At 72.4% G+C, this 48,797-nt stretch carries 38 protein-coding genes; 14 read left to right on the top strand and 24 right to left on the bottom strand.

From position 1 onward, the window contains the following. Positions 1-401: 401 nt before the first annotated feature. Both D7231_RS32585 and ahcY read right to left on the bottom strand, forming a co-directional pair. Entirely contained in the window at positions 402-1,034 is a 633-nt protein-coding gene (locus D7231_RS32585; RefSeq protein ID WP_120759604.1) for a hypothetical protein, read from the bottom strand. Positions 1,035-1,160: 126 nt separating this feature from the next. Beyond that, entirely contained in the window at positions 1,161-2,618 is a 1,458-nt protein-coding gene (ahcY, locus tag D7231_RS32580) for an adenosylhomocysteinase (RefSeq protein WP_120759602.1), read from the bottom strand. 489 nt (positions 2,619-3,107) lie between these two features. Here ahcY and D7231_RS32575 point away from each other — a divergent pair, with 489 nt between their 5' ends. Beyond that, on the top strand, positions 3,108-5,069 hold the full coding sequence (locus tag D7231_RS32575; RefSeq protein WP_277875669.1) for a fructose-specific PTS transporter subunit EIIC: 1,962 nt from the start codon (positions 3,108-3,110) through the stop codon (positions 5,067-5,069). Between the two features lie 90 nt (positions 5,070-5,159). Here the strand turns inward: D7231_RS32575 and D7231_RS32570 are convergent, their stop codons facing one another. The 6 genes from D7231_RS32570 to D7231_RS32545 form a co-directional block, all read right to left on the bottom strand. Further along, positions 5,160-6,128 (bottom strand): cation diffusion facilitator family transporter, encoded by a 969-nt coding sequence (locus D7231_RS32570; protein ID WP_120759598.1) that lies wholly within the window; start codon positions 6,126-6,128, stop codon positions 5,160-5,162. A 74-nt stretch (positions 6,129-6,202) separates the two neighbouring features. Further along, on the bottom strand, positions 6,203-7,414 hold the full coding sequence (gene manA, locus D7231_RS32565) for a mannose-6-phosphate isomerase, class I (protein WP_120759596.1): 1,212 nt from the start codon (positions 7,412-7,414) through the stop codon (positions 6,203-6,205). Positions 7,415-7,520: 106 nt separating this feature from the next. Further along, positions 7,521-8,714: an SIS domain-containing protein gene (locus D7231_RS32560; protein ID WP_120759593.1), complete on the bottom strand. Its 1,194-nt coding sequence runs from the start codon at positions 8,712-8,714 to the stop codon at positions 7,521-7,523. A 105-nt stretch (positions 8,715-8,819) separates the two neighbouring features. Next, positions 8,820-9,005, bottom strand: coding sequence for a Trm112 family protein (locus tag D7231_RS32555; RefSeq protein ID WP_106677533.1), 186 nt, complete (start codon positions 9,003-9,005; stop codon positions 8,820-8,822). A gap of 603 nt (positions 9,006-9,608) precedes the next feature. Next, positions 9,609-10,967 carry a phosphomannomutase/phosphoglucomutase gene (locus tag D7231_RS32550; RefSeq protein ID WP_120759591.1) on the bottom strand — a complete coding sequence of 453 codons (1,359 nt, stop codon included), beginning with the start codon at positions 10,965-10,967 and terminating at the stop codon, positions 9,609-9,611. A 116-nt stretch (positions 10,968-11,083) separates the two neighbouring features. Continuing rightward, on the bottom strand, positions 11,084-11,515 hold the full coding sequence (locus D7231_RS32545; RefSeq protein ID WP_120759589.1) for a DUF3499 domain-containing protein: 432 nt from the start codon (positions 11,513-11,515) through the stop codon (positions 11,084-11,086). A 271-nt stretch (positions 11,516-11,786) separates the two neighbouring features. Here D7231_RS32545 and D7231_RS32540 point away from each other — a divergent pair, with 271 nt between their 5' ends. Next, entirely contained in the window at positions 11,787-12,296 is a 510-nt protein-coding gene (locus D7231_RS32540; RefSeq protein WP_194959909.1) for a metallopeptidase family protein, read from the top strand. A 51-nt stretch (positions 12,297-12,347) separates the two neighbouring features. Here D7231_RS32540 and D7231_RS32535 read toward each other — a convergent pair whose 3' ends face one another. The 4 genes from D7231_RS32535 to D7231_RS36665 form a co-directional block, all read right to left on the bottom strand. Then, positions 12,348-13,913, bottom strand: a complete 1,566-nt coding sequence (locus tag D7231_RS32535) for a DUF5719 family protein (RefSeq protein WP_120759585.1) — start codon at positions 13,911-13,913, stop codon at positions 12,348-12,350. Beyond that, positions 13,910-17,758, bottom strand: coding sequence for a glycosyltransferase family 2 protein (locus tag D7231_RS32530; RefSeq protein ID WP_120759583.1), 3,849 nt, complete (start codon positions 17,756-17,758; stop codon positions 13,910-13,912). The genes D7231_RS32535 and D7231_RS32530 overlap by 4 nt, the downstream gene beginning before the upstream one ends. 420 nt (positions 17,759-18,178) lie before the next feature. Beyond that, complete coding sequence (locus tag D7231_RS32525) at positions 18,179-18,442, bottom strand: WhiB family transcriptional regulator (RefSeq protein ID WP_120759581.1); 264 nt, start codon at positions 18,440-18,442, stop codon at positions 18,179-18,181. A 456-nt stretch (positions 18,443-18,898) separates the two neighbouring features. Then, positions 18,899-19,045, bottom strand: coding sequence for a hypothetical protein (locus D7231_RS36665; RefSeq protein ID WP_158673863.1), 147 nt, complete (start codon positions 19,043-19,045; stop codon positions 18,899-18,901). A 93-nt stretch (positions 19,046-19,138) separates the two neighbouring features. Between D7231_RS36665 and D7231_RS32515 the strand changes: the two genes are divergently transcribed. The 3 genes from D7231_RS32515 to D7231_RS32505 are packed head-to-tail and all read left to right on the top strand — an operon-like array spanning position 19,139 to position 21,985. Then, a complete protein-coding gene (locus D7231_RS32515; RefSeq protein ID WP_120759576.1) occupies positions 19,139-19,660 on the top strand; it encodes a cysteine dioxygenase in 522 nt (173 codons plus the stop codon). Between the two features lie 13 nt (positions 19,661-19,673). After that, entirely contained in the window at positions 19,674-20,651 is a 978-nt protein-coding gene (gene cofD, locus D7231_RS32510; protein WP_120759574.1) for a 2-phospho-L-lactate transferase, read from the top strand. Further along, positions 20,648-21,985 (top strand): coenzyme F420-0:L-glutamate ligase, encoded by a 1,338-nt coding sequence (locus D7231_RS32505; protein WP_120759572.1) that lies wholly within the window; start codon positions 20,648-20,650, stop codon positions 21,983-21,985. The genes cofD and D7231_RS32505 overlap by 4 nt, the downstream gene beginning before the upstream one ends. 219 nt (positions 21,986-22,204) lie before the next feature. Here D7231_RS32505 and D7231_RS32500 read toward each other — a convergent pair whose 3' ends face one another. The 3 genes from D7231_RS32500 to D7231_RS32490 form a co-directional block, all read right to left on the bottom strand. After that, positions 22,205-23,107 carry a DNA-3-methyladenine glycosylase family protein gene (locus tag D7231_RS32500; RefSeq protein ID WP_120759570.1) on the bottom strand — a complete coding sequence of 301 codons (903 nt, stop codon included), beginning with the start codon at positions 23,105-23,107 and terminating at the stop codon, positions 22,205-22,207. Positions 23,108-23,156: 49 nt separating this feature from the next. Further along, the gene (gene manB / locus D7231_RS32495) at positions 23,157-24,257 is read right to left on the bottom strand and encodes a mannose-1-phosphate guanylyltransferase (RefSeq protein WP_120759568.1); all 1,101 of its coding nucleotides are present in this window, start codon (positions 24,255-24,257) and stop codon (positions 23,157-23,159) included. A gap of 81 nt (positions 24,258-24,338) precedes the next feature. Beyond that, a complete protein-coding gene (locus tag D7231_RS32490; RefSeq protein WP_242000040.1) occupies positions 24,339-25,796 on the bottom strand; it encodes a peptidoglycan recognition protein family protein in 1,458 nt (485 codons plus the stop codon). 139 nt (positions 25,797-25,935) lie between these two features. Between D7231_RS32490 and D7231_RS32485 the strand changes: the two genes are divergently transcribed. The 4 genes from D7231_RS32485 (at position 25,936) to D7231_RS32470 (ending at position 32,387) form a co-directional block, all read left to right on the top strand. Beyond that, entirely contained in the window at positions 25,936-26,688 is a 753-nt protein-coding gene (locus tag D7231_RS32485; RefSeq protein ID WP_120759564.1) for a TIGR03089 family protein, read from the top strand. A 176-nt stretch (positions 26,689-26,864) separates the two neighbouring features. Next, a complete protein-coding gene (locus tag D7231_RS32480) occupies positions 26,865-28,343 on the top strand; it encodes an LCP family protein (RefSeq protein ID WP_120759562.1) in 1,479 nt (492 codons plus the stop codon). Between the two features lie 229 nt (positions 28,344-28,572). After that, positions 28,573-30,429, top strand: coding sequence for an LCP family protein (locus D7231_RS32475; protein WP_120759560.1), 1,857 nt, complete (start codon positions 28,573-28,575; stop codon positions 30,427-30,429). Positions 30,430-30,581: 152 nt separating this feature from the next. Further along, entirely contained in the window at positions 30,582-32,387 is a 1,806-nt protein-coding gene (locus tag D7231_RS32470; protein ID WP_120759558.1) for an LCP family protein, read from the top strand. 82 nt (positions 32,388-32,469) lie between these two features. Here the strand turns inward: D7231_RS32470 and D7231_RS32465 are convergent, their stop codons facing one another. After that, a complete protein-coding gene (locus D7231_RS32465) occupies positions 32,470-33,486 on the bottom strand; it encodes a glycosyltransferase family 2 protein (protein WP_120759556.1) in 1,017 nt (338 codons plus the stop codon). A 259-nt stretch (positions 33,487-33,745) separates the two neighbouring features. On the opposite strand from D7231_RS32465, the gene D7231_RS32460 reads away from it, so the two are divergent. After that, positions 33,746-35,263, top strand: a complete 1,518-nt coding sequence (locus D7231_RS32460) for an LCP family protein (RefSeq protein ID WP_120759554.1) — start codon at positions 33,746-33,748, stop codon at positions 35,261-35,263. Between the two features lie 34 nt (positions 35,264-35,297). Here the strand turns inward: D7231_RS32460 and D7231_RS32455 are convergent, their stop codons facing one another. Then, complete coding sequence (locus D7231_RS32455) at positions 35,298-35,843, bottom strand: acyl-CoA thioesterase (protein WP_120759606.1); 546 nt, start codon at positions 35,841-35,843, stop codon at positions 35,298-35,300. A 118-nt stretch (positions 35,844-35,961) separates the two neighbouring features. On the opposite strand from D7231_RS32455, the gene D7231_RS32450 reads away from it, so the two are divergent. Continuing rightward, on the top strand, positions 35,962-37,290 hold the full coding sequence (locus D7231_RS32450) for an LCP family protein (RefSeq protein WP_120759552.1): 1,329 nt from the start codon (positions 35,962-35,964) through the stop codon (positions 37,288-37,290). A 39-nt stretch (positions 37,291-37,329) separates the two neighbouring features. On the opposite strand, the gene D7231_RS32445 is transcribed toward D7231_RS32450, so the two are convergent. Both D7231_RS32445 and D7231_RS32440 read right to left on the bottom strand, forming a co-directional pair. Beyond that, positions 37,330-38,133, bottom strand: coding sequence for a VOC family protein (locus D7231_RS32445; RefSeq protein ID WP_120759550.1), 804 nt, complete (start codon positions 38,131-38,133; stop codon positions 37,330-37,332). 143 nt (positions 38,134-38,276) lie between these two features. Then, a complete protein-coding gene (locus D7231_RS32440; RefSeq protein ID WP_120759547.1) occupies positions 38,277-39,437 on the bottom strand; it encodes an acyl-CoA dehydrogenase in 1,161 nt (386 codons plus the stop codon). A gap of 193 nt (positions 39,438-39,630) precedes the next feature. Between D7231_RS32440 and D7231_RS32435 the strand changes: the two genes are divergently transcribed. Next, positions 39,631-40,971 carry a UDP-glucose dehydrogenase family protein gene (locus D7231_RS32435; protein ID WP_120759545.1) on the top strand — a complete coding sequence of 447 codons (1,341 nt, stop codon included), beginning with the start codon at positions 39,631-39,633 and terminating at the stop codon, positions 40,969-40,971. Between the two features lie 30 nt (positions 40,972-41,001). Here D7231_RS32435 and D7231_RS32430 read toward each other — a convergent pair whose 3' ends face one another. From D7231_RS32430 to D7231_RS32420, 3 genes are read right to left on the bottom strand one after another with little or no spacing between them, the layout of a single operon-like run. Continuing rightward, positions 41,002-42,207 carry a dipeptidase gene (locus tag D7231_RS32430; RefSeq protein WP_120759543.1) on the bottom strand — a complete coding sequence of 402 codons (1,206 nt, stop codon included), beginning with the start codon at positions 42,205-42,207 and terminating at the stop codon, positions 41,002-41,004. 41 nt (positions 42,208-42,248) lie between these two features. Then, entirely contained in the window at positions 42,249-42,776 is a 528-nt protein-coding gene (gene purE, locus D7231_RS32425; RefSeq protein ID WP_120759541.1) for a 5-(carboxyamino)imidazole ribonucleotide mutase, read from the bottom strand. Further along, positions 42,773-43,966, bottom strand: a complete 1,194-nt coding sequence (locus D7231_RS32420; RefSeq protein WP_242000039.1) for a 5-(carboxyamino)imidazole ribonucleotide synthase — start codon at positions 43,964-43,966, stop codon at positions 42,773-42,775. Before D7231_RS32420 ends, purE begins: the two co-directional genes overlap by 4 nt. Positions 43,967-44,115: 149 nt before the next feature. On the opposite strand from D7231_RS32420, the gene D7231_RS32415 reads away from it, so the two are divergent. Continuing rightward, positions 44,116-44,613: a GtrA family protein gene (locus D7231_RS32415; protein WP_120759537.1), complete on the top strand. Its 498-nt coding sequence runs from the start codon at positions 44,116-44,118 to the stop codon at positions 44,611-44,613. Between the two features lie 2 nt (positions 44,614-44,615). Here the strand turns inward: D7231_RS32415 and D7231_RS32410 are convergent, their stop codons facing one another. Next, positions 44,616-45,875 carry an ATP-binding protein gene (locus D7231_RS32410; protein WP_120759534.1) on the bottom strand — a complete coding sequence of 420 codons (1,260 nt, stop codon included), beginning with the start codon at positions 45,873-45,875 and terminating at the stop codon, positions 44,616-44,618. Positions 45,876-45,955: 80 nt separating this feature from the next. Continuing rightward, a complete protein-coding gene (locus D7231_RS32405) occupies positions 45,956-46,636 on the bottom strand; it encodes a response regulator transcription factor (protein ID WP_030365213.1) in 681 nt (226 codons plus the stop codon). A 466-nt stretch (positions 46,637-47,102) separates the two neighbouring features. On the opposite strand from D7231_RS32405, the gene D7231_RS32400 reads away from it, so the two are divergent. Next, positions 47,103-48,638: a peptide MFS transporter gene (locus tag D7231_RS32400; RefSeq protein WP_120759532.1), complete on the top strand. Its 1,536-nt coding sequence runs from the start codon at positions 47,103-47,105 to the stop codon at positions 48,636-48,638. The last annotated feature ends 159 nt before the right edge of the window (positions 48,639-48,797 follow it).

Genomic DNA, 48,797 nt, shown 5'->3' with positions numbered 1-48,797 from the left:
TCCTTTGTACTCACCCTCTCGGGCTTTCCTCCGGGCGCTTCCCTTCGTTGTTTCCAACCTTACCAGATCCGTTTTCCGGCCCGTTTCCGGTCCGAATTCCGTTTCCGGCCCCCTGTTGGAGCGGGGTTTCGCCTTTCAGCTTTCACTTTCCGGCGGTGATTCCGACTTTATCAGACGCTTTCCGGCCGAGCTAATCGGCTTTCTGCTTTCCGATAAGGAATCGAGGTGCCCGGGGCGAATCTCGTTCGCCACCAGAGCGCTATAGACACTACCCGTTGCTAGGGAGCCTGTCCAGCTCACCCGGCAACCGTTCGAATCTACCTCCCCACGCCTCCTGTGTCAACAGTTCTTGTGGGGCGAAGAGGACAGTACCAGGCTGACCAGGTCCTCCGCACATCGAGTCACCGGCCTGACCCCTCAGTGAACGTCGACGGCGGGCTGTCCAGCTCTTCCAGCTCGATGCCGGGTGCCGACAGGACCACGTCGCCGGCCAGGTTCACCGTGTGCTGCTCGCCGGTCTCCAGGTCGCTGACCTGGTACTCGTCCACTTGGAGCGGGCCGTTGTCAGTGGCGTGTGCTGTCCTGCTGACCAGAGCCCACGACTGGTCGAGGGTCCGGGGGGCGAGGACGGGGGTGGTGAAGCCGACCAGCCGGATGCGCGTGGCGCCCGCGCCGGGTGTCAGGCGCAGTGCGCGGGCCAGGGCGACATAGAAGGCGGGGGACGCGCCGGTGAAGGCGCGCGCCTCGGGGACATTGCCCTCCGTGGCGTGCTCGCCGGTCGGGTCCGTGCGAACCCAGGTCACCCCGTCGAGGGCCGCGCCGCGCACCTGCCAGTCCGCGGCCTGGAGCTGGAGGCGGATGGGGCGGCCCAGGTCGTCGAGAGTGAGGTCGACGGAGCCGGCCTGGTCGCCGGCGGGAGTGGTGAGCTGCGAGACGTAGCGCCAGCCGGAGGGGCCGGTGGCGCAGTGGAAGTGCTCTTCACCGAGGGGGGTGTGGTCGTGCGGGTCATGGAGCGAGTAGCGGCCGCGGGGCATGGTGGGGTCCTCGACAGAACGGGGACAGGCCCCTGCCTTCCCGGCAGGGGCCTGCTACCGACTGCTGTTCGTGTTGCTTTGCGTCTTGCTGGACGTACTGATCTTGCTGGTCGTGCTGCGTCGGTATCAGTAGCGGTAGTGGTCCGGCTTGTACGGGCCCTCCACCGGGACACCAATGTAGGCGGCCTGCTCCGGGCGGAGCGTGGTCAGCTTGACGCCGAGCGCGTCCAAGTGGAGGCGGGCCACCTTCTCGTCCAGCTGCTTCGGCAGGACGTAGACGTCCGTCGGGTAGGACTCCGGCTTCGTGAACAGCTCGATCTGGGCCAGCGTCTGGTCCGCGAACGAGTTGGACATCACGAACGACGGGTGGCCGGTCGCGTTGCCGAGGTTCAGCAGGCGGCCCTCGGACAGCACGATCAGGACCTTGCCGTCCGCGAAGGTCCAGGTGTGGACCTGCGGCTTGACCTCGTCCTTCACGATGCCGGGGATCTTCGCCAGGCCGGCCATGTCGATCTCGTTGTCGAAGTGGCCGATGTTGCCGACGATGGCCTGGTGCTTCATCTTGGCCATGTCCGCGGCCATGATGATGTCCTTGTTGCCCGTCGTGGTGACGAAGATGTCGGCGGTCTCGACGACATCGTCCAGGGTGGTGACCTGGTATCCGTCCATCGCCGCCTGGAGGGCGTTGATCGGGTCGATCTCGGTGACGATGACCCGGGCGCCCTGGCCGCGGAGCGACTCGGCGCAGCCCTTGCCCACGTCGCCGTAGCCGCAGACGACGGCGACCTTGCCGCCGATCAGGACGTCCGTGGCGCGGTTGATGCCGTCGATCAGGGAGTGGCGGCAGCCGTACTTGTTGTCGAACTTCGACTTCGTCACCGCGTCGTTCACGTTGATCGCGGGGAAGAGGAGCGTGCCGTCGCGCTGCATCTCGTAGAGACGGTGGACGCCGGTCGTGGTCTCCTCGGTGACGCCGCGGATCTCGGACGCCAGCTGGGTCCACTTCTGGGGGCTCTCCCCCAGCGTGCGGTTCAGCAGGGTGAGGATCTGGGCGAACTCCTCGCTGTCCGCGGTCGACGGGTCCGGGGCGCTGCCGGCCTTCTCGAACTCGACGCCCTTGTGAACCAGGAGGGTGGCGTCACCGCCGTCGTCCAGGATCATGTTCGGGCCGCCGGTGGCGGTGTTCGGCCAGGTCAGGGCCTGCTCCGTGCACCACCAGTACTCCTCCAGGGTCTCGCCCTTCCAGGCGAAGACCGGCACGCCCTGCGGGTTCTCCGGGGTGCCGTTCGGGCCGACCGCGATGGCGGCGGCGGCGTGGTCCTGGGTGGAGAAGATGTTGCAGGACGCCCAGCGGACCTGCGCGCCGAGCGCCACGAGGGTCTCGATCAGGACGGCCGTCTGGACCGTCATGTGCAGCGAGCCGGTGATGCGCGCACCCGCCAGCGGCTGCGTCTCCGCGTACTCCTTGCGGATCGACATCAGGCCGGGCATCTCGTGCTCGGCCAGCGTGATCTCCTTGCGGCCGAAGGCCGCCAGCGAGAGGTCCGCGACCTTGAAGTCCTGGCCGGGGGAAGTGGTGGTCATACGGGCTGCTCCTCTGTGAAGGGCGAGCGAGGGTGGACACGGCCGTGCATGCGGTCGGGCTGCCTGAGCAGCTGGACACACTGGACGCACCGGTGCCCCGACCGCAGCGCAGTCCGTCGGAGGCCCTCTCTCCCTCGGCCGGTCCGTCGTGCGGGCCGCCCGACCGCCATCAGCAGCGACGTCTGGCTCGTCCACGAATCTACACCGGGGTGCCGGTCGAACCCCAGCCCCACTGGCGCCCGATCCGCCGGAACGTCAGATTCCGTCGAACTCCGGGCTGCTGACACCGGAACGTCCTTGTTTCCTGTGCAGGTCAGGTGTTGCAGGATGCGATCAGCGCGAGGATGCGGCACGCCGCCGCGAGCGATCCGTTGTGAGGAGACCCACGTGGCCAGTCCAGCCAGTGCAACCGGTCCCGCCGGGAAGAGCGGCGGGGAGGGACGGGACGGGCAGGACGGAGGGGGCGGTCAGGGGCGCAGACTGCTCGCGGTGACCGCCTGCCCGACCGGGATCGCGCACACGTACATGGCGGCGGAGAAGCTGGCCCAGGCCGCGCAGGAGCTCGGCTATGCGATGAAGGTCGAGACGCAGGGGTCGATCGGGGCGGAGAACGTGCTGTCCGACCGCGAGGTCGCGGAGGCCGACGGCATCATCGTCGCCGCCGACAAGGATGTCGACCTCAGCCGCTTCGCCGGGAAGCGGGTGCTGTCCGTCGCGGTCGCCGAGGGCATCCACCATCCGGAGCGGCTGATCCGGGACGTTCTCGACGCGCCGGTGCACCGCGGCTCGGGAGCGGGGGCCGGCGGCGGAGGCGGCGCCGATCTGTTCGGCGGTGCGGGCGGCGCCGGCGGGAAGGAGCGCGGATCCGTCTACAAGGCGCTGATGAACGGCGTCTCGTACATGATCCCGTTCGTGGTGGTCGGCGGTCTGCTGATCGCCGTGTCGCTCGCCCTCGGCGGGCGCACCACGCCGCAGGGCATCGTCTTCGACAGTTCCTTCTGGCAGTCCGTCAACGACATCGGCGTCATCGGCTTCACGCTGATGATCCCCGTCCTCTCCGGCTACATCGCCTACGCGATCGGGGACCGGCCGGCTCTAGTGCCGGGCATGGTGGGCGGCTGGGTCGCGAGCCATGGGGAGTTGTACGACAGCAAGGCGGGTGCGGGGTTCATCGGGGCGATCGCCACGGGGTTCCTGGCCGGCTACCTGGTGTTGTGGATCAAGAAGGTCAGGGTGCCGGACTTCGTCCGGCCGATCATGCCGGTCATCGTGATCCCGGTCGTGGCCACGACGTCGCTCGGGCTGTTCTTCGTCTACGTCATCGGCCGGCCGATCGCCTGGGTCTTCGAGCACCTCACCAGTTGGCTGGGCGGCCTGACGGGGACGAGTGCCGCTCTGCTCGGTGTGGTGCTCGGGCTGATGATCTCCTTCGACATGGGCGGGCCGGTCAACAAGACGGCGTTCCTCTTCGGCGCGGGGCTGGTCTCGAAGAACCCGGAGATCATGGGCATGTGCGCGGCCGCGATTCCGGTGCCGCCGCTCGGGCAGGGGCTCGCGACGCTGCTGCGGCGGGGGCTGTTCAGCGCGCAGGAGCGGGAGACGGGGCTGGCGGCGCTGTTCATGGGGTGCTTCGGCATCACCGAGGGCGCGATCCCGTTCGCCGCGGCGCGGCCGGCGCGGGTCATTCCGGCGAACATGGCCGGCGGCGCGGTGGCCGGGGCGGTGGCCGGGCTGGCGGCGGTGCAGGACAACGTGCCGCACGGGGGGCCTGTGGTGGCGGCGCTGGGGGCGGTCGGCGGGGTGCCGATGTTCTTCGTCGCGATCGCGATCGGGACGGTGGTGACGGCTCTGACGACCGTCACGTTGATGACGGTCGGGACCGCCGGGAGGGTCGGGAAGGGGGCGTCCGTAGCGCCGGCTCCCGTGGTGCCGAGTCCAGTCGTGCCGGCTCCTGGCGCAGGGGAAGCAGCGACCGGGTCCGCGTCCGCCGGGTCCGCGCTCTCCGGCCATCTCACCGCCCGGACCGTACGGCCGCAGCTCGCCTCGCGGGAGAAGGATGCGGCGATCCGGGAGATGGCCGGGCTGCTGGCGGCGAGCGGTGCGGTGACCGATGTGGACGGTCTGGTCGCGGCGGCACTCGCACGGGAGGAGCTGGGGACGACCGGCCTCGGGGAGGAGATCGCGATCCCGCACGCGAAGACGGACGCGGTGTCGGCGCCGGTCGTGGGCTTCGCCCGGTCGGACGAGGGGATCGAGTGGGGTGCGCTCGACGGGACGAGGGCCCGGTTGATCTTCATGATCGCGGTGCCGAGTGCTGCCGCGGGCGACGAGCACCTCCGGATCCTGGCGATGCTGTCGCGGAAGCTGATGGACCCGGAGTTCCGGGAGCGGCTGCTCTCGGCGGAGAGCGAGGCGGACGCGCTGGTGGACGTCCTGCGGGAGGTGCAGTGACCGGGCGGGCGGGGCCCGGGGAAGCGGCGCGCCGCGTCGCCTCCGTACGCCCGCCCGCTCCGTACGCCCGCCCGCCCGCTCGTCCGTCCGTCAGTGGCGGGCCGGGCCGCCCGGGGTCGCTGCCGGGTCTTCGCCTGCCGCGGCGGCTTCCTCGCGGTAGACGTCCGGTTCCAGGTAGATGACGCGGGCGATCGGGACCGCCTCGCGGATCCTGGCCTCGGCCGCGTCGATCGCGTCGGCGATCTCCCTCGCCGTGTCGTCGTGCTGGACGGCGATCTTCGCGGCGACCAGGAGCTCCTCGGGGCCCAGGTGGAGGGTGCGCATGTGGATGACGCGGGTGACCGTCTCGCCGTCGACGGCCGCGGCACGGATCTTCGCGACCTGTTCGGGGCCGGCGGCCTCGCCGAGCAGCAGGGACTTGGTCTCCGAGGCGAGGACGAGGGCGATCAGGACGAGCAGGGCGCCGATGCAGAGGGTGCCGATGCCGTCCCAGAGGCCGTCGCCCGTGGCGATGGAGAGGCCGACGCCGGCCAGGGCGAGGACGAGGCCGACGAGGGCGCCGAGGTCCTCTAGGAGCACGACGGGCAGTTCGGGCGCCTTGGCGGTGCGGACGAACTGGCCCCAGGACTGCTCGCCGCGCAGTTCGTCGGACTCCTTGACCGCCGTGCGGAAGGAGAAGCCCTCCGCGACGACGGCGAAGACGAGGACGCCGACGGGCCAGTACCAGTTGTCGAGCGCGTGCGGTTCCTTGATCTTCTCGTAGCCCTCGTAGAGCGCGAAGACGCCGCCGATGGTGAAGAGGACGATCGAGACGAGGAACCCGTAGATGTAGCGCTCGCGGCCGTAGCCGAAGGGGTGTTCCTCGCTGGCCTTGCGCTGGGCCTTCTTGCCGCCGAGCAGGAGCAGCGCCTGGTTGCCGGAGTCGGCGACCGAGTGCACTCCTTCGGCGAGCATCGACGACGAGCCGCTGAACGCGAACGCGACGAACTTCGCCACGGCGATGGCCATGTTGGCGCCGAGCGCGGCGACGATGGCCTTGGTTCCGCCTGTTGCACTCATCTGTGCGGGATATCCCTTCCGCCTGCGCTTCCTCTACGGCGGGCCATTGTTGCAGCCGCCGGGCGGGCGGGGGCTCAGACGGCGACCGTGGCGCGGAAGACCCGGGCGTCGTCACCGGCGAGCGCGACGGGCTCGGTTGCCCGTACGAAGGCGGACTCGCCTCGGCTGAGGCGCAGCTCCTCGCCGCTGTCCGTCCTGCGGAGGACGGCGGTGCCGGAGGTGCACAGGAGGATCTGCGGGGTGCCGGTGGGCAGGGTGGCCTCGGCGCCGGGCGCGAGGTCGAAGCGGGAGAGGCGGAACTCCTCGACGGGGGTGCCGTAGACCTCCTCGCCGCCGGCGTCGGCCTCCGGGCGCAGGACGGCGGGGGCGGTGCTCTCGAAGCGGACGACGCGCAGGAGTTCGGGGATGTCGATGTGCTTGGGCGTCAGGCCGCAGCGCAGCACGTTGTCCGAGTTCGCCATGATTTCGACGCCGAGGCCGTCGAGGTAGGCGTGCGGGACGCCGGCGCCCAGGTAGAGGGCTTCGCCGGGCTGGAGGCGCACGTGGTTGAGGAGCAGGGCGGCGATGACGCCGTGGTCGCCGGGATAGTGCCGGGCGAGGGAGGCGCAGGCGGCGTACACGTCGCGGTGCGGGCCTTCCTGCGCGGCGAGGCGCTCGGCGGCGGCGGCCGTCTCGGCGACGGTGCGGGCCATGTCCTCGTGGTCGGCGCCGAGGACGGCGGTGAGGACCTCGCGCAGGGCGTCCGCCTCCGGCTTGGCGTGCAGGAGGTCGGCGTACGGCTGGAGGGAGTCGACGTCGAGCGCGGCGAGGACGGCGGCGGTCTCGTCGGGGGCGCGGAAGCCGCACAGGCCCTCGAAGTGGGTGAGGGCGCAGAGGAGTTCGGGCTTGTGGTTGGTGTCCTTGTAGTTGCGGTGGGAGGCGTCGCGGGGGACGCCGGCGGCCTCCTCCGCGGCGTGGCCCGCTTCGGCCCGGGAGAGGTCGGGGTGGACCTGGAGGGAGAGCGGGGACGCCGCCGCGAGGATTTTGAACAGGAAGGGCAGCCGGGGGCCGAAGCGTTCCACGGCCCGGGGGCCGAGCTCGCCCTCGGGGTCGGCGGCGATGACCTCGGAGAGGGAGCGCAGCTGTGCTCCGTCGCCGTCCCGCGCCACGCGGGAGGGTGCGCCGGGGTGGGCGCCCATCCACAGTTCTGCCTGCGGCTCGCCGGTGGGGGCGGCGCCCAGCAGCTCGGGGATCGCGGTGACGGAGCCCCAGGCGTAGGGGCGCACGGTGTTGACGAGGCGGTCCATGGGGGCGGTTTCCTGACTGTTGCGTGCGTGCGTACGGCGTTGTCGGCGTCGCCTGCGCGACGGCGTCGGTGCGTCTACGGGGCGGCGTCCCGGTCTGCGTCTACGTCTACGGGGTCGAGGCGAGGGCCAGGTAGACGGCAGCGAAATCCGTGATGGCCAGCAGTTCGGCGGCGGTCTGAAGGGGGCTGTCGGCGTCCGTGGGCTCCAGCTCGCTGACGGGGGTCTCGCGCTGGAGGGCGAGTTCGCGGGCGGCGGGGGCGGGCGAGGCGACGTCCAGCTCCTGTTCGCGGAGGAGGACGACGCGGGCGTGCAGGGTCTCCGGCTCCTCCACGCGGTCGCGGAAGAAGTCCTCGGGGTCGGCGCCGGCGGCGAAGTCGCCCGAGAGGAGGGTGCCGTGGGCGGTCAGGGCCTCGGGGAGCTCGGCGGCGAGGGCCGGGCGGCCGGCGAGGGCGGCGAGGACCGTCGCGAAGTGCCGGCCGGCCGCGGCGGCCAGGGGCCCCTCCGTCCAGATCAGGGGGACGGTGTCGGCCAGTTCGGCCGCGAGGGTCTTGGCGGGGTTGCTGTACGTGGCGATGGCCGGTCCGCAGCGCTCGGCGACCTGGTCGAGGCGGTCGGCGAGGGCCTCGACCTCGGACGGGTCGGCCGCGAGCAGCCCTATGCGGTCGGCGAGGACGAGCAGGGGCGTGAGCAGGGACCACATGAGGCCCGGGCCGATGGGCAGTGCGGGGCGCTCGCCCGGCGGCTGGTCCTCGCCGCCTTCCGCGCCGCCGGCCGCGGCGGGCTCGCCGGCTTCGCGGGCCTCGCTCGGCGACGTCGTCAGCGGGACCGCGAGGCCGCGGGCCTGTGCGGTGGCGTCGGCCAGGGGAGAGCCGGCGGGGGTGACGCAGACGACGGAGCAGCCCCGGCGGTACGCCTGCTCCAGGAGGATCGCGAGGCCGGGTTCCGTACCGTCCGGGCTGGCGACGAGCAGCAGGTCGAGGGGGCCGGTCCAGCCGGGGAGCGCCCAGCGCAGGGCGCCGGGGGCGGGGGCCACGCCGGTCGGGCGGATCAGGGAGACGGGGGCGCTGCCCCCGGCGAGTGCGGTGAGCAGGTCCGCCGTGCAGCCGGCGGCCGGGCCCGGCCCGGCGACCAGCACCGCGCGGGGGCGGCCGTCCGGGCGGAGCGCGGTGACGCCGGCCTCCGCCGCGTTGCGGGCGGCCGTGCGGACCCGGGCGCCCGCCTCGGCGGCGCCGCGCAGGAGGCCGTGGAGATCGGCACGGGACAGGGCGTCGGGATCATCGAGGAGTGACTCGTCGAACACCGTGGATCAGCCTCCGGGTCGCCGTCGTGTACGCCGTGGTGTACGCCGTGCGGTGTGCCCTCCCGGCGGGTCGGGGCCGGGTCGGGCGGATCGGGCGGGCCGGTGTCAGGCCGGGCGCCGGGCCTCGTCCACGAGCAGGACGGGGATGCCGTCCCGGACGGGGTAGGCCAGGCCGCAGCCGTCGCCCTCGCACACCAGCTCGGGGGACTCCTCGGAGGCGGACTCGTCGCGGAGGGGCGCGTGACACGCCGGGCAGGCGAGGATCTCCAGGAGACCGGCTTCGAGCGGCATGGGGGTTCCCTTCGGGATGTACGTCTCTGTCCGGCCAGCGTACCCTCGCGCTCCGCCGGGGGGAGCGCGGCATGCGGTGTCGCGACGGCCCGGGGCCGTCGCTCCGGGGTCCGGGGACTCCCCTCCCGCGCGGCGGATCCTGCGGCCGGGGCCGCCGTGTCTTCTGCCGGCCGGCGGCGCCGTGGGAACGGCACCGCCGGAAAGGTCGAGTTCGCGCACTCGCCGTTGCGGCGGAATGGGGGGCCGGGCCTGCGCCCACGGCCTGGGGACAGCAACCACGGCTCCGGGGCCGGCGTTCCTCCCCCCGCCGCCGCGGCGATCAGCCACGACGACGCGGGGCGGCGGTGCCGAACCGGGCCGAGGCGTGGACGGCACCGCCGGAAGGGTCGAGTTCGCTTGTTCGCCGTTGCGGCGGAATGGGGGGGCCGGGCCTGCGCCCGTAACCAGAGGCCGACATCCGGCCCCCGCCGGGGCGGGGACGGCACCGCCGGGAAGGCCGGATTCGCGTGCGCGCCGTTGCGGCGGACTCGGTGGCCCGGGACCCGCAGCGGCGGCGGCGCCGTACCAGCCTCGCGACCTCGTCCGCTCCCCGCCCGGAGGGCCCTACGCGCGGACGATCGCCAAGACCTCGTCCCGTACGCGCTCCACCGTCTCCGTGTCCCTCGCCTCGACGTTCAGGCGGAGGAGGGGTTCCGTGTTGGAGGCGCGGAGGTTGAACCACCAGTCGGGGGTGGTGACGGTGAGGCCGTCGAGGTCGTCCAGCTCCGCGCCCGGCGCGTTCTCGTACGCGGCGCGGACGGCGGCCGTCCGCCCCGCCTGGTCGGCGACGGTGCTGTTGATCTCGCCGGAGCCGGCGTACCGGTCGTACTCGGCGACGAGCTCGGACAGCGGGCCGCTCTGCCCGCCGAGCGCGGCGAGGACGTGCATGGCGGCGAGCATGCCCGTGTCGGCGTTCCAGAAGTCGCGGAAGTAGTAGTGCGCGGAGTGCTCGCCGCCGAAGATGGCGCCGGTGGTGGCCATCTCCTGCTTGATGAAGGAGTGGCCCACGCGCGTGCGCACGGGCGTGCCGCCGCACTCCTTGACGACCTCCGGCACGGACCACGAGGTGATCAGGTTGTGGATGACCGTGCCGCCGGGGTGCTTGGCGAGCTCGCGCGCCGCGACGAGCGCGGTGATCGCGGACGGCGAGACGGGGTCGCCGTTGCCGTCGATGACGAAGCAGCGGTCGGCGTCGCCGTCGAAGGCCAGGCCGAGGTCGGCGCCGACCTCGCGGACGCGCGCCTGGAGGTCGACGAGGTTCTTCGGGTCGAGGGGGTTGGCCTCGTGGTTGGGGAAGGTGCCGTCGAGCTCGAAGTACATGGCGTCGAGGTCGAGGGGCAGGCCGGCGAAGACGGTGGGCACGGTGTGCCCGCCCATGCCGTTGCCGGCGTCGACGACGACCTTGAGGCGGCGGATGCCGCTGAGGTCGACGAGGGAGCGCAGGTGGGCCGCGTAGTCCTCCAGGACGTCGCGGCGGGTGACGGTGCCGGGGGCGGCCGCGGGCTCGGGGGCGCCGTTTTCGAGCCAGCCCTCGACGAGGGCGCGGATCTCGGCGAGGCCGGTGTCCTGGCCGACGGGGGCGGCGCCGGCCCGGCACATCTTGATGCCGTTGTACTGCGCGGGGTTGTGGCTGGCCGTGAACATCGCGCCGGGCAGGCCGAGCTGACCGCTCGCGAAGTAGAGCTGGTCGGTGGAGCAGAGGCCGATCTCGGTGACATCGACGCCGCGGGCGGCGGCACCGCGGGCGAAGGCGCCCGAAAGACCGGGCGACGACGGCCTCATGTCATGGCCGACCACGACGGCGGTCGCACCGGTCACTTCGGCGAAGGCGGCGCCGAAGAGCTCCGCCATGGGCTCGTCCCACTGGTCCGGGACCACACCGCGTACGTCGTACGCCTTCACGATCTGCGACAGATCAGCCACAGCCAACGCCTTCCTGGTCCGGTACGGGAAGACACAACCTACCGGGAGCAAGTGACAGGACGGGGCCGGGGCGGCCGGGCGCAGCGCCGGCGTCGGCACCGACGCCGGGCGCGGTGTCAGTTGTCGGGCGAGCGCAGGACCCTGAGGTGGCCTCGGCGGGCGACCTCCATGGGATCGGCCTCGCGGCCGGTCGTGCCCGGCGGGGGGCCGGGCTGGACGGCGCGCTCCTGCGGACGGGCCGCCTCACGCACGGCGTTGGCGAGCGCTTCGAGGTCGTCGCCGCTGGGGCGGGCGGGGCCGCTGTCGAGGGCGAGCCGGACGACGTCCCAGCCGCGGGGCGCGGTCAGGCGCTCGGAGTGCTCGGCGCACAGGTCGTAGCAGTGGGGTTCGGCGTAGGTGGCGAGCGGTCCGAGGACGGCGGTCGAGTCGGCATAGACGTACGTCAGCGTCGCGACGGCCGGGCGGCCGCACGCGGTGCGCGAACAGCGACGTACAGGGCTCACGAGGTTGGACGGTACCGCACTCTTGAGCGGGCCGCGACGACTCACCCCCGGCTCACCCCTCCGTGTCGTCCTGGTTCGTCCTGTGGACGCCTGCTTCTCCCCACCCCGCTGACCTGCGCGGGGCCGGTGAACAGGGTCTCACCAGGGGCGGGTGCGCACACCGCCGCCCCCTCCCCGGAACCGCGCAAGCAGACCGGACGGTCCGGTATCTGACCATAATTGATCACAGGGCTGGCCGGAATGTTCATCAGGCGACATTCCCGGGATGCGCGACAGCCACGTGCGACGGGGCGGCCGACAGATACCCTCAAGAGTGATGGACAACCGCGTACCTCCTCCGGCCACCACCGGGGGTGTCCCCAGCTACTCCGGGCCGCGCCCCCGGCACCGCGACCGCCATGGACGCGGCATGCGCGGGCCGATCGCGCCGCCCCAAGTGCCGCTGTCGGTCAGCCGCGGCGAGGCGTTCGTCGACCTGGTGCACGACTCCGCGGAGCGGCTGGAGCGGCGCTGGCCGCAGCTCGCCTCCGTCGAGTTCGTGATCCGTGAAGTGCCGGTCGCCAGGAGTGACGCCGGGGGCGCGCTGAGCGACCCCGACGGGCTGGACGCCTTCGACTTCGACGGCGAGTCCGTGCCCCTCGGCCGCTATGTGGCCGCCCACGGCGACGCCCCGGACCGCATCGTGATCTACCGCCGCCCGGTGGAAATCCGCGCCAAGGGCCGCGAGGAGCGCGCCCTGCTGGTGCACGAGGTGGTGGTCGAGCAGGTCGCCGAACTCCTCGGGCTCGCCCCGGAATCGGTCGACCCCCGCTACGGCCAGGACTGAGCCCCCGGGCCGCCCGGGGGGTGCTGCCGCGCGTGACGGCGGCGGCGCCGCTCAGCGGTTGAGCATCGACAGGTCCTGCTCCGCCTCCGGCACCTTCACCGACGAACGGTCGTCCGCCAGCGGCTGGATCGTGAACATGGGGACTCCGTCCTTGGGCAGCGCCAGCATCCGCGAGGCGTGCACCGGCCCGCCGGAGACCTTCTCCACGGTCACCGCGAACGACCCCTTGGCGCCCGGCGGCTGGGGCGGCTCCACGGTCAGGGTGGTGCCGGGCTTCACCGTGTACGTCTTCTCCGCCGGCTCGCCGCCCTCGCTGCCCGCCGAGGAGGCGACCTTGACCTGCGCCGCCTCCTTGCCGGGCGCGACCAGTGCGAGCGTGCTGCCCTTGGGGCGGTTGTCCGCCACCGTGGCCCGCGCGCCGAGCTGCTGCACGGCGGGGATGAACGCCGTCTCCTGCTTGTCGTCCTTGCCGCGGGTGACGCGCAGTGCGGCGACGACCGGCGCGCTCCTGCCGTCCGCCGTGAGCAGCAGCGAGCCCGCCTCGCCCTTGGCGACGTCCCCCAGGTCGACGGCGGCGGTCATGCCGCTGCGGACATGCAGGGTCTCGTGCCCGGCCGGGGTGATCGTGCCGTTCGGGCCGGCGAAGCGCACCTTGAGGTCGGCGTCGTCCGAGCCGGGGGCGAAGACGACGAGCCGTACGGACGTCGCGTCGCCCGGGATGCCCGGCAGGACGGCGTCGGCGGCCGGTTCGGCGGAGGCCGGCAGCCAGTCGCCGCCCTTTTTGTCGTCGGCCGTCTGGAGGCCCGCCCCCACGCGGCCCGAGCGGGCCGCCACGTGCACCGTGACGTCTTCCGTGGGCGCGTCCGCCAGGGAGGACAGCAGCACCGGGACGGTGGAGCGCGGCGGGACGGTGACGCCCTCCCCGGCCCCGGACTTGATGCGGCCGTCCTTGCCGTAGAGCTCCAGGTCGACGACGGCCGCCGTGCTGTCGGGGTTGGTCAGGTGGACGTAGTCCTGGCGGCCCTTGGCGGTGCTCGCGCCCGGGAACCAGAACGAGGTGTCGGGCGCCGTACACGTCAGCCCGTGCAGCCCGCGGCCGCTGCCGGCCGCGACCACGGTGGTCTGCTGGACGGTCCAGCCGGGGGCGAGCGCCCCGTCGGCGCTGCCGATGAGGGCGGGGGCGTCGGAGCGGCCGGTGGTGGCCGTGGCGGGCTTGCCGGGCTCCTTCAGGGACAGCACCGAAGTGCCCGCGGGAACGGGGCCCTTGCTCTCTTTGTTCTCCTTGCTGCCCTTATTTCCCTTCTTGTCCTGCTTGTTGCTGTCGTCCTTCTTGTCGCTGCTTGCCGCCGACAGCAGCTCGGCCGTGCCCTTCTTCGCGCCCTTCGCCCCGCCGACGGGAGTGAAGGCGGTGTACGCCGTCTCCCCCACGTCCGACGAAGTCGGGGCCGGGCAGAGGGCCATGGAGCGCTGGACGGGCAGCAGGGCGGGCGCCTTCGCGGCCGTACGGGCAGCGCTGCCGCCGCTGCCGGCGCCGGACGGCACGGTGACGGCGGCCACGCCGCCCAGGGCCGCGAGAGCGGCGGTCGCGGCGAACAGGGACAGGGTGGTGCGCTTCACTGCTGCTCGCTCCCGTCGCGGTGGTGCCGGTCACCGCCGCCGTACGTCGTGTCGTGTGCTCCGCCGTAGGTGTACGGGTCGTACGGCGCGGTCTGCCCGTTCGCGTACGGCTCCGCCGAGTACTGGCCCTGACCCTGGTACGGGACCTGCTGCTGTGCGCCGCCGTAGGCGGCGTCGTACGTGCCCCCGTGGTCCGCCTGGTAGTGCTGCTGTTCACCGTACGAGCCGTAGGGCACCTCCTGCCCGTACTGCTGCCCCTGCGGGTGCCCTTGCTGCTGCCCCTGGTGCTGTTCCTGCTGACCGTACGGATCGGAGTGAGGAGTTGCGTAGGACTCGGCGTAGGGATCGGCGTACGCGTCGGCATAGGAGGCCGCGTACGGGTCGGCGTAGGAGTCGGCGACAGGCTCGGCGGGAGGGGCTTCCGGCACGGGGGCGGCGTCCGGCCGGGCGGCGTCCGCAGCCGCCCGCAGCCTGCGCGCGCGGCGGCCCTCGCCGGCGACAGCCTGGGCCGGTACGGAGGCGGGCGCGGCGACGGCCGCGGGTGCGCTCTCCTCCTCCGGCAGGTCGTCGTCCACCTGGCGCTTGCGCCCGGGAAGAGCGAGCACCACGAGGACGGCCGCGAGGAGGCCCTGCGCCCACAGCCAGGTGCTGTGCGTGGCGGGCGCCTTGTACGTGAGCGCCAGCTTGCCGCCCCCGGCGGGCAGTTCGAAGCCCTGCGCCCAGCCGTCGACGGTGGTGCGCTTGAGGGAGCGTCCGTCGAGCGTGGCCTGCCAGCCGGGGTCCGCCTTGTCGGCGATCCGCAGGACCCGTCCCTCGGGGCCCGCGGGGAGCTTCGCGCGGGACTCGACGGGCCCGGCGGCGACCGGCACGGGGGCGGACTGCTCACCGCCGCCCTTGCCGCTCCCCTGTGCCCCGCCGGCGACGACAGTGATGCGTGCGACCTCGCGGTCCACGCGCCACAGGGAGGCGTGGTCCTGGCGGCTGAGCCGCGTCAGGCCGGTGGTGGTGTCCAGGGCGCGGCCCATGGCCGGGGGGGCGCTGTCGCGGACGAGGACGTAGCCGACGGCGTAGTCGGCGAGGAGGCCGGCCTGGTCGGCGCCGGAGCCCGCGACGAGGCCCGCGACGACGGAGTCGAGCTTCGGGTCGGCCCCGGCGGCCGCGGCCGCCTCGGCGTCGCCGAGGCGGGCGCCGGAGCCCCGGACGAGCGCGTAAGTGACGCGGCCGTCGCGGCCGTCGAGCACCAGGGTGCGGGCCTGGTCGCGGGTGGCCGCCTCCTCGGCCACGAAGGCGGGCACCTGCGCGTCGCTGCGCCGCTGGAGCGGGCCGTCCGCGCCACCGGCCGCCCAGCCCACGGCCGCGACCAAGGGGGCGGCGGCCGCGGCAACGGCGATGAGCACCGCCACGGGCTGCCGCCAGCCGAAGCTGAGAGCGGCCACGCGCGCCCGCGCGCCTTCCGCTCCGACGGCCGCGGCGGCGATGAGGGCGAGCCCGTAGAGGAGGGTGGCCGGTCCGGCCCAGGCCGAGCCGGCGGAGAGGACGGCGGCCGCGAGGGCCGCGAGCGCGGTCGCCCAGGCGCCGCGGACGGCGAGCTGCCGGTCGGCGCGCAGCAGGGCGGCGAGCGCGGCCAGGACGACGCCCGCGAGCAGTGCGCCGCCGACGGTCTTCGCGCCGCCGGGGTCGGCGGTGAGCAGGTACAGCGGGGAGGACGAGCCGGTGACCGCCTGGTCGAGGCCGGCCTCGGTCAGGAAGCGGCCCGGGTGCGCGAACAGGCCCAGGGACCAGGGGGCCAGGACGGCGACGGGAGTCAGGACGACGGCGAGGAAGCGCGGGCCGTGGAGCACCAGCCGCGGGCGCCCGCCCTGGGCGCCGTGGAAGGCCAGGGCGGCCAGGCCCAGGACGACGGCGAGCGGCCACACCACCGGGGTGAAGGCGGTGGTGACAGTGAGCAGGAGGGCGTACGCCCAGGACGCGCGCCAGGTGGGGCGGGCGCCCGGGACGCGCAGGCCGGCCGCGGCGACGGCGGTGCGCGCCATGAGCGGCAGCAGGACGGCCAGGACGGCGGTGCCGAGGCGGCCCGCGGCGAGGGCGCCGGTCGCGGCGGGCAGGAAGGCGTAGGCGACGGCGGCCCAGGCGCGCAGGGGGCGCGAGGAGACCAGGGGGCGGGAGGCGAAGTAGGCGCTGAGCCCGGCCAGGGGCACCGAGCAGACGAGCAGCAGGGTGAGGGTGAAGCCCGTGGAGCCGAGGAAGAGCGTCGAGAGGGTGGCGAGGACCGCCAGGTAGGGCGGTGCGCTTCCGGTACTGCCCACACCGACGGGGTGCCAGGCGTCCGTGTACTGCGACCACAGGGCCGCGGCGCCGTCGGGGGCGGGCAGGAGGGCGCCGCCCGAGAGGCCGCCGGTGCCGAAGAGCTCGCGGCAGGCGACGACGGAGACGAGCAGCAGGAGGGCGAAGAGGACGGGGGCGGGCTTGCGGAAGACGCGCTTGAGGCGGGCGAACTGCTCGATCTCCAGGAAGTCGGCGTCCTCGCCGGTCGGCCCGGACTCGACGGCGCCGTGGCGCCCGCCGGCGGAGGGTCCGTCGTCCCGGCGGCCGCCGACGCTGCTCGCCAGTTGCTCGGCGGTGGCCCGGAGGGTGGCTCCGGCCGGCGGGAACAGCGGTCTCAGTTCGCCGGGTGCGACGGCGGGTGCGCCGCGCTTCGTCCGGGCGGCGCGGATGCGGCCGGGCCGCAGGAGGACGCGGAAGAGGCCGGTGAGCTCGTCCAGGGCCTGCGCGGGGGCCTTGCCCAGGAGGTAGCCGGCGGTCCGCAGGAGGGTGCTGAGGACGAGCCGCAGCAGCACGTAGGCGAGGGCCGGGCCGCGGGTGTTGGCCAGGAGGGTGTGTACGGCGCCGGCCTTGTCGACGCGGTGCGGGTTGACCGGGCGGCGGCCGGCGCAGTCGACGGGGCGGCGTTCGCGGGCGGCGGCCTCGGCGTGCCGCAGGACGGCGTCGGGGGCGACGAGGACGCGGTGGCCGGCGGCGTGGGCGCGCCAGCACAGGTCGACGTCGTCGCGCATGAGGGGCAGCCGGGGGTCGAAGCCGCCGAGCTGTTCGAAGACGTCGCGGCGGACGAGCATGCCGGCGGTGGAGACGGACAGCACGGTGCGGATCTGGTCGTGCTGGCCCTGGTCCTGCTCGCGGCGGTCGAGGCCGGTCCAGCGGCGGCCGCTGCGGGCGATGGAGACGCCGGCCTCCAGGAGCTGGCGGCGGTCGTACCAGCCGCGCAGCTTGGGGCCGATGACGGCGGCGCCGGGCTCGGAGTCGGCGACGCGCAGGAGTTCGTGGAGGGCGCCGGGCTCGGGCGCGCAGTCGTCGTGCAGGAGCCACAGCCACTGGACGGGTTCGAGGTCGGCGTCGCCGTGGCGGCGGCCGTCGCCGGGCTGGTCGTAGCCGTCCTCGCGCCAGGAGCGGCTGACGGGGTCCCAGCCGCTGGAGCGCTTGAGGTAGGGCAGGTCCTCGGGGTCGGGCGCGGGGACGGCGCGCAGGGCCTCGTCGACGGCGGTGCCGAAGCCGGCGCGGCGGGCGAGGTGCAGGACGCGGTCCGGGCCGAGGGCGTCGGCGAGGAGCTGGGCCGAGTCGTCGGTGCTGCCGGTGTCGGCGCCGACGGCGCTCTGCACGGGCCGCTCCTGGCCGAGCAGGCCGGACAGGGCGTCGGGGAGCCAGCGGGCGCCGTCGTGGCTGACGATCACGGCGGTGACGACGTGGCGCGGGAAGGCCGGCGGGACGGCCGGGTCGAACGCGGGCAGGCGGTTGGGGGCGGCGGCCGGGGCCGCCATATTCGAGTGCGCCGCATTGCTGTGCACGGACATCGGGGTACGGGCCCTCCGGCCGGGGTCCGGGGCGGGCCCCGGATGACTGCTGTGCTGGACTGCGCCTTGCCGCGGGTGCGCCCGTCGGGGCGGCGGTGCGTCTCGGACGGGCCACCACACTAATGGCTGCGCACACAGCGGTCCGCCTCGCGCCGGTGGGGCGGCGGGCGGACCGGACGTCCCGTACGCGGTGCGTACGTCATGGGGTGCGGGGGCCCTCCCGGCGGGAGGATCCGGCGACGGGGGGCCATGCTCCGGCCATCGCTTTTAACTTGCAGTAATCGTCGCCCTACCAATTCCCGTATTTGCCGGGGAATCACTGGCCCTGGAATCACCGAAACCAATAAGGGTGATTACCGGACCCGTATGCCCTATGGGCTCGCCGGGCTCCCCCAGGCCTCTTGTAGGCCTATCGGAAGCTCAGACCGCCGCCTTCTTGAGACGGCGCCGCTCACGCTCGGACAGGCCGCCCCAGATGCCGAAGCGCTCGTCATTGGCAAGGGCATATTCAAGGCATTCCGAGCGGACTTCGCAGGCGAGGCAGACCTTCTTCGCCTCGCGCGTGGATCCGCCCTTCTCGGGGAAGAAGGACTCGGGATCGGTCTGGGCGCACAGCGCGCGCTCTTGCCAGCCGAGCTCCTCGCCCGCCTCCTCGACCAGCAGTTGCTGAAACAGCTCGGTCATGTGCGCCCCTCGTCTGTCATTTACGTCCCCGCGTCGTCGCCTTCTTCAACTACGGCAGAACGACACGGGTGAAATTACAAGTGTGCCGATCCGGGCCAGTCAAGCCGAGATCTGCTATTGGGCCCCTTATTCACTCTGCGGAACCAAAGCCAAGCAGAAAGTGTCCAAAAGATTACAAGTCCGGACAGACCCCTCTGCGCCACTTCCATCGGGCCACGGCCGACTCGTTCCCCTCTGCAAGGAGAGGACGTCACGCGCGGCAATCCCGTTGCACCGTCCGGCCGAACGATGTTTGCGGCCCGGTCGGAGCGCCACCTGTCCATGGTCACACCCCCGCAAACCTTGGAGCACCCACAGTTACCGGATGAGGTGAAACATTGCCCCCAAATGGGACATGCGGTTGACACAACGTGTCCGGGCCCGTCACCGTGGTGGGCATGCCAGTGAACGCCGCCCTCAGCCTGACCCGTAGCTACGGGTCCCGCTGCGCTGTGCAGGCTCGCTGTCGCTGTTCCAGCTGTTGATGCCGTCGACGCCCCAGAGCTCCGGCTGACTCCCCGCGCCCCGCGCGGCCACCATCCCGGCCGTCCGCGGTGCGCCCACGCTGCACCGCGCCCTTGCGCCATCCCCAGCTCCGGGCGCCCCACGCTCCGCCCGTCACGCGCTCCCCTCACTCCCGCCGAGGAACCTCCGCACATGAACAGCGACGTCCAGATCGCCGGCGACCCGCTCGCCATCCCCCACCTCATGCCGCCCGCGCCCGCCCACCCGCGCACCGTCGCCGAGTTCGCCGGGCTCGCCCGCTCCGTCGCCGCCGACCGCGCCTCCTGGGCCCACCTCGTCCAGTACGACGCCACCAGCCGCTGGTACCACCGCCTCCGCGTCGGCCCCGGCTACGAGGTGTGGCTGCTGAGCTGGGTGCCCGGGCAGGGCAGCGGGGCCCACGACCACGGCCCCTCCTCCGGGGTGCTGACCGTCCTCCAGGGTGAGCTGACCGAGATCACCGGAAGCACCGGGACGCCCGGCGGCGCACGGCGGACGCTGCACGCCGGAGCGCAGCGCGTCTTCGCGCCCGGATACGCTCATGAGATCGTCAACGACTCCCTCGCGCCGGCGGTCAGCCTGCACATCTACTCGCCCGGGCTGACGGAGATGCCCATGCGGGCGGAGGTCACCTCCACGTCGGCGACCGCCGTCAGGAGTGTCGTACCCAGCTGACACACTGTCGCCTATGCCTACGCAGCGCATCGTCGTCCTGGCCGGTGGAATCGGGGGCGCCCGATTCCTCCGCGGCCTCAAGTCAGCAGTCCCCGGCGCCGACATCACCGTCATCGGCAACACCGGCGACGACATCCACCTCTTCGGCCTCAAGGTCTGTCCCGACCTCGACACCGTCATGTACACCCTCGGCGGTGGCATCCACGAGGAGCAGGGCTGGGGCCGGGCCGGCGAGACCTTCGCCGTCAAGGAAGAGCTCGCGGCGTACGGCGTCGGGCCCGAGTGGTTCGGGCTCGGCGACCGCGACTTCGCCACCCACATCGTCCGCACGCAGATGCTCGGCGCCGGATACCCGCTGAGCGCCGTGACCGAGGCTCTGTGCGAGCGGTGGCAGCCCGGGGTGCGGCTGCTTCCCATGAGCGACGACCGGGTCGAGACGCACGTTCTGATCGACGATCCCGACGCCGGGGCTCCCTCGCGCAAGGCCGTGCACTTCCAGGAGTACTGGGTGCGGCTGCGGGCCGGCGTGCCCGCGCACGCGATCATCCCCGTCGGCGCCGAGCAGGCCAAGCCCGCGCCCGGCGTCCTGGAGGCCATCGCCGCCGCCGACGTCATCCTCTTCCCGCCGTCCAACCCCGTCGTCAGCATCGGCACCGTGCTCGCCGTGCCCGGGATCCGCGAGGCCGTCGCCGACGCCTCCGCGCCCGTCGTCGGCCTCTCCCCCATCGTCGGTGACGCGCCCGTGCGCGGCATGGCCGACAAGGTGCTCGCCGCCGTCGGCGTGGAGTCCACCGCCGCGGCCGTCGCCGGGCACTACGGCCCCGGGCTGCTCGACGGCTGGCTGGTCGACACCGTCGACGCCGGCGCCGTCGAGAAGGTCGAGGCCTCCGGCATCCGCTGCCGGGCCGTGCCGCTGATGATGACGGACACCGAGGCCACGGCCGCCATGGCCGCGGAGGCGCTGGCGCTGGCCGAGGAGGTGCGGGCGTGAGCGCGGAGACGCGGGCCGGGGGCGGGGCCCCCGGGTACCGGGTCTGGGCCGTGCCCGGCATTCCCGAGGTGCAGGCCGGTGACGACCTCGTCAAGGTGCTCGCCGCGGCCGTCATGGGCGAGGGGCTGCCCGGGCTCGCCGACGGCGACGTCCTCCTCGTCACCTCGAAGATCGTCAGCAAGGCCGAGGGCCGGATCGTCCGGGCCGGCGACCGCGAGGCGGCCATAGACGCCGAGACCGTACGGGTCGTCGCGCGGCGCGGCACCCTGCGCATCGTCGAGAACCGGCAGGGTCTGGTGATGGCCGCTGCCGGCGTCGACGCGTCCAACACCGCTGCCGGGACGGTGCTGCTGCTGCCCGAGGACCCCGATGCGTCCGCCCGCGTGCTGCGGGAGGGGCTGCGGGAGGCGCTCGGTGTCGATGTGGGTGTGGTGGTGACCGATACGTCCGGGCGGCCCTGGCGCAGCGGGCTCACCGACATCGCCATCGGCGCGGCCGGGGTGCGGGTGCTGGACGACCTGCGGGGTGGTGTCGACGCGCACGGCAATCCGCTGAGTGCGACCGTCGTCGCCACGGCGGACGAGCTTGCCGCCGCCGGGGACCTCGTGAAGGGGAAGGTCTCCGGGCTGCCCGTTGCGGTGGTGCGCGGGTTGCCGCATGTGGTGGGTGAGGACGGCTCCGGTGCTCGTGCGTTCGTGCGGTCCGCCGCCGACGACATGTTCCGGCTCGGGACGTCCGAGGCCGTACGGGAAGCCGTGACCTTGCGGCGGACCGTGCGCGAGTTCACCGACGAGCCCGTTGACGGTGCCGCCGTGCGGCGGGCCGTCGCCGCTGCCATCACCGCGCCCGCCCCGCATCACACGACGCCCTGGCGGTTCGTCCTGCTGGAGTCCGCGGAGGCGCGGGTGCGGCTGCTCGACGCCATGCGGGAGGCGTGGATCGCGGACCTGCGGGGGGACGGGTTCAGCGAGGAGAGCATCGCCAAGCGGGTCCGGCGGGGGGACGTGCTGCGGAACGCTCCCTATCTGGTGGTGCCTTGCCTGGTGATGGACGGGTCCCACACGTACCGGGACGCGCGGCGGAACGCTTCTGAGCGGGAGATGTTCGTCGTTGCCGCCGGGGCCGCCGTGCAGAACTTCCTCGTGGCGCTGGCCGGGGAGCGGCTCGGGTCGGCCTGGATCTCTTCGACGATGTTCTGCCGCGATGTGGTGCGGGAGGTGTTGGCGCTGCCGGAGGGGTGGGATCCGATGGGGGCGGTGGCGGTGGGCCACGCGGCGGCTCCGCCGCGGGAACGGCCGGCTCGGGTCGCGTCCTCGTTCATCTCGGTGCGGTAGTTCTTTCGGGGCCGGGCGCCGGGGCCTCCGGGGCAGGGTCCCTGGACCGTATATTTACGGCGCCCTTCCCCTCTTGCGTGTTCTTGCCCCGCACTTGGCGCCACAAATACACGTCAGCGTCCAGGGATCCTGCCCCTGCGGCCCCGGCCCCCTCCCGCCGTCGTCAGCCCCGGTAGCCTCCCGCCCTCGTCAGAGGGCCCTGGTCGTTTACGACCCCATCTAGAGCGCCCTCATGTCGTTCACCGCGAAGCGTGGTGCCCTGCGTGGGGGTCTCACGCTGGTGAGGAGGATCAGGCGGCAGGCCCTGTGGCGTTGGCCCTCGTACGGGGTGAGGAGTTCCAGCATGGCCTCGTCGTCGGTGCCTCCGGCGCCCGTCAGGGCGTAGCCGATCACCTTGGGGAGGTGGAGGTCGCCCACGGTGACGGCGTCGGGGGAGCCGTTGCTGCGCTGGAGCGTTTCGGCCGCCGTCCACGGGCCGATGCCCGGGACCGCTTGCAGGCGTCTTGACGCTCGGGCGTCGTCCATGGCGGCCGCTTCCTCCAGGCGCGCCGCCGCCCGGGCCGCCCGGACGATCGTCGCTGCCCGTTTGCCGTCCACGCCCGCCTTGTGCCAGTCCCAGGACGGGATCATCGCCCAGGCCTGCGCACTGGGCATCACGCGCATGCGGGGTGCCGGGCCGGGGGCCGGTTCGCCGTGCTGGTGGAGGAGGAGGCGCCAGGCCCGGTACGCCTCGTCGGCCGTGACCTTCTGTTCCAGGACCGAGGGGATCAGCGATTCCAGGACCAGGCCCGTACGGGTCAGCCTGAGGCCCTGGTGGCGGCGGTGCGCCTCGTGGACGAGGCGGTGGCGGGGCGTGAAGGCGTCCGGGTCGTCGGCGGCGCCCAGGAGGGCCGGGAGCGTCTCCAGGAGCCACTCCGCGCCGGGGCCCCACGCCTCCGCGTGGACGCGGCCCCGCTCGCTGGTCAGGTGGAGCGTGCCGGGGCCCTGCGGAGTGCGGCTGGCCCGCCACACGGAGCCGTCCGGATCCACGCGGTAGGCGGGGTCGCCCGGACCGCGCGCGAGGACGCCCAAGGTGCGCCCCATGTCGTACGGGGCGGGTGGGGTCCATGTGCGGGTCGCCATCAGGCCAGGGTACGTCCGGCGACCCGCCCGGTCGGGGCTGCTTCGTCCCTTACTGGTCCGACGAGAACCGGATCGTGCCCGCCGGGATCCGCGCCTCGCACCAGATCCGGGCTCCCGCCCGCAGCTCGTTGTCCGCGCCGACGTGCGCCCGGTCGCCGATCACCGCGCCGTCCAGCACCGTGCGCGCCCCGATGCGCGCGCCCGCGCCCACCAGCGAGTCGCGGATCTGCGCGCCCGCCTCGACGACCGCGCCGTCGAGGACCGTCGAGCCGTCCACGCGGGCGCCCGGCTCCACGCGCGCGCCCGCGCCGACGACCGTGCCGCCCGTCAGCTTGGCGTCCGGCGCGACGTCGGCCGTGTCCAGGACCAGGCGGTCGCCGCAGCGGCCGGGGACCGCCGGGGACGGGGCCCGGCCCAGGACCAGGTCGGCCGAGCCGCGGACGAAGGCCTGCGGCGTGCCGAGGTCCAGCCAGTACGTCGAGTCGACCATGCCCTGCAAGTGCGCGCCCGCCGCCAGCAGGCCCGGGAACGTCTCGCGCTCGACCGAGACCGGGCGGTCCGCCGGGATGCTGTCGATCACCGAGCGGTTGAAGACGTACGCGCCCGCGTTGATCTGGTCGGTGACGATCTCCTCGGGCGTCTGGGGCTTCTCCAGGAACGCCGTCACCCTGCCCGTCGCGTCGGTGGGGACCAGGCCGAACGCCCGGGGGTCCTCGACCCGCGTGAGGTGCAGGGAGACGTCCGCGTTCGCGGTGCGGTGCGTGTGCACCAGGGCCTCGATGTCCAGGCCCGTGAGGATGTCGCCGTTGAAGATCAGGACGGGGTCGTCCGGCCCGGAGTGCAGCCGGGAGGCGACGTTGCGGATGGCGCCGCCGGTGCCGAGCGGCTCCTCCTCGGTGACGTACTCGAGGTGGAGGCCGAGGGCGGAGCCGTCGCCGAAGTACGGCTCGAAGACCTCCGCCAGGTAGGACGTGGCGAGCACGATGTGCTCCACGCCCGCCGCGCGGGCCCGCGCCAGCTGGTGCGTCAGGAAGGGCACGCCCGCCGCCGGCACCATCGGTTTGGGCGTGTTCATCGTGAGCGGGCGCAGCCGGGTTCCCTTGCCACCGACCAGGAGGATCGCTTCTGGCGAAGAAGACGTCTTAGTCAAGGATTCGTCTCTGCTTCCTGCTGGGGCCGGGCCGTGATCGGCGGCCAGTGTATGCAGACCGGAGGGTTCCGCCGCGCCCGGTCAGCGCCCCTGGAGGCGGGCCGCGACGGAGCGGGCGCCGCCGAGCCTGCCGTAGAGGCGGTCGCCGGGGCACTCCGTGGAGAAGCCGTCGCGGTGCCCGGAAATCGCCTTGAGCCGGACTTTGGTGCCCTTCTTGTACAGATTCCCGCCTCCGGAGACCAGGCTCGCCGTGCCGGCCGGGTTGGCGCCGAACAGCCCGAGCTTCCATGCGGTGAGGTCCGCCACCGCGTCGACCGCCGCGGTGGACGGGTTGGTGGTTCCGTACGTTCCGAGAACGGCGATGCCCATGCTGTTGCTGTTGAAACCGAGGGTGTGCGCGCCCTTGACGGGCCTGGCCACGCCTCCGGAGCGGCCCTCGTAGATGGTGCCGCACTTGTCGATGAGGAAGTTGTAGCCGAGGTCCCGCCAGCCGCTGCTCACAACGTGGTAGCGGTAAATACCACGAATGACGGATGCGGACTGCGAGCAGGAGTAGCGGTTTCCGGAGGCCGTGTGGTGGACGAAGGCCGCGCGGACGGCTCCGGTGTAGACGAAGCCGGATTCGCGCAGCGATTCGTCGGCGCCCCAGCCGGCGCGGGTGACCATGCGGGGGCGCGGGCCGACGTAACGGCCGCCCTCGGAGGAGCCGGGGCGGTCGGGGGTGTCCGTGTCGTAGTCGTCGAGCGGATAGCCGCCCTCCTCGTCGTCGGTCTCCATCTCGCCCGGGCCGGGGGTCTGCTGGTCGCCCGGGCCGGTGTACTCGACGTCGCCCTCGGAGGCCGGCTTGGCGAGGGCGGGGATCTCGGTGGAGCCGAGGGGGGCGAGCGGGACGTTGGCGGCCGAGGCGGCGAGCTCGTTCTCGCTGGGGACGGGCGGCGCCGCGGAGCGGGCGCGGTCCACGCCGGGGTCGACCAGTTCGAGGCGCATCCCGGCGGGCAGGGCGCCGCCGGGGGTGCGTCCGCTCGCGCCGTCAGGGCGCACGCGCACCTGGATGGCGTCGGAGGCGCCGACCCACAGGGGGGCGGTGGAGCCGCGCAGCCGCCCGGCGCGGGCCTCGCTGGAGTCGGTGTCGGGCCGGTCGTCGTCGTGGGTGACGACCTCCTGCCAGTCCGCCCAGTCCCTGCTGCCGACGGGGCGGGTGCGCACCTGGGCGTGGCCGCGCAGCTCGGCGCCGGCGTCGTCCCAGACGATGCCGACCAGCGAGAAGGGCTTGACCTCCAGCTGGGGCAGGCCCTGTTCCGTGGAGGTGGGCTCGGGGCCGGCCGTGCGCTTCTTGGCGTGGCCCTTGGCGTGGCCGCCGCCGTGGTGCGCGCCGCGGAGCGGGACGAGCGGCAGCGACTGGGTGCTGCCGGGCACGGAGCGCGCGGTGACGTCCGGGTCGTGGGTGGACGACGTGGCGGCCGAGGGGCCGGCGAGGAAGGGCAGGGTGAGGGCGGCGGCGCAGGCGGTCACGGTCGAGGAGACAAGGATTCCACGCATACCGAAAATCTTGGACATAAGCCTATAAATCTGTCCATTCGTCAAGTGGTGGCAGGGCTGCGCCGCGTGCGCGTACCCACCCCTTCGGCGTCGTCCTTCCGGCTGACCGGCCGCCGCGCCGCCGCGTACGCTGACGCGGATGAACGCCACCGATCGCACCCCCGCCGACCTGCTGCGATCCGCGCTCTCCGCGGATCCGGCCCGCCCGCTCGTGACCTTCTACGACGACGCCACCGGCGAGCGCGTGGAATTGTCCGTGGCCACCTTCGCCAATTGGGTGGCGAAGACCGCCAATCTGCTCCAGGGCGAGCTCGCCGCCGAGCCCGGCGACCGGCTCGCCCTGCTGCTGCCCGCCCACTGGCAGACGGCCGTCTGGCTGCTGGCCTGTTCCTCCGCCGGCGTGCTGGCCGACGTCGGCGGCGATCCGGCCGCCGCGGACCTCGTCGTCAGCGGGCCGGACACGCTGGAGGAGGCGCGTAAGTGCTCGGGCGAGCGCGTGGCGCTGGCCCTGCGCCCCCTGGGCGGCCGGTTCCCCCAGCCGCCCGCGGGCTTCGCCGACTACGCCGTCGAGGTGCCGAGCCAGGGCGACCGCTTCGCCCCGTACGCCCCCGTCGACCCGGACGCCCCCGCGCTCGCCGTCGGCGGGCTGGAGCTGACGGGCGCCGAGCTGGTGGAGCGGGCGCGCACGGACGCCCTCCAGCACGGGCTCGGCGCGGGCTCCCGGATGCTGTCCGGCCTGCCCTACGACACTTGGGACGGGCTGTCCGCCGGCCTGTTCGCACCGCTGGCCGCGGGCGGCTCGGTGGTGCTGTGCCGCCACCTCGACCGGCTCTCCGGCGGCGGCCTGGAGAAGCGCCGGGAGAGTGAGCGCGTCACCGTGACGGCCCCCTGACGGCCCTCCGGCGCTGCCGCGCCGCCGCACCCGGGCGATGATCGGCCGTACGGACCGCGAGACCCGTACGGCCACCGGCCTGCGAGCCGCGCGACCCGTACCGCCACGGGCGTACGGCCTTCCCCGGCCGTGCGGCCGACCGTACGGATTCCTCCGAGGAGGGACACAGCGCAGCCGTGACCCACAGCCCAGGAAGGCCCGGCCCCCCGGCTTCCCCGTCCTGCTCCGCCTTCTTCGAGGAGCCGGACGAGCGGCCGCCCGCGCCCCGGCGGCGCCGCCGCTGGCTACGCTGGCTGGCCCTGGGCACGGCGCTGGCGGTGCTGGCCGTGGTGGCGGTGGGCTGGTTCCTCTACGAGCGGCTGAACAGCAACATCACCACGGACACGGCGACGGCGGACGAGCTGCGGCGCTGGGAGAAGGAGCGCCCCGTCGCCCTGGTGAAGGGCGCCCAGAACATCCTGATCATCGGCTCCGACACGCGCAGCGGCGCGGGCAACGGCCAGTACGGCGGGGACAAGGGCACGCAGCGCTCGGACACCACGATCCTGCTGCACCTCGCCGCCGACCGGAAGAGCTCGACGGCCGTCAGCCTGCCGCGCGACCTGATGTCGATGATCCCGCGCTGCCGGCGGCCGGACGGCACGGAGACGAACGAGCGCTTCGCGCAGTTCAACTGGGCGTACGAGCAGGCGGGCGCGGCGTGCACGATCCGCACCGTCGAGAAGATCAGCGGCATCCGCATCGACCACCACCTGATCCTGGACTTCAACGGGTTCAAGCGGCTGGTGGACGCGGTCGACGGGGTCGAGCTGTGCCTGCGGCAGCCGGTCGACGACCAGGAGGCGCGGCTGAAGCTGCCCGCCGGCCGGCAGACCCTGCACGGCGAGCAGGCCCTGGGCTACGTACGGGCGCGCTACAGCCTCGGCGGCGGCAGCGACACCGAGCGGATGGGGCGGCAGCAGCAGTTCCTGGGTGCCCTGTTCAAGGAGATGAAGAGCGACGGGGTGCTGCTCAACCCCGCCCGGCTCTACCCGGTGCTGGACGCGGCCACCTCCTCGCTCACCACGGACTCCGGGCTCGACTCGCTGCGGAAGATGTACGACCTGGTGCGCACCGTGCGGACCGTCCCGAGCGACCGGGCGCAGTTCCTGACGGTGCCGCGCCGCCCGTACCCGTACAACCCCAACCGGGACGAACTGGTGCAGCCGGACGCCGACCAGCTCTTCAAGCAACTGCGCGAGGACCGGCCGGTGTCGGTGAACGGGAACGTCCGGGCGGCGGAGAACAAGCCGGGGGGCGGGCGGCCGGGGGCCGGCAAGCCCGGGGCCGAGGAGGGACCTGACGGTACGGAGGGTCCTGCGGGGCAGGGGAGCCAGGAGGGGCCCGGCAGCCCGCAGGGGCCCACGGGAAGCGGAAATACGGGGGGAACGGGAGGGTCGGCGTGGACGCCGGGTACTGGGGGGACGGCAGGTCCGGCAGCGCCGGGCGTTCCCCGCGCACCGCGCGGGACCGGTGGGCAGAACGGTACGGCCGTGCCCTCTGGTAGTAATTTCTCGGCAAATGCGAGCGCACCGGCCTCCTCCGCCGGTTCGCCCCGGCCGACCACTCCCCCCACGTACGAGGGGACCACGGCCGCACGCGGCATCTGTGGATGAATCGCTCAAACCGCACGAACGGATTTCCCGGTTCGCGCGAAGGGATTGAGCAGATTGCCCAGTTGTAGGGGAGTGGAATTTGTCACCGGCGTCGCTTGACGCTGAACTGGGCGGATAGTGTGAGCGATCCGGTGCGCACGGCCGGGCTGACCGCGCACTGCACAGACGACGTGACCGAGCGCCTCGGGGGGTAGGCGCCGCGTGGCACCGACGGAGGATTCAAGCGACCGTGGACGCGCAAGGCCGTGGGCGGGCGGGCGGTATCGACCCCGCCGACCAGTGGGTCTACGACCCCAAAACCGGCAGCTACGAGCTGCGTCTCGACCATGCCGACGGGGCGGGGCCGGCCCCGGGGCCGGGCTCTTCCCCTTCGGCGATCACCGAACCCGGCAGCTCCGCCAGTTCCTTCGCGCCGTCCTCGAAGGCATCTTCCGGCGCGGCCGCGCGCCCCAAGGCGGCGCCCGGCGGGCGCCGGGAGGTGCCGGGGCCCCGTGCCACCGGCCGCCGGGGCTCGCCCGCGGCCAAGCCGGGGGCCGCGGCGGGCGGCAAGGCAGGGACCAAGACCGGGAGCAGGGCAGCGGCCGCCAAAGCTGCCGCCGCGACGGGCAGGCGCAAGCCGAAGCCGAAGAAGTCCACGAAGAAGAAGGTCCTGCTGTGGACCGGCGGCACGCTCGCCTTCGTCCTCGTGGGCGGCTCGCTGGGCGCGTATCTGCTCTACGAGCACTTCAACAACAACCTCAACAAGGTTGACGTCGGCATCAACAACGGCGCCGTCACCAAGGGCCCCGTCAACATCCTGGTCATCGGCACCGACAAGCGTGACGGCGAGGGCAACGCGGGCTACGGCGACGAGGGCAGCGTCGGCCACGCCGACACCACCCTCCTCTTCCACGTCTCCGAGGACCGGTCGAACGCCACCGCGCTCTCCATCCCGCGCGACATGATCACCGACATCCCGGAGTGCACCACCAAGAAGGACGGGAAGACCAAGAGCATTCCCGGCTCGAAGGGCGTCCGCTTCAACGAGAGCCTGGGCCAGGAGGAGCGCGACCCCGGCTGCACCTGGCGGACCGTCGAGCAGCTCACGGGCCTGAAGGTCACTCACTTCATGATGGCCGACTTCAACGCCGTCAAGAAGATGTCGTCGGCGGTCGGCGGCGTCGAGGTGTGCCTGGCCAAGGACATCAACGACCCCAAGTCGCACCTCAAGCTCAGCAAGGGCCGGCACAAGATCGAGGGCGAGGACGCGCTCGCGTTCGTCCGCACCCGGCACAGCGTCGGCTTCGAGAGCGACCTGGACCGCATCAAGCTCCAGCAGCAGTTCCTGAGCTCGATGATCCGCGAGATGAAGTCCGACGACACCTTCACCAACCCCAAGAAGCTCTACAACCTGGGTGACGCGGCGACGAAGTCACTGACCGTCGACTCCGGCATAGGATCCGTCAGCGACCTGACCAGGCTGGCGAAGGACCTCAGCCGGGTCAACCTCAAGAACATCACCTTCGCGACCGTCCCCGTCGTCGACAACCCCGCCGAGGGCCCGCACCACAAGACGGTCGTCCTCGACAAGGCGAAGGCCGAGCCGCTGTTCGCGATGGTCCGTCAGGACGTCTCCCTCACCGAGGTGAAGGAGAAGGAGAAGAAGCAGCAGGAGCAGGCCGACGCCAAGCAGGCCGCCCTGCTCCAGGGCCCCCGCTCGGCGCCCGCGGCCGTCCGGGTCAAGGTGCTCAACGGCAGCGGCCGGATGGGCGCGGCCCAGGAGGCCGTCAGCTGGATGCAGAACAGCAAGGGCCTCGTCCGCAGCAGCAACGGCGGCAACGCCTCCGGCGGCAAGAAGGTCGACAAGACGGTTCTGGAGTTCGCCCCGGCCCAGGCCGACCAGGCGCGCCGCCTCGCCGACGTGATGGGCCTGTCCGCCGACGCCCTCAAGCAGAGCTCCGCCACCACGGCCCCGGCCGAGATGACCCTCACGCTGGGCTCGGACTTCAAGGCCGCGGGCACCCCGGTCCACGTCGAAGCGCCGGCAAAGGCGCCGGAGGACATCCAAAGGGTCGAAGCGGACGACAAGAACATCTGCGCCAAGTGAACCCAGGTACCGTCCAGATGCATCTCACTATCGGACGGCCGGTCTGTTGAACCGCGGGCCGGCCCTGCCGCGCGCGCCGGTCGGCGCGCGCCGATAGACGAGAGACGACACGCCTGCCCATCGGGCCGGACGCACCACTTAGGGGAGACCTGATGCGGCAGAACAGTGTGCGGGGGCCGCGAGCGCGCAAGAGCGTGCCGGGGGCACGCGAGAAGGACGGCACCGGCGCACCTGCCTCTGACGGGGCCGACCCGTCGGAGGAGGCGGGGAGAGAAGAGACCGAGGGCGCGAAGTCTGCGAAGGGCGGGAAGCCGGCCGAGGAGGCCGGCGGCGGCGCCAAGCCTCCGCTCGGGCGGCGGTCCCGCGCCGCCCGAATAGCCCGCTGGGCCGCGCTCTGCCTCGCGGTCCTCGTCCTCGGCACCTCCGCCGCGGGCTACCTCTACTACCAGCACCTCAACGGCAACCTGAAGAAGGACTCGCTCAACCTCGGCGACAAGCGGCTCGACCGCAGCGCCGCCAACGCCGCCGGCCAGCGCCCGCTGAACATCCTGCTCCTCGGCTCCGACAGCCGTAACACGCCGGAGAACGTCGCCCTCGGCGGCGCCCGCGAGGACGCCGACCGCAAGCCCCTCGCCGACGTGCAGATGCTCGTCCACGTCTCGGCCGACCGCAGCAACATGTCGGTCATCAGCGTCCCGCGCGACACCCGGGTCACGATCCCCAAGTGCACCGACCCCGCGGACGGGACGGTCTACAAGGAGACGAACCGGCAGATCATCAACACCAGCCTGATGAACGGCGGGCCCGGCTGCACCGTCGCCGCCTGGGAAGAGCTCACCGGCGTCCCCATCGACCACTTCATGATGATCGACTTCGCGGGCGTGGTGAACATGGCCGACGCCGTCGGCGGCGTCCCGGTCTGCGTGGACAACAACGTCTACGACAAGCTGTCCGGGCTGCGCCTGGAGAAGGGCACCCACAACGTCAAGGGCGAGCAGGCCCTGCAGTGGCTGCGCACGCGCCACGGCTTCGAGGACGGCAGCGACATCGGCCGCACCCACGCCCAGCACATGTACATGAACGCGATGGTCCGCCAGCTCAAGGCCGGCACCAAGCTCAGCGACCCGGACAAGCTCACCGACCTCGCCGAGGCCGCCACCAAGGCGCTCACCGTCGACAAGGACCTCGGCTCGGTCAAGAAGCTCTACGACCTCGCCGACGACATCAAGCGCGTGCCGTCCGGCCGGATCACCATGACCACCATGCCGTGGGTGTCCGACCCGTGGGACCCGGACGCGCACGTCATCCCCAAGCCGGGCGACGCGGAGCAGCTGTTCTCGCTCGTCCGCCGGGACATCGCGCTCGACGGCAAGGACCCGAAGAAGAACGACAAGGGCGCCGGGCCCTCCGCGCCGGCCTCCCCCAAGGGCTCCATCGCGGTGACGGTCTTCAACGGCACCGGCACCGCCACCCAGCCCGTGGTCACCGGCCGGGGCGCCGACATCGCCGCGGCGCTCGTCCAGCAGGGCTTCACCAAGGCCACCTCGGACTCGACGCCGCGCGCCCAGGCCGACACGACGCTCAGCTACGCGAAGACGTCCCAGCGCGCCGACGCCGAGGCGCTGGCCAAGGCCCTCGGGCTGCCGGAGCGGGCGGTGCGGATGTCCACGGCGGTCGACGGGCTGACGCTGGTGATCGGCGGGGACTGGCGCAAGGGGACCACGTACCCGAAGGCCGAGGACGCCGCCGCCCCGGACGGCAAGGGTGCGAAGGACGGCAAGGACGGCAAGGGCTCGAAGCCCGGGAAGCCCAGCGGCGACAAGGCCCAGGGCGAGGACGGCCCCCAGGACGACAAGCCGAAGAAGGAAGCCGACGACAAGGCCCCCGAGAGCTCGGACCCGCTCAACGGCAACGACACCTCCGCGTGCATGAAGGTGAACTCGCTGAATCGTTTCTGAGGCGAATCGTTTCTGAGCACGCGTGAAGGGCCGGACGGAATCGTCCGGCCCTTCGTTCGTCCAGCCCTTCAGCGGAGCATGGTCAGGCGGAGCGCACCGGCTCCCGGCGGCTGGCGATGACCTTCTTCGCCAGCGACCGCGGGCTGGTCAGGAAGCCGAACCCCCAGGACATGTGCATCGTGGCCAGCGCGAGCGGGATCTGTGCCCGCGCCTTCAGCGGCAGGCCCTTGCCCGCGGGCACCGAACCGGCGGTGATCGCCGCCAGGTAGCCGGCCGGCACGACCAGGCCCCACGGGGTGACCGCGGCGCCCACCACGACGCCCGCGGCGATGGCCACGACGGCGGTCGGCGCGGCGAGGTAGCGCAGGTTGATCGAGCCCTGGTGGTAGCGGGCCACGACGTGGCGCCAGCGGCCGTAGTTCTTGTACTGCTTGGCCAGCGCCTTCACGCTCGGGCGCGGCCGGTAGGAGACCTTCAGCTCCGGCGAGAACCAGATCAGCCCGCCCGCCTCGCGGATCCGGAAGTTCAGCTCCCAGTCCTGAGCGCGGATGAACTCCTCGTTGTACCCGCCCTGCTGCTCCAGCGCCTCGCGCCGGAAGACGCCCAGATACACGGTTTCGGCCGGGGCGGCGGCGCCGCCGGTGTGGAACGCGGCGTTGCCGACGCCGATCTTCGAGGTCATCGCCGCGGCGACGGCCTGCTCCCAGGCGTTCTCCCCCTCGGCGTGCATGATGCCGCCGACGTTCTGCGCGCCCGTCTCGTCGAGCAGGCGCACGGCCGTCGCGATGTAGTTCGGCGACAGCATGCCGTGGCCGTCCACGCGCACCACGATCGAGTGGCGGGACGCCTTGATCGCGGCATTGAGGGCGGCGGGCGTCCGGCCGGTGGGGTTCGGCACCGTGTGAACCCGCGGGTCTTCGCGCACGAGCTCGGCGGCGATCTCGTCCGTACGGTCCGTCGACGGGCCGAGGGCGATCACCACCTCCAGCTCGCCGGCGTAGTCCTGCTCCAGGATGTGCCGCACTGACGTGCGCAGATGCCGCTCCTCATTGAGCACCGGCATGATCACGGAAACGGCGGGCGGCTGCTGTTCGGACATGGTTCCTCGGGGATACGGGGTCCCCCCGGACGGATGGGGGAAGCCGACGGAGTCGTCCGTCACGTTACCGCTAATGGCGGAACGAACGCTCCCGCCCGGGTGGCAGCGCGCCTCCGGACGGCGTGGACACGCGGACTGCTGATCGTATTGACCTACGTTTGCCCTCCCTGTTCCGGCTTGTCCGGCCCGTCCGGGCTGTCCGGCCCGGGCGCCGGTTCCGGCCGCCTGCCCGCCCCGTCGTCCGCCGTGGAGGCCCGCCATGACCGCACCGGACCCGAGCACCTCCTCCGGCCGGGCCCGCCACAGCGCGCCCCGCCGGCCGCGCTGGGGGCTGCGCCTCGCCGTGTGCGGCGCCACGGTCGTCCTGGCGGCGAGCGGCCTCGGGCACGCGGTGGTGACGGGCATCGACCACCGCATCGACCGGGTGGACCCCTTCCGCGGCCTGTCGAACCGGCCGCCCGTCGCCGCCAGCAAGGGCATGAACATCCTGCTCGTCGGCACCGACGCCCGGGACCGGATCGACCCCGCGGAGCGGGAGCGCTACCACCTGGGCGGCGCGGCCTGCCACTGCACCGACACGGTGATGCTGCTGCACCTGTCCGCCGCCCGCGACCGGGTCTCCGTGATCAGCCTGCCGCGCGACAGCTACGCCGAGATCCCCGCGCACGTCGACCGGGCGGGCCGGCCGCGCCCCGCCCACCCGCAGAAGCTGAACGCCGCCTACGCCGAGGGCGGGCCCGGGCTCACCGTGCGGACCGTGGAGCAGCTCACCGGCGTGCACATGGATCACTACCTGGAGGTCGACTTCACGAGCTTCATGAAGACCGTGGACGTGGTGGGCGGGGTGCAGGTGTGCTCGGCGCGGCCGCTGAAGGACCCGTACAGCGGGCTCGACCTGCCGCCCGGCACGAGCACCCTCAACGGCGGGCAGGCCTTGCAGTACGTCCGCTCCCGCCACCTCGACGGGGCCTCCGACCTGGGCCGGATGCAGCGGCAGCAGCGCTTCCTGGCCGCGCTGCTGCACACGGCGACGGACGGCGGGGCGCTGCTGAACCCCGTGAAGTTCCAGCAGCTCGCCGCGACGCTGCTGGACTCGGTGCGGGCGGACCGGGGCTTCGACGGCGAGACGCTGATCGGGCTCGGCCGGGCGATGAAGAACCTCTCGCCGGCGTCGGCGGAGTTCGTGTCGGTGCCGGTGGTGTCCGCGAACCATCCCGTGCCGCGGGTCGGCTCGACGGTGAAGTGGGACGACGCCGCGGCCGGGCGGCTCTTCGAAGCCGTACGGGAGGACCTGCCGCTGTCGGCCCGTCCGCAGCGGCAGGCCCACGACGCGAAGCCGCCCGTGCCCGGGCCCGCGCTCCCGGCCTCCCCCGCGCCGTCGCCGCTGCCGTCGGAGGCGGCGCCGGGGCAGATCCGCATCCAGGTCTACAACGGCTCCGGCCGGCGGGGCCTCGCGGGTGAGACGGACCGCGCGCTGCGGGCCATGGGCTTCGCCACGACCGGGCAGCCCGCGGACGCGCCGGGGCCGGCGGTGCGGCGCACGGTGATCCAGTACGACCCGCGCTGGGACCACGCGGTCCGGACGCTGGCGTCGGCCCTGCCGGACGCGGAGCTGCGGCCCGTGGCGGGGCAGGGCCCGCTGATGAAGGTGACAGTGGGCACGGACTTCAGGACGGTGAGCCCGGTGAGCCCCGGAAGCCCGGTGAAGCCGCAGGCCCCGCGCCCGGGGGCGGTGTCCGGGGACAAGGTGCTGTGCCCGGAGAGAAGCCTGGTGTGAGCCGGGTGTGACTGGGGGCGGCGTGTGACCGGGGTCAGTCCTCGATGCCCTCGGCTGCCCGTGCGTCCCGCAGCTCCTTGATCGCCCGGCGGCGCGCCAGCCGGTGCGTGCGGCGGATCTGGGCCTCCTGGTAGCGGCGCCGGTCCTTCTCCGTCTCGGGGAGCACCGGCGGCACGACCCGCGGCTTCCCGTTCTCGTCGACGGCCGCGAAGACGAGGTACGCGCTGCCGACCTGGACCGCCGGCGTCGACTCGTTCCAGCGCTCGGCGAGCACCCGGACGCCGACCTCCATGGAGGACCGCCCGGTCCAGTTCACTTGAGCCTTCACGTGCACGAGGTCGCCCACCCGGACCGGCTCCAGGAAGGCCATCTCGTCCATGGAGGCGGTGACCGCAGGGCCCCCGGAGTGCCGGCCGGCCACGGCGCCGGCGACGTCGTCCACCAGCTTCATGATCACGCCGCCGTGGACGGTGCCCAGCAGATTGGTGTCGCTGCCCGTCATGATGTGCGAGAGCGTCGTGCGGGCGGCGGAGGTCGGCTTGCCGGCTATCTGCTCCGGGCTCCGGTCCTGAATGGTCATGTCCACCACTGTATGCCGGGTGCGTGCGGCCCGGAGGATTGCATCAGGTCTGCAACAGGCACGCCCCGAACACGTAGCCGACCGGCCGGTCCGTTCGCTCAGGGGGCACACTTCCTGCATGAGCGATTGGCCCGGTGGGCGGAGCGAGGACCGTCGGCAGGCGCACGGGCGCGGCAGCGCGGGCGCGGAGCCCGAGGGTGCGCGCGCCATGCCGCACGTGCGGCGGCGTCCCGCGCCGCCGCAGCAGTACAGCCCGCCCCAGGGCTACGACGGGGCCCCCGTCGCCGGCGGTCACCGCGTCGTCGGCCAGGGCGGCCCCGGTGACGGCTACGGCCGCCACGACAGTGACGGATACAACACCGGACAGGTCTACGGCCGCGGCGCCCCGAACGGACCGGGCGGTCCGGGGGGCCCGGGCGGCCCCGGCACCGGCGGGCGGCCCCGGCGCACCACCCGCCCGAACTGGCGCAAGCGCATCACGGTCGGCCTGGTGACCTTCCTCGCCGTGCTGCTCGCGGTCTCGGTCGGCACGTACTTCTGGGCCGACTCGAAGCTCCGCACCGAGGTGGACCTGAGCAAGGTCAAGGACCGGCCGGCGGGCGGCGAGGGCACGAACTACCTGATCGTCGGTTCCGACAGCCGCGAGGGCCTGTCGGACGAGGACAAGAAGGAACTGCACACGGGGTCGGCCGACGGCAAGCGCACCGACTCGATGATGATCCTGCACACCGGCGACAACGGCACCACGATGCTGAGCCTGCCGCGCGACTCGTGGGTCACCATCCCCGCCTTCACGGGCCGGAAGTCCGGCAAGCAGTTCCCGAAGTCCACCCACAAGCTCAACCAGGCGTACTCGGACGGCGGCCCGGAGCTGCTGGCGCAGACGATCGAGTTCAACACGGGCCTGCACATCGACCACTACGCGGAGATCGGCTTCGGCGGCTTCCGCAACCTGGTCGACGCACTGGGCGGCGTCGAGATGTGCCTGGACAAGCCGCTGAAGGACCGGGACTCGGGCGCGGACTTCAAGGCGGGCTGCCAGGAGCTGAACGGCGCCCAGTCGCTGGCGTTCGTCCGCCAGCGCCACCAGGAGGCCGACCAGGACCTGGGCCGCATGCGCAACCAGCAGAAGTTCCTGAACACGCTCGCGAAGCAGGCCGCCTCGCCCTCGACCGTCCTCAACCCCTTCCGCCTCTACCCGGTGATCGGCTCGGGCCTCGACACGCTCATCGTCGACAAGGACATGGGGCTGTTCGACCTGATGGACATGTTCTGGGCGATGAAGGGCGTCACGGGCGGCGACGGGCAGCAGATGACCGTGCCCATCGCCACCGCGAACCTGCCCACGCCGAGCGACGGCGTGGCCGTGAAGTGGGACATGGCCAAGGCCAACCAGCTCTTCGGGCAGCTGAAGAAGGACCAGAAGGTCACCGTCTCCGACAAGTGACGCCCCGGCTACGGCCGGCCTACGGCCGGCCCTGCCGCGTCATTCGTCGGGCTGCGTGGCGTTGATGACGGCGAACGTGCCGCCCTGCGGGTCCTGCACGACGGCCATGCGGCCCGCCATCATGTCGAACGGCGGCTTGAGGACGTTGCCGCCGGCGCGCACCAGCGCGTCGACCGTGCTGTCGGTGTCGTCCACGGAGAAGTACGTCAGCCAGTGCGAGGGCGTCCCCTCGGGGATGCCCTCGAGGCTGGCCAGCCCTTGCAGACCGCCGACCATGCGGCCGTCGACCTCCAGCGAGAAGTAGCCGGTGGCCCCTTCCATGGGGGCCGCCTTGATGCCGAGCGCCTTGGCGTAGAAGCCGGAGGCGGTGGCGGTGTCGCTGGTGTTGAGCTCGTTCCAGATCACGGCACCGGGCTCGTTGACGACCTTCGCGCCCGTGAAGTCGCGCGCCTGCCACAGCCCGAAGACGGCGCCCGTGGGGTCGGCGGCCACGGCCATCCGGCCGATGGTCATGACGTCCATGGCGGGCATCATCACCGTGCCGCCGTTGCTGACGATCCGGGACTGCGTGGCGTCCGCGTCGGCGGTCGCCAGATAGGTGGTCCACACGGTCGGCGGCATCGGGTCGGGCTTGCTGCCGTCCGGGTTCATCGCCGCCATGATCCCGGCGACGGGCTTGCCGTTCAGCTCGCAGACCGCGTACCCGCCGGTCTCCGCCGGCCCGACCTGGCCCTGCCAGCCGAAGAGGTCGCGGTAGAAGTCGAGCGCCGCCTGCTGGTCGGGAACCATGAGGTCCACCCAGCAGGGGGTGCCGGGGGCGTACGGGCCGGTGACGTCGGGCATGGTGGAGCCTCCAGGCAGCGGGCGGTTACGGACGTCCTCCCGTACAGGGTCGTCCTCGCCCGGCCGGCCCGCCAGCCCCATAGGTCCGTACGGGGAGGGAAGGGTGCCGGGCACCCTTCCCTCCCCGTACGGACCGTGGACGGCTACTTCGGCAGGTTGCGCGCCATGACGATGCGCTGGACCTGGTTCGTGCCCTCGTAGATCTGCGTGATCTTGGCGTCGCGCATCATCCGCTCCACCGGGTAGTCCCGCGTGTAGCCGTAGCCGCCGAGGAGCTGGACGGCGTCGGTGGTGACCTCCATGGCGACGTCCGAGGCGAAGCACTTGGCCGCGGCGCCCTGGAAGGTGAGGTCGGCGTCGCCGCGCTCGGACTTGGCGGCGGCCGCGTAGGTCAGCTGGCGGGCGGCCTCGATCTTCATCGCCATGTCGGCCAGCATGAACTGGACGCCCTGGAAGTCGCCGATCGGCTTGCCGAACTGCTTGCGCTCCTGGACGTAGCCCTTGGCGTAGTCGAGGGCGCCCTGGGCGACGCCGAGCGCCTGGGCCGCGATGGTGATGCGGGTGTGGTCCAGGGTCTTCATCGCGGTGGCGAAGCCCGTGCCCTCCGCGCCGATCATGCGGTCGGCGGGGATGCGGACGTTGTCGAGGTAGACCTCGCGGGTCGGGGAGCCCTTGATGCCGAGCTTCTTCTCCGGGGCGCCGAAGGAGACGCCCTCGTCGCTCTTCTCGACGACGAAGGCCGAGATGCCCTTGGAGCGCTTCTCGGGGTCCGTCACGGCCATGACCGTGTAGTAGTCGGAGACGCCGGCGTTGGTGATCCAGCGCTTGACGCCGTTGAGCACCCAGAAGTCGCCGTCGCGCACGGCGCGGGTCTTCATGCCGGCCGCGTCCGAGCCGGCGTCGGGCTCGCTGAGGCAGTACGAGAACATCGCGTCGCCCTTGGCGAGCGGGCCCATGTACTTCTTCTTCAGCTCCTCGGAGCCGGAGAGGATGACCGGCAGCGAACCGAGCTTGTTGACGGCGGGGATCAGCGAGGACGACACGCAGACGCGGGCGACCTCCTCGATGACGATCACCGTGGCGAGGGCGTCGGCGCCGGCGCCGCCGTACTCCTCGGGGACGTGCACGGCGTGCAGGTCGGTGGCGACGAGGGCGTCCAGGGCCTCCTGGGGGAAGCGGGCCTGCTCGTCCACGTCGGCGGCGTGCGGGGCGATCTTCTCCTCGGCAAGCTGGCGCACGACCTTGCGCAGCTCGTCGTGCTCCTCGGACGGCCGGTAGAGGTCGAAGTCCGTGTTTCCCGCCAAGGCGTACTCCCCTGAGAGTTAACTACCGTTTAGTAACCCAGATTCTAGGGGCGGCCCCGGGACACGGACTACGTGAGCTTGCCGACAGCGCCGCACGGCCCCCGCCGCTACGGCCCTCACCCCGCTCCTTCCCTGCTCGGGGCCCGACTATGCTCGGGCACCGCAGTCCCGCCCGTCAGCACATGGAGCACGCATGGCCCCCAGGATCACCGTGATCGGCACCGGCTACCTCGGCGCGACGCATGCCGCGGCCATGGCCGAGCTCGGCTTCGAGGTGCTGGGCCTCGACGTGGACCCCGGGAAGATCGAGATGCTCGGGCGCGGCAAGGTCCCGATGTACGAGCCGGGCCTGGAGGAACTGCTCCAGAAGCACGTCGCCGGGCTGGACGGCTCGACCGGGCGGCTGCGCTTCACGACCTCCTGGGAGGAGGTCGGCGAGTTCGGCGACGTCCACTTCGTCTGCGTGAACACCCCGCAGAAGCACGGCGAGTACGCGTGCGACATGTCCTACGTCGACGCCGCCGTCAGCTCCCTCGCCGCCGTGCTGCACCGGCCCGCGCTCGTCGTCGGCAAGTCCACCGTCCCGGTCGGCAGCGCCGCCCGGCTCGCCCGGCTGCTCACCGAGCTGGCCCCGGCCGGCGACGAGGTCGAGCTGGCCTGGAACCCCGAGTTCCTGCGCGAGGGCTTCGCCGTCCAGGACACGCTGCACCCCGACCGCATCGTCGTCGGCGTCGCCGGCGAGCGGGGCGAGAAGCTGCTGCGCGAGGTGTACGCCGGGCCGATCGGGGACGGCGCGCCGTTCGTCGTCGCCGACTACCCGACCGCCGAGCTGGTCAAGACCGCCGCGAACTCCTTCCTCGCCACGAAGATCTCCTTCATCAACGCCATGGCCGAGGTGTGCGAGGCCGCCGACGGCGACGTCGTGAAGCTGGCCGAGGCCATAGGGCACGACGACCGCATCGGCAAGAAGTTCCTGCGCGCCGGCGTCGGCTTCGGCGGCGGCTGCCTGCCCAAGGACATCCGCGCCTTCATGGCGCGGGCCGGTGAGCTGGGCGCCGACCAGGCGCTGACCTTCCTCCGCGAGGTCGACTCCATCAACATGCGCCGCCGCGCACACATGGTGGAGCTGGCGCGCGAGGCGGTCGGCGGCAGCTTCCTCGGACAGCGGGTCGCCGTCCTCGGCGCGACGTTCAAGCCGGACTCGGACGACGTCCGCGACTCCCCCGCGCTCAACGTCGCCGGGCAGATCCACCTCCAGGGCGGCCAGGTCACGGTCTACGACCCGAAGGGCATGGAGAACGCGCGCCGCCTCTTCCCCACCCTCGCCTACGCGCCGAGCGCGCTGGAGGCGTGCCGGGGCGCGCGGGTGGTGCTGCACCTGACGGAGTGGGGCGAGTTCCGGGAGCTCGACCCGGAGGCGTTCGGCGCCGTCGTCGCCGAACGCCACCTCATCGACGGCCGCAACGCACTGGACGCCGCCGCGTGGCGCGGGGCGGGCTGGACGTTCCGCGCGATGGGCCGCCCGCGCGCGTAGCGGGGCCGGAGGCGAGGCCTCACAGCTCGCTCAGGCGGCGGGCGGGCCGTCCAGGACGTCGATCGTCGCGATCGACGGGCCCCGTACCGCGGACGCGTCCCGCGCCACGTCCTCCGCGGCCCGCAGCACCCGTACCGCGTTCTGCCACGTGAGCTTGGCCAGGTCCGTGTCGGACCAGCCGCGCCGCAGGAGTTCGGCGATGAGGTTGGGGTAGCCGGCGACGTCGGCGAGGTCGGCCGGGGTGAAGGCCGTGCCGTCGAAGTCGCCGCCGATGCCGATGTGGTCGACGCCGGCGACCTCGCGCATGTGGTCGAGGTGGTCGGCGACCGTCGCCGCCGTGGCGAGCGGCCGCGGGTGCTCCGTCTCGAAGGCGCCGTGGAGCTCCATCGCCCGCCGCGAGGTGTCCAGGTGGTGCAGGCCGTGCGCGCGCAGGTTCTCGTCGGCGGCCTTCGTCCAGGCGACGGCCGCGGGCAGGATGAACTTGGGGACGAACGTGGCCATGGCCACGCCCCCGTTCGCGGCGAGCGCGCCGAGCACGTCGTCCGGCACGTTGCGCGGGTGGTCGCAGACCGCCCGCGCCGACGAGTGCGAGAAGATCACCGGTGCTTCGCTCACGCGCAGCGCGTCCCGCATCGTGTCGGCGGAGACGTGCGAGAGGTCGACGAGCATGCCGACCCGGTTCATCTCGCGCACGACCTCCTCGCCGAAGCGCGTCAGCCCGCCCACCGCGGGGACGTCCGTGGCGGAGTCGGCCCACGGGACGTTGTCGTTGTGGGTGAGGGTCATGTAGCGCACGCCGAGCCGGTGCAGCGCCCGCAGCGTGGCCAGGGAGCAGTTGATGCTGTGCCCGCCCTCGGCGCCCATCAGGGAGGCGATGCGCCCTTCGGCGCGGGCCGCCTCCATGTCGTCGGCGGTGAAGGCGAGCCGCAGGTCGCCGGGGTAGCGGTCGGCCAGCTGCCGTACGACGTCGATCTGTTCGAGCGTGGCGCTGACGGCCTCGTCCCCGGCCAGGTCCGTGCGGACGTACACCGACCAGAACTGGGCCCCGACCCCGCCCGCCCGCAGCCGCGGCAGGTCGGTGTGGAGCCCGGTGGCGCTCTGGTCCGCGGCGATGTCGCGCCGGTCGAGGTCGTAGCGGACCTGCTGGCGCAGCGCCCAGGGCAGGTCGTTGTGGCCGTCGACGACGGGGTGGGCGGCGAGGAGCCCGCGGGCGCGTTCCAGCAGCTGCTCCGTCATCGTCGCTCCCTGATCCTGTTCCCCGGTGCTGTCCCCGGTGGTCACTTGCCGAATCCGAAGCCCGCGCCGCCCTGCACCTTCGCGCGCAGGCGCCGGCCCTTGTCGGTGGCCTGTTCGTTGAGCTCTTCCTGGAAGTGCTCCATGCGGGCGAGCAGGTCGCCGTCGTGCGCGGCGAGCATGCGGACGGCCAGCAGGCCGGCGTTGCGGGCGCCGGCGACCGAGACCGTGGCGACGGGCACGCCGGCGGGCATCTGGACGATGGACAGCAGGGAGTCCATGCCGTCCAGGTACTTCAGCGGCACGGGCACGCCGATGACCGGCAGGGGCGTGACGGAGGCCAGCATGCCGGGCAGGTGGGCGGCGCCGCCCGCGCCCGCGATGATCGCCTTGAGGCCGCGGCCGGCGGCCCGCTCCCCGTAGGCGACCATCTCGCGCGGCATGCGGTGCGCGGAGACGACGTCGACCTCGTAGGGGACCTCGAACTCGTCCAGGGCCTGGGCCGCGGCTTCCATGACGGGCCAGTCGGAGTCGGAGCCCATGACGATGCCGACGACGGGGGAGGCAGTCATTCCGTGATCGTTCCTCGCAGATATCCGGCGGCGTGGCTCGCGCGCTCGCGCACATCCGCCAGATCGTCGCCGTAGGTGTTGACGTGTCCGACCTTGCGACCGGGCTTGACGTCCTTGCCGTACATATGGATCTTCAGGCCCGGGTCGCGTGCCATGCAATGGAGGTACGCGGAATACATGTCGGGATAGTCACCGCCGAGCACGTTGGCCATGACGGTCCACTTGGCGCGCGGGCGGGGGTCGCCGAGCGGCAGGTCGAGCACGGCGCGCACGTGGTTGGCGAACTGCGAGGTGACCGCGCCGTCCTGGGTCCAGTGGCCGGAGTTGTGCGGGCGCATCGCGAGCTCGTTGACGAGGATGCGGCCGTCGGCGGTCTCGAACAGCTCCACGGCGAGGTGCCCGACGACGCCGAGCTCCTTGGCGACCTTGAGCGCGAGCTGCTGCGCCTGCGCGGACAGCTCGGCGGAGAGGCCGGGCGCGGGGGCGATCACCGTGTCGCACACGCCGTCGACCTGGACGGACTCGACGACGGGGTACGAGACGGCCTGGCCGTGCGGGGAGCGGACGACGTTGGCCGCGAGCTCGCGGACGAAGGCGACCTTCTCCTCGGCGAGGACGGGCACGCCGGCGCGGAAGGGCTCACTCGCCTCTTCTGCGCTGCGGACGATCCAAACCCCCTTTCCGTCGTATCCGCCGCGCACCGTCTTCAGGACGACGGGGAAGCCGTCGCCTTCGGCGGCGAAGCGCTCCACATCGGCGGGGTCCTCGACGAGGCGGTGCCGGGGGCACGGCACTCCGATCGCGTCGAGCTTCGCCCGCATCACGCCCTTGTCCTGGGCGTGCACCAATGCGTCGGGCCCGGGGCGGACGGGGATGCCGTCGGCCTCCAGGGCCCGGAGGTGCTCGGTCGGAACGTGCTCGTGATCGAAGGTGATCACGTCACACCCTTGTGCGAAAGCACGAAGGGTTTCCAGGTCGCGGTAGTCGCCGATGACGACGTCGCTGACCACCTGGGCCGCCGAGTCCTGCGGAGTATCGCTGAGCAGCTTGAACTTGATGCCGAGGGGGATGCCCGCCTCGTGGGTCATGCGGGCGAGCTGGCCGCCGCCGACCATGCCGACTACCGGAAACGTCACGCCCCCAGGGTATCCGTACGAGGGAACCGCCCCGGACTGCGTTCGGAGGATCATCCGAAAAGGCGGTGTCTGCCCCGATGGCCGATATGACTCCCGTTCGTCTCACGTTCACCGACTCCGTCCATCGGCCGCCGAGCCCGCTCGCTAGCATGAAAGCTGCCCCACGCCCCCACGACGCCCATTAAACGGAGCCTGACGATCTCATGAGTCAACGGCGCACAGTGCGTTCCCGGCTGGAGCGGGTGGCCCGCGAAATCGCGAAGTTCGGCGCGGTCGGGGCCATCGGGTTCGTGGTCAACTTCATCGTCTTCAACATCTGTGTCCACGGGTTCCACCTCGCGGTGGTCCGCTCGGGCGTGATCGCCACGGCCGTGGCCATCGCCACGAACTACGTCGGCAACCGGTACTGGACCTACCGCGACTGCGACCGGAGCCGGCGCAGCCGCGAGATGAGCCTGTTCCTGCTGTTCAGCGGCGCCGGGCTGATCATCGAGAACGGCATCCTGGCGCTCTCGCACTACGGCTTCGGCCTGACGTCCCCGCTCGCGGACAACATCGCGAAGAACGTGATCGGACTGGGGATAGGAACGGTCTTCCGCTTCTGGTCCTACCGCACGTGGGTCTTCCGCGCCCAGGCCGTGGAGACTGCGGAATCGTTCCTGGCAGCCGATGCCGAGGCGCGGGTGGACGCCCGCAAGTAGCGTCAGCCCGGGATGTGGATGTCCGGCTCTTCGGATTCGCGGCTGAGGAAGAGGGCGAACACCGGGGGGTTCGCCTGGAGGAGCTCCAGGCGGCCGCCGTCGGCCTCCGCGAGGTCCCGGGCGACCGCGAGCCCCAGCCCGGTGGAGTTCCGCCCGCTGACGGTGCGCTCGAAGACCCGCGCGCCGAGGTCCGGCGGCACTCCGGGCCCCTCGTCGGTGACCTCCACGACCGCCTGGTTGCCGGTGACGCGCGTCCGCAGGGCGACCGTGCCGTCGCCGTGCATCAGCGAATTCTCGATGAGGGTGGCGAGGACCTGGGCGACCGCGCCCGGCGTGCCGACGGCCCGCAGCCCCTGCTTGCCCGAGCGCACGATGGCGCGGCCCTCGCTGCGCGAGGCGGGCCGCCACTCCTCGATCTGCTGCTTGATGACCTCGTCCAGGTCGAAGGTGACGGCCGAGCTGGACTTGGGGTCGCGGGAATTGGTGAGGAGCCGCTGGACGACGTCGGTGAGCCGCTCGACCTGGGTGAGGGCGATCGTCGCCTCTTCCTTGACCGTCTCCGGCTCGTCGGTGAGCGTGATCTCCTCCAGCCGCATGGACAGCGCCGTCAGCGGCGTCCGCAGCTGGTGCGAGGCGTCCGCGGCCAGCCGCCGCTCGGCGGTGAGCATCCGCGCGATCCGCTCGGCGCTGCTGTCCAGGACGTCGGCGACCCGGTCCAGCTCGGGCACCCCGTAGCGGCGGTGGCGGGGCCTGGGGTCGCCGGAGCCGAGCCGCTCGGCGGTCTCGGCGAGGTCGGTGAGCGGCGCGGTGAGCCGGTTGGCCTGCCGTACGGCCAGGAAGACGGCGGCGACCACGGCGAGCAGCGCCACCGCGAGGATCACCAGCAGCGTGCGGCCGACCTCGCGGCTGACCGTGGAGCGGGACTCCTCGACGCGGACGAGCTCGCCGTGGTCGCCCTTCTGCGTATTGGCGATGACACCGCCCTCGGGCCGGTCGCCGATCTCGATCGGCGCGCGCCCGGGGATCTCGATCCGGGCGTACCGGTCGGCGGTGATCTGCTCGCTGAGCACCCCGGACTCGACCCGCTCGCCCCCGACCAGCCGGCTGTCGACGATGCTGACGAGCCGTACGGCCTCGGACTGCACGCTCTCCTGGGCGCTGCTCTCGATCGTGCGGGTCTCGACGATGACGAGCGAGATGCCGAAGACGGCGATCACGACGAGGACGACGGCGAGCGTGGAATTGATCAGTCGGCGGCGCACGGGTTGCCCTCCGGGGCGGGTGGTACGAACGCTGGCCCCCGCCGCGCGGGCCGTCGGCACGGCCCGCGCGGCGGCCGGACTCAGCTCTTCTCGAAGCGGAACCCGACGCCCCGCACGGTGGCGATGTAGCGGGGGTTGGCCGCGTCGTCGCCGAGCTTCTTGCGCAGCCAGGAGATGTGCATGTCGAGGGTCTTGGTGGAGGACCACCACGTGGTGTCCCAGACCTCGCGCATCAGCTGATCGCGGGTGACCACGCGCCCGGCGTCCCGGACGAGCACCCGCAGCAGGTCGAACTCCTTCGCCGTCAGCTGGAGTTCCTCGTCGCCCATCCAGGCGCGGTGCGACTCGACGTCGATGCGCACGCCGTGCGTGGCGGGCGGCTGCTGGTGGGCCTCCACGGTGCCGCGCCGCAGCAGGGCCCGGACGCGGGCCAGCAGTTCGGCGAGACGGAAGGGCTTGGTGACGTAGTCGTCGGCGCCGGCGTCCAGGCCGACGACGGTGTCCACCTCGTCCGCGCGGGCGGTCAGTACGAGGACCGGGAAGCCGTGGCCTTCGGTGCGCAGCCGGCGGCAGACCTCCAGTCCGTCCATGCCGGGCAGCCCGAGGTCGAGGACGAGCAGGTCCACCCCTCCCTTGAGCCCGGCGTCCAGCGCCGTGGGACCGTCTTCTCGCACCTCCACCTCATACCCCTCGCGGCGCAGTGCGCGTGCGAGCGGCTCCGAGATGGACGCGTCATCCTCGGCGAGCAGTACTCGGGTCATGCAGTGATGGTAGTCCGCGCGGGCCCACGTCAGAGGCGTACCGGCGGCTACCCGCGGCAACCCTTGACAGCCCGGTACAGACCTTTAGAGGTGCCCGAACGGTTCCCCGGGGCGGTGTGATCCGCGTCTCAACTCCTTCCGTTTGCGGGCGGGGTGTGACGTATGGTGACCAGACGTCTGTAGCTACAAGGGGGCCTTTCGGATCGTTCTCGGCGCGCCGAAGGCCTCTGTCGTACCGAGGACTGGATACCCCAGTCTTGTTACACAGTGAATGACCTGGCGGCCGGGTCCGTCGCGCGAAGGTGCGCGAGGGCGTGGATCCCGGTGACGGCTGTCCTTTCGCTCCCTTGGAGGAGAGAGCGAGCCCCTTGGACGTGGGGCGGGCGGCGCGGTACCGGTGCCGGCCAACCCCCACCCGGGCGCGTAGCAGCTGCAAGCGGCGCGTCCCGAGCACACAAGGATCGACATGGCGTCCAGCCTGACGAAGGGTGCGGCCCAGCAGGAGAAGACCTCTCCCGTTTCCGGCGGCAAGACCTTCCTCGGCCACCCCCGCGGCCTGGCCCCCCTCTTCATGACGGAGATGTGGGAGCGCTTCAGCTACTACGGCATGCGCGCCCTCCTCGTCGTCTACCTGATCGCAGGCGGCCCGGACGCGAAGCCCGACAGCCAGGGCGGCGGTCTGGCCATGCCCGAGGCGAGCTCGGTGGCCATCTACTCCGTCTACGTGGCGATGGTCTACCTGCTGGCCATGCCCGGCGGCTGGTTCGGCGACCGCGTCTGGGGCCCGCGCAAGACGGTCGCCATCGCGGCGGGCGTCATCATGGCCGGTCACCTGACCCTGGCCGTTCCGGGCAAGCCGACCTTCTTCGCCGGCCTCGCGCTGGTGGCGATCGGTTCGGGCCTGCTGAAGGCCAACATCTCCACGATGGTCGGCCATCTCTACGACGGCCCGCAGGACCCGCGCCGCGACGGCGGCTTCACGATCTTCTACATCGGTGTGAACACCGGTGCCTTCGCGGCGCCGCTGGTCATCGGCACCGTCGGCCAGAAGGTCAACTGGCACCTGGGCTTCGCGATCGCCGCGGTCGGCATGGGTCTCGGCCTGCTCTTCTTCCTGTGGGGCACCCGCCACCTCAGCCCGCAGAGCAGCGTCGTCCCGAAGCCGCTGACGGCCGCCGAGCGCAAGTCGACGCTCATGAAGGTCGCCCTCTGGCTGGCCGTCGCCGTCGCCTTCTACGGCATCGTCGGCGGCACGGGTCACTTCACGCAGAAGTGGGCCACGATCCCGCTCGCGCTGGTCGGCCTGATCGTCCCGATCACGGTCCTGACCCGCATCAAGCGCGACAAGGACCTGACCGCGAACGAGCAGACCAAGGTCAGCGGCTACATCTGGTTCTTCGTCGCCGCCGCCGTGTTCTGGATGATCTTCGACCAGGCGGGCTCGACGATGTCGACCTTCGCCGAGAAGAAGACCACGGACAACGTCTTCGGCATCGGCTTCCCGTCGACCTGGTTCCAGTCGGTGAACCCGCTGTGGGTCATGGCCATCGCGCCGATCTTCGCGTCGATGTGGCTGATGCTGGCCCGCCGTGACCGCGAGCCCAGCACCACGGTGAAGTTCTCGATGGCCATGGTCATCATCGGTGCCTCGTTCTTCGTCTTCGCCATCCCGATGGCGATGGCCTCGGACGGCACGAAGGTCACCCCCGCCTGGCTGCTGATGATCTACGGCATCCAGACCATGGGTGAGCTGTGCCTCTCCCCGGTCGGTCTGTCGCTGACCACGAAGATGGCGCCGCAGAAGTACGCGAGCCAGATGATGGGTGTCTGGTTCCTCGCGGTGACCGCGGGTGACTGCACGATGTCGCTGCTGACGGAGGCGGGTGTCGACCTCAACGGCTCCGCCGTGATCCTCGGACAGGCGGCGGCCGCCACCCTGGCCGGCTTCGCGGTGTGGATGTCCCGCAAGCGGATCGAGGGCCTGATGGGCGACGTCCGCTAAGAGCACCACGTAAAAGGGCCCCCGGCGCAAGGACTTCCGTTCTAGTGGTCGTCGCAACACCCCAGCTCAGGGGATGCGATGGACCACCAGATCCGGGGGGACCGGAGGCCGCAGGGACGGAAGAAGCTGACCGCTGAGCGGGCGGCATACTTCCAGCTC

The sequence above is a fragment of the Streptomyces klenkii genome (genome assembly GCF_003626645.1).
GTDB classification, from domain to species: domain Bacteria; phylum Actinomycetota; class Actinomycetes; order Streptomycetales; family Streptomycetaceae; genus Streptomyces; species Streptomyces klenkii.
Note: the sequence above shows the minus strand (reverse complement) of the source record. Positions and strands in the feature narration are given on the sequence as shown.

Excerpts from the sequence above, each read along its gene's own strand:
- D7231_RS32585 (WP_120759604.1), bottom strand. The coding sequence starts at position 1,034 with ATGCCCCGCGGCCGCTACTCGCTCCATGACCCGCACGACCACACCCCC.
- ahcY (WP_120759602.1), bottom strand. The coding sequence starts at position 2,618 with ATGACCACCACTTCCCCCGGCCAGGACTTCAAGGTCGCGGACCTCTCG.
- D7231_RS32570 (WP_120759598.1), bottom strand. The coding sequence starts at position 6,128 with ATGAGTGCAACAGGCGGAACCAAGGCCATCGTCGCCGCGCTCGGCGCC.
- manA (WP_120759596.1), bottom strand. The coding sequence starts at position 7,414 with ATGGACCGCCTCGTCAACACCGTGCGCCCCTACGCCTGGGGCTCCGTC.
- D7231_RS32555 (WP_106677533.1), bottom strand. The coding sequence starts at position 9,005 with ATGCCGCTCGAAGCCGGTCTCCTGGAGATCCTCGCCTGCCCGGCGTGT.
- D7231_RS32540 (WP_194959909.1), top strand. The coding sequence starts at position 11,787 with ATGGACAACCGCGTACCTCCTCCGGCCACCACCGGGGGTGTCCCCAGC.
- D7231_RS32530 (WP_120759583.1), bottom strand. The coding sequence starts at position 17,758 with ATGTCCGTGCACAGCAATGCGGCGCACTCGAATATGGCGGCCCCGGCC.
- D7231_RS32525 (WP_120759581.1), bottom strand. The coding sequence starts at position 18,442 with ATGACCGAGCTGTTTCAGCAACTGCTGGTCGAGGAGGCGGGCGAGGAG.
- D7231_RS32515 (WP_120759576.1), top strand. The coding sequence starts at position 19,139 with ATGAACAGCGACGTCCAGATCGCCGGCGACCCGCTCGCCATCCCCCAC.
- cofD (WP_120759574.1), top strand. The coding sequence starts at position 19,674 with ATGCCTACGCAGCGCATCGTCGTCCTGGCCGGTGGAATCGGGGGCGCC.
- D7231_RS32500 (WP_120759570.1), bottom strand. The coding sequence starts at position 23,107 with ATGGCGACCCGCACATGGACCCCACCCGCCCCGTACGACATGGGGCGC.
- D7231_RS32490 (WP_242000040.1), bottom strand. The coding sequence starts at position 25,796 with ATGCGTGGAATCCTTGTCTCCTCGACCGTGACCGCCTGCGCCGCCGCC.
- D7231_RS32485 (WP_120759564.1), top strand. The coding sequence starts at position 25,936 with ATGAACGCCACCGATCGCACCCCCGCCGACCTGCTGCGATCCGCGCTC.
- D7231_RS32470 (WP_120759558.1), top strand. The coding sequence starts at position 30,582 with ATGCGGCAGAACAGTGTGCGGGGGCCGCGAGCGCGCAAGAGCGTGCCG.
- D7231_RS32465 (WP_120759556.1), bottom strand. The coding sequence starts at position 33,486 with ATGTCCGAACAGCAGCCGCCCGCCGTTTCCGTGATCATGCCGGTGCTC.
- D7231_RS32460 (WP_120759554.1), top strand. The coding sequence starts at position 33,746 with ATGACCGCACCGGACCCGAGCACCTCCTCCGGCCGGGCCCGCCACAGC.
- D7231_RS32455 (WP_120759606.1), bottom strand. The coding sequence starts at position 35,843 with ATGACCATTCAGGACCGGAGCCCGGAGCAGATAGCCGGCAAGCCGACC.
- D7231_RS32450 (WP_120759552.1), top strand. The coding sequence starts at position 35,962 with ATGAGCGATTGGCCCGGTGGGCGGAGCGAGGACCGTCGGCAGGCGCAC.
- D7231_RS32445 (WP_120759550.1), bottom strand. The coding sequence starts at position 38,133 with ATGCCCGACGTCACCGGCCCGTACGCCCCCGGCACCCCCTGCTGGGTG.
- D7231_RS32435 (WP_120759545.1), top strand. The coding sequence starts at position 39,631 with ATGGCCCCCAGGATCACCGTGATCGGCACCGGCTACCTCGGCGCGACG.
- D7231_RS32430 (WP_120759543.1), bottom strand. The coding sequence starts at position 42,207 with ATGACGGAGCAGCTGCTGGAACGCGCCCGCGGGCTCCTCGCCGCCCAC.
- purE (WP_120759541.1), bottom strand. The coding sequence starts at position 42,776 with ATGACTGCCTCCCCCGTCGTCGGCATCGTCATGGGCTCCGACTCCGAC.
- D7231_RS32420 (WP_242000039.1), bottom strand. The coding sequence starts at position 43,966 with ATGATCCTCCGAACGCAGTCCGGGGCGGTTCCCTCGTACGGATACCCT.
- D7231_RS32415 (WP_120759537.1), top strand. The coding sequence starts at position 44,116 with ATGAGTCAACGGCGCACAGTGCGTTCCCGGCTGGAGCGGGTGGCCCGC.
- D7231_RS32405 (WP_030365213.1), bottom strand. The coding sequence starts at position 46,636 with ATGACCCGAGTACTGCTCGCCGAGGATGACGCGTCCATCTCGGAGCCG.
- D7231_RS32400 (WP_120759532.1), top strand. The coding sequence starts at position 47,103 with ATGGCGTCCAGCCTGACGAAGGGTGCGGCCCAGCAGGAGAAGACCTCT.